The organism is Aeromonas sp. S19(2024), from assembly GCF_041402625.1.
Taxonomy (GTDB): Bacteria; Pseudomonadota; Gammaproteobacteria; order Enterobacterales; family Aeromonadaceae; genus Aeromonas; species Aeromonas caviae.
This window is the reverse complement of record NZ_JBGLQU010000017.1, coordinates 1-56600: the sequence shown is the minus strand read 5'-3', so window position 1 is coordinate 56600 and position 56600 is coordinate 1. Positions and strand designations below refer to the sequence as shown.

48 protein-coding genes (1 of these 48 running past the window's edge) are annotated in these 56600 nt (G+C 63.0%); 23 read left to right on the top strand and 25 right to left on the bottom strand.

The window, feature by feature from the left end:
- The 3 genes from ACB037_RS20390 to ACB037_RS20380 all read right to left on the bottom strand — a co-directional run.
- Positions 1-668 carry the 5' portion of an SDR family oxidoreductase gene (locus ACB037_RS20390; RefSeq protein ID WP_371175824.1) on the bottom strand. Its footprint begins 37 nt before the window's first position, so 668 of the gene's 705 nt are visible here — the first part of the coding sequence; the start codon lies at positions 666-668; its stop codon lies beyond the left edge, outside the window.
- Positions 669-1034: 366 nt separating this feature from the next.
- Positions 1035-2120 (bottom strand): AI-2E family transporter YdiK, encoded by a 1086-nt coding sequence (ydiK, locus tag ACB037_RS20385; RefSeq protein ID WP_371175823.1) that lies wholly within the window; start codon positions 2118-2120, stop codon positions 1035-1037.
- Positions 2121-2129: 9 nt separating this feature from the next.
- On the bottom strand, positions 2130-3506 hold the full coding sequence (locus ACB037_RS20380; RefSeq protein WP_151028568.1) for a phosphatase PAP2 family protein: 1377 nt from the start codon (positions 3504-3506) through the stop codon (positions 2130-2132).
- Between the two features lie 172 nt (positions 3507-3678).
- Between ACB037_RS20380 and ACB037_RS20375 the strand changes: the two genes are divergently transcribed.
- The gene (locus tag ACB037_RS20375) at positions 3679-4056 is read left to right on the top strand and encodes a hypothetical protein (protein WP_010675931.1); all 378 of its coding nucleotides are present in this window, start codon (positions 3679-3681) and stop codon (positions 4054-4056) included.
- Positions 4057-4136: 80 nt separating this feature from the next.
- Here ACB037_RS20375 and ACB037_RS20370 read toward each other — a convergent pair whose 3' ends face one another.
- The gene (locus tag ACB037_RS20370) at positions 4137-5492 is read right to left on the bottom strand and encodes a hypothetical protein (protein ID WP_371175822.1); all 1356 of its coding nucleotides are present in this window, start codon (positions 5490-5492) and stop codon (positions 4137-4139) included.
- Between the two features lie 219 nt (positions 5493-5711).
- Here ACB037_RS20370 and ACB037_RS20365 point away from each other — a divergent pair, with 219 nt between their 5' ends.
- Positions 5712-6029, top strand: coding sequence for a DUF1496 domain-containing protein (locus ACB037_RS20365; RefSeq protein WP_039040821.1), 318 nt, complete (start codon positions 5712-5714; stop codon positions 6027-6029).
- A gap of 1100 nt (positions 6030-7129) precedes the next feature.
- On the opposite strand, the gene ACB037_RS20360 is transcribed toward ACB037_RS20365, so the two are convergent.
- Entirely contained in the window at positions 7130-8578 is a 1449-nt protein-coding gene (locus tag ACB037_RS20360) for a catalase (RefSeq protein ID WP_371175821.1), read from the bottom strand.
- A gap of 152 nt (positions 8579-8730) precedes the next feature.
- Here ACB037_RS20360 and ACB037_RS20355 point away from each other — a divergent pair, with 152 nt between their 5' ends.
- Both ACB037_RS20355 and ACB037_RS20350 read left to right on the top strand, forming a co-directional pair.
- The gene (locus tag ACB037_RS20355; RefSeq protein ID WP_371175820.1) at positions 8731-9219 is read left to right on the top strand and encodes a GNAT family N-acetyltransferase; all 489 of its coding nucleotides are present in this window, start codon (positions 8731-8733) and stop codon (positions 9217-9219) included.
- Positions 9216-10073 carry a GyrI-like domain-containing protein gene (locus tag ACB037_RS20350; protein WP_371175819.1) on the top strand — a complete coding sequence of 286 codons (858 nt, stop codon included), beginning with the start codon at positions 9216-9218 and terminating at the stop codon, positions 10071-10073. Before ACB037_RS20355 ends, ACB037_RS20350 begins: the two co-directional genes overlap by 4 nt.
- 69 nt (positions 10074-10142) lie before the next feature.
- Here ACB037_RS20350 and ACB037_RS20345 read toward each other — a convergent pair whose 3' ends face one another.
- Both ACB037_RS20345 and ACB037_RS20340 read right to left on the bottom strand, forming a co-directional pair.
- Positions 10143-11042, bottom strand: coding sequence for a DMT family transporter (locus ACB037_RS20345; RefSeq protein WP_042864813.1), 900 nt, complete (start codon positions 11040-11042; stop codon positions 10143-10145).
- A gap of 109 nt (positions 11043-11151) precedes the next feature.
- Complete coding sequence (locus ACB037_RS20340) at positions 11152-11592, bottom strand: DUF2214 family protein (protein ID WP_039040139.1); 441 nt, start codon at positions 11590-11592, stop codon at positions 11152-11154.
- Positions 11593-11702: 110 nt separating this feature from the next.
- On the opposite strand from ACB037_RS20340, the gene ACB037_RS20335 reads away from it, so the two are divergent.
- Positions 11703-13307 (top strand): sensor domain-containing diguanylate cyclase, encoded by a 1605-nt coding sequence (locus tag ACB037_RS20335; protein ID WP_223953904.1) that lies wholly within the window; start codon positions 11703-11705, stop codon positions 13305-13307.
- A 23-nt stretch (positions 13308-13330) separates the two neighbouring features.
- Here the strand turns inward: ACB037_RS20335 and ACB037_RS20330 are convergent, their stop codons facing one another.
- The 6 genes from ACB037_RS20330 to ACB037_RS20305 all read right to left on the bottom strand — a co-directional run bounded on the left by ACB037_RS20330 (position 13331) and on the right by ACB037_RS20305 (position 18625).
- On the bottom strand, positions 13331-13990 hold the full coding sequence (locus tag ACB037_RS20330; RefSeq protein WP_371175818.1) for an HAD family hydrolase: 660 nt from the start codon (positions 13988-13990) through the stop codon (positions 13331-13333).
- Between the two features lie 65 nt (positions 13991-14055).
- Positions 14056-15063 carry an ABC transporter ATP-binding protein gene (locus ACB037_RS20325; protein WP_128313526.1) on the bottom strand — a complete coding sequence of 336 codons (1008 nt, stop codon included), beginning with the start codon at positions 15061-15063 and terminating at the stop codon, positions 14056-14058.
- Positions 15064-15069: 6 nt separating this feature from the next.
- Positions 15070-15846 carry an ABC transporter permease gene (locus tag ACB037_RS20320; protein WP_039040132.1) on the bottom strand — a complete coding sequence of 259 codons (777 nt, stop codon included), beginning with the start codon at positions 15844-15846 and terminating at the stop codon, positions 15070-15072.
- On the bottom strand, positions 15839-16735 hold the full coding sequence (locus tag ACB037_RS20315) for an ABC transporter permease (protein ID WP_371175817.1): 897 nt from the start codon (positions 16733-16735) through the stop codon (positions 15839-15841). Before ACB037_RS20315 ends, ACB037_RS20320 begins: the two co-directional genes overlap by 8 nt.
- Positions 16735-17568: an alkaline phosphatase family protein gene (locus ACB037_RS20310; RefSeq protein WP_371175816.1), complete on the bottom strand. Its 834-nt coding sequence runs from the start codon at positions 17566-17568 to the stop codon at positions 16735-16737. Before ACB037_RS20310 ends, ACB037_RS20315 begins: the two co-directional genes overlap by 1 nt.
- Before the next feature lie 10 nt (positions 17569-17578).
- Positions 17579-18625 (bottom strand): ABC transporter substrate-binding protein, encoded by a 1047-nt coding sequence (locus ACB037_RS20305; RefSeq protein WP_053288812.1) that lies wholly within the window; start codon positions 18623-18625, stop codon positions 17579-17581.
- Positions 18626-18808: 183 nt separating this feature from the next.
- Here ACB037_RS20305 and ACB037_RS20300 point away from each other — a divergent pair, with 183 nt between their 5' ends.
- Positions 18809-19621: a UTRA domain-containing protein gene (locus tag ACB037_RS20300; RefSeq protein WP_039040129.1), complete on the top strand. Its 813-nt coding sequence runs from the start codon at positions 18809-18811 to the stop codon at positions 19619-19621.
- A 48-nt stretch (positions 19622-19669) separates the two neighbouring features.
- Here the strand turns inward: ACB037_RS20300 and ACB037_RS20295 are convergent, their stop codons facing one another.
- Positions 19670-20434, bottom strand: coding sequence for a helix-turn-helix transcriptional regulator (locus ACB037_RS20295; RefSeq protein WP_010675913.1), 765 nt, complete (start codon positions 20432-20434; stop codon positions 19670-19672).
- A gap of 443 nt (positions 20435-20877) precedes the next feature.
- Positions 20878-21792, bottom strand: a complete 915-nt coding sequence (locus tag ACB037_RS20290; RefSeq protein ID WP_010675912.1) for a LysR family transcriptional regulator — start codon at positions 21790-21792, stop codon at positions 20878-20880.
- A gap of 257 nt (positions 21793-22049) precedes the next feature.
- Here ACB037_RS20290 and ACB037_RS20285 point away from each other — a divergent pair, with 257 nt between their 5' ends.
- The 7 genes from ACB037_RS20285 to ACB037_RS20255 all read left to right on the top strand — a co-directional run bounded on the left by ACB037_RS20285 (position 22050) and on the right by ACB037_RS20255 (position 34459).
- Positions 22050-22382: a hypothetical protein gene (locus ACB037_RS20285; RefSeq protein WP_043154978.1), complete on the top strand. Its 333-nt coding sequence runs from the start codon at positions 22050-22052 to the stop codon at positions 22380-22382.
- 30 nt (positions 22383-22412) lie between these two features.
- Positions 22413-23099, top strand: a complete 687-nt coding sequence (locus tag ACB037_RS20280) for a pirin family protein (RefSeq protein WP_010675910.1) — start codon at positions 22413-22415, stop codon at positions 23097-23099.
- Between the two features lie 83 nt (positions 23100-23182).
- Positions 23183-23575, top strand: a complete 393-nt coding sequence (locus tag ACB037_RS20275; RefSeq protein ID WP_010675909.1) for a DoxX family protein — start codon at positions 23183-23185, stop codon at positions 23573-23575.
- Between the two features lie 232 nt (positions 23576-23807).
- Positions 23808-27164, top strand: a complete 3357-nt coding sequence (gene recC, locus ACB037_RS20270) for an exodeoxyribonuclease V subunit gamma (protein WP_371175815.1) — start codon at positions 23808-23810, stop codon at positions 27162-27164.
- Entirely contained in the window at positions 27164-30790 is a 3627-nt protein-coding gene (gene recB, locus ACB037_RS20265; protein WP_371175814.1) for an exodeoxyribonuclease V subunit beta, read from the top strand. The genes recC and recB overlap by 1 nt, the downstream gene beginning before the upstream one ends.
- Positions 30791-30798: 8 nt before the next feature.
- Entirely contained in the window at positions 30799-32895 is a 2097-nt protein-coding gene (gene recD / locus ACB037_RS20260; RefSeq protein ID WP_371175813.1) for an exodeoxyribonuclease V subunit alpha, read from the top strand.
- A complete protein-coding gene (locus tag ACB037_RS20255) occupies positions 32888-34459 on the top strand; it encodes an ATP/GTP-binding protein (protein WP_371175812.1) in 1572 nt (523 codons plus the stop codon). Before recD ends, ACB037_RS20255 begins: the two co-directional genes overlap by 8 nt.
- Positions 34460-35049: 590 nt before the next feature.
- Here ACB037_RS20255 and ACB037_RS20250 read toward each other — a convergent pair.
- Positions 35050-36291 (bottom strand): ammonium transporter, encoded by a 1242-nt coding sequence (locus ACB037_RS20250; RefSeq protein ID WP_042864817.1) that lies wholly within the window; start codon positions 36289-36291, stop codon positions 35050-35052.
- 25 nt (positions 36292-36316) lie between these two features.
- The gene (gene glnK / locus ACB037_RS20245; protein WP_010675904.1) at positions 36317-36655 is read right to left on the bottom strand and encodes a P-II family nitrogen regulator; all 339 of its coding nucleotides are present in this window, start codon (positions 36653-36655) and stop codon (positions 36317-36319) included.
- 386 nt (positions 36656-37041) lie between these two features.
- On the opposite strand from glnK, the gene ACB037_RS20240 reads away from it, so the two are divergent.
- Positions 37042-38043 carry a sensor domain-containing diguanylate cyclase gene (locus ACB037_RS20240; RefSeq protein ID WP_039040121.1) on the top strand — a complete coding sequence of 334 codons (1002 nt, stop codon included), beginning with the start codon at positions 37042-37044 and terminating at the stop codon, positions 38041-38043.
- A gap of 130 nt (positions 38044-38173) precedes the next feature.
- Positions 38174-38587: a hypothetical protein gene (locus tag ACB037_RS20235; protein WP_010675902.1), complete on the top strand. Its 414-nt coding sequence runs from the start codon at positions 38174-38176 to the stop codon at positions 38585-38587.
- Between the two features lie 62 nt (positions 38588-38649).
- Here the strand turns inward: ACB037_RS20235 and ACB037_RS20230 are convergent, their stop codons facing one another.
- A complete protein-coding gene (locus ACB037_RS20230) occupies positions 38650-40644 on the bottom strand; it encodes a methyl-accepting chemotaxis protein (RefSeq protein WP_039040120.1) in 1995 nt (664 codons plus the stop codon).
- 329 nt (positions 40645-40973) lie between these two features.
- Positions 40974-41330 carry a hypothetical protein gene (locus tag ACB037_RS20225; protein WP_010675900.1) on the bottom strand — a complete coding sequence of 119 codons (357 nt, stop codon included), beginning with the start codon at positions 41328-41330 and terminating at the stop codon, positions 40974-40976.
- A gap of 199 nt (positions 41331-41529) precedes the next feature.
- On the opposite strand from ACB037_RS20225, the gene ACB037_RS20220 reads away from it, so the two are divergent.
- Both ACB037_RS20220 and ACB037_RS20215 read left to right on the top strand, forming a co-directional pair.
- On the top strand, positions 41530-42252 hold the full coding sequence (locus ACB037_RS20220) for a response regulator (RefSeq protein WP_069651538.1): 723 nt from the start codon (positions 41530-41532) through the stop codon (positions 42250-42252).
- Positions 42253-42259: 7 nt separating this feature from the next.
- Positions 42260-43645: an ATP-binding protein gene (locus ACB037_RS20215; protein ID WP_371175811.1), complete on the top strand. Its 1386-nt coding sequence runs from the start codon at positions 42260-42262 to the stop codon at positions 43643-43645.
- A 175-nt stretch (positions 43646-43820) separates the two neighbouring features.
- Here the strand turns inward: ACB037_RS20215 and cspA are convergent, their stop codons facing one another.
- Complete coding sequence (gene cspA, locus ACB037_RS20210) at positions 43821-44033, bottom strand: RNA chaperone/antiterminator CspA (RefSeq protein WP_042078672.1); 213 nt, start codon at positions 44031-44033, stop codon at positions 43821-43823.
- A 392-nt stretch (positions 44034-44425) separates the two neighbouring features.
- Entirely contained in the window at positions 44426-44710 is a 285-nt protein-coding gene (gene yjbD, locus ACB037_RS20205; protein ID WP_042879473.1) for a DUF3811 domain-containing protein, read from the bottom strand.
- A gap of 295 nt (positions 44711-45005) precedes the next feature.
- On the opposite strand from yjbD, the gene ACB037_RS20200 reads away from it, so the two are divergent.
- The gene (locus ACB037_RS20200) at positions 45006-45128 is read left to right on the top strand and encodes a hypothetical protein (protein WP_010675895.1); all 123 of its coding nucleotides are present in this window, start codon (positions 45006-45008) and stop codon (positions 45126-45128) included.
- A 46-nt stretch (positions 45129-45174) separates the two neighbouring features.
- Here the strand turns inward: ACB037_RS20200 and ACB037_RS20195 are convergent, their stop codons facing one another.
- Both ACB037_RS20195 and ACB037_RS20190 read right to left on the bottom strand, forming a co-directional pair.
- Positions 45175-45945 (bottom strand): transporter substrate-binding domain-containing protein, encoded by a 771-nt coding sequence (locus ACB037_RS20195; RefSeq protein WP_319850217.1) that lies wholly within the window; start codon positions 45943-45945, stop codon positions 45175-45177.
- Between the two features lie 161 nt (positions 45946-46106).
- A complete protein-coding gene (locus ACB037_RS20190; RefSeq protein WP_371175810.1) occupies positions 46107-46676 on the bottom strand; it encodes a single-stranded DNA-binding protein in 570 nt (189 codons plus the stop codon).
- Between the two features lie 518 nt (positions 46677-47194).
- On the opposite strand from ACB037_RS20190, the gene ACB037_RS20185 reads away from it, so the two are divergent.
- On the top strand, positions 47195-47833 hold the full coding sequence (locus tag ACB037_RS20185; RefSeq protein WP_010674213.1) for a LuxR C-terminal-related transcriptional regulator: 639 nt from the start codon (positions 47195-47197) through the stop codon (positions 47831-47833).
- A gap of 92 nt (positions 47834-47925) precedes the next feature.
- On the top strand, positions 47926-50754 hold the full coding sequence (gene uvrA, locus ACB037_RS20180) for an excinuclease ABC subunit UvrA (RefSeq protein ID WP_124244320.1): 2829 nt from the start codon (positions 47926-47928) through the stop codon (positions 50752-50754).
- Between the two features lie 116 nt (positions 50755-50870).
- Here uvrA and ACB037_RS20175 read toward each other — a convergent pair whose 3' ends face one another.
- The gene (locus ACB037_RS20175) at positions 50871-50996 is read right to left on the bottom strand and encodes a hypothetical protein (RefSeq protein ID WP_010674215.1); all 126 of its coding nucleotides are present in this window, start codon (positions 50994-50996) and stop codon (positions 50871-50873) included.
- A gap of 325 nt (positions 50997-51321) precedes the next feature.
- On the opposite strand from ACB037_RS20175, the gene ACB037_RS20170 reads away from it, so the two are divergent.
- From ACB037_RS20170 to ACB037_RS20160, 3 genes are all read left to right on the top strand, one after another.
- A complete protein-coding gene (locus ACB037_RS20170; protein WP_010674216.1) occupies positions 51322-51933 on the top strand; it encodes an OmpW family outer membrane protein in 612 nt (203 codons plus the stop codon).
- A 197-nt stretch (positions 51934-52130) separates the two neighbouring features.
- On the top strand, positions 52131-54110 hold the full coding sequence (locus ACB037_RS20165) for a methyl-accepting chemotaxis protein (RefSeq protein ID WP_039040116.1): 1980 nt from the start codon (positions 52131-52133) through the stop codon (positions 54108-54110).
- A gap of 8 nt (positions 54111-54118) precedes the next feature.
- Positions 54119-55582: an extracellular solute-binding protein gene (locus tag ACB037_RS20160; RefSeq protein ID WP_042864821.1), complete on the top strand. Its 1464-nt coding sequence runs from the start codon at positions 54119-54121 to the stop codon at positions 55580-55582.
- 60 nt (positions 55583-55642) lie between these two features.
- Here ACB037_RS20160 and ACB037_RS20155 read toward each other — a convergent pair whose 3' ends face one another.
- Positions 55643-56434: a GNAT family N-acetyltransferase gene (locus tag ACB037_RS20155; protein WP_371175809.1), complete on the bottom strand. Its 792-nt coding sequence runs from the start codon at positions 56432-56434 to the stop codon at positions 55643-55645.
- Between the last annotated feature and the right edge of the window lie 166 nt (positions 56435-56600).

Genomic DNA, 56600 nt, shown 5'->3' with positions numbered 1-56600 from the left:
TGAGGGGGTTGGCGCAGGGTGTAGAGCACGGCCTCGGCCAGATCCTCCACCTGCAGCCAGCCGGGCTTGCGATCAGCGGCGCAAGCCGGGGGCGGCACCTGCACCAGCCCGGGACAGAGGGTGTGGACCCGGATGCCTTGATGCTGCACCTCTTCCCGCAGTGCCCGGGCGAACCCCAGCACCGCAAACTTGGCGGCGCAGTAGACGCTGGCCCTGGCATAGCCGTGCCTGGCGGCCTGGGAGGCGATGTTGATGACGGTGCCGTGGCGGTTTGCCAGCATGTCCGGCAGGCAGGCCCGGGTCAGCAGGAAGGTGCCCTTGGCACAGGTATCCATCACCCTGTCCCACTCCGATTCCGGCAGATCCTGCACCAGGTGGTCGCTGCCGACCCCGCTGTTGTTGATGAGCAGATCGACGGGGCCGAGCCGCTCCCGGATCCGGGCATGGCCGTCCCGCACCTGATCGCTGTCGCACACATCCAGCGCCAGTGCCATGACTCGCACCCCGTATCGCACCTCCAGTCTGGCCGCTTCCTGCTCCAGCAGCCCCAGACGGCGGGAAGCCAGGATCAGCTCCACCCCCTGGCTGGCCAGGGCCTCGGCGATGGCCAGTCCGATGCCGCTGGCGCCGCCGCTGATGAGGGCCCGTGTTGCTCTCAGTTCGTTCATCTTGTCTTCTCCTCCAATGGTGCAGGCATTGTGGCGGGCGCCTTCGGCAGGGAACAGGGGAGGGGAAGGAGTGATTCGAACCCTGGTTCGTGTTTTGGCGTTCCGGTTCGAACTTTGGTTCTAAACGCCGCGACCAGCTTTAAGTTCGATTAGCCGTAAGGGGTAATCGGACGTTCGCGTAAATCAATTCTCCCGCTATAACAGCCATCCATATTTCCCTGCTGACAGATGCCGCTGATTCATGGACACACCGGACAGCGGCATCTCGATCGTCCGATTACGCTTCGCTAATCGAACCAACATGGGACGGTAATAAACAGAAGAGCCGCCCTGGGGCGGCTCTTTGCATCGGGGATGAATGAATCGTCACGGCGCCTTGGGCGGTTCCACCAGAGCGGTCGCGGGTTGGTCATCTTCCTTGATCCAGGCATCCAGCAGGGTGTAGCCCACCGCCAGCACCACGGGGCCGATGAAGAGGCCGATGATGCCGAGGGCCAGCAGGCCGCCGATGACGCCCACCAGGATGAGGATGAGGGGCAGATCGGCCCCGCGCTTGATGAGGAAGGGGCGCAGGAAGTTGTCCATGGTGCCCGCCAGCACGGACCAGACCAGCAGGAAGGTGCCCCAGGTGGTGTCCCCGCTCCAGTAGAGGTAGCCGATGCTGGTCAGCAGCACCGGGAAGGGGCCGATCTGGGCGACGATGAGCAGGAACATCAGCACCACCAGGATCATGGTGTAGGGAATGCCGGCAATCAGCAAGCCGAGTCCGGCCACCGAGGATTGCACCAGGGCAGTCACCACCACCCCCATGGCGACGGCGCGAATGGCCTGGGAGGCGAGCACCACGGCATTGTCGCCACGTTGGCCCGCCAGGCGATGGGCGAAGCGGCGAATGCCATCCGCAGCCTTTTCGCCCGAATGGTAGAGCAGGCCGCAGATGGCCACGGTCAGCAGGAAGTGGACGAACAGCAGGCCGAGGTTGCCCGCCTGGGCCGCCAGCCAGCGGGCGGTCTGGCCGAAGTAGGGGGCCAGCTTGGCGAACAGCACCTGGCCGCCGCTCGCCAGGATCTGTTGCCAGAACTCATACAGCTTGGTGCCGACCAGGGGGACCTGCTGCAACCAGAGCAGCTCGGGGGGCGGGGAGTGGCTCAGCTCGGTGCCGAATTCGATCAGCATGGGAGCCTTCTCTGCCACGTTGGCCAGCGTCATGAAGAGCGGGATGACGAACATCAGCAGCAGGATGCCGCTCATCAGCAGGGCCGCCAGGGCGCGCTTGCCCCACAGCAGGCGCTGGGCCATCTGCATCAGCGGCCAGGTGGCGATGGTGATCATGGTGGCCCACACCAGGGCGGGCAGGAAGGGGCGCAAGACCATGAAGCACGAGATGATGAGCAGGCTGAGGAACAGCAAGCCCAGGGTGATCTTGGCCAAATCCACTTTTTTCATATTCATGGCATTCCCTTAACGAGGGGTTGAGCGCCCGGTTCGGGCACCGTGACGGATAGCGGACAACGACCACCAGAGCCCGGCGCTGAGCCAGAACCCCAGGCAGCCAAAGAGCCACCCTTGTCCCGCGAGGATCAGCAGAGAGCTGCTGGTGAGCGCGGGCACCAGGAACAGGAGCCCTGCCACGACCAGCCCCCCTGCCAGGGTCAGCAGCGCGGCGGGCAGGGCGGGGGTGGGGCTCCGTTCGAGTGATAGCAGATTACCCGATACCAGCCCCAGGGTGAACATGGCAAGCCCGGCCAGGGCGGTGGACTGGGTGAGCCAGGCCGAGAGGGCGCTGGCGATGAGCAGCCCGGCCCAGGGGAGCGAGCGTGCCGCCAGCTTCGCCAGCGGGGCGCGCAGTGCCAGCAGCAGGGCCCCCAGGGCAAGGCCGGCCACCACATCCGAGAGGAAGTGGACCCCCAGCCAGACCCGGGCCAGCCCGGCCACACCGGCCAGCAACAGGGCCAGCAGGGCCCCCTGCCAGGCCCGCAGCGCCGGCAGCCAGCCAAGCAGCAGGCCCCAGTAGAGCAGGGTCGAGGCGGTGTGACCGCTCGGCATGCCGAAGCCCTGGGCACTCTGGCGGGCCAGCTCGGGTTGCAGGTGGAAGGGCCTGGGCCAGCCGATGCCCGCCTTGAGCAGGTTCACCACCAAGGTGAGCAGCACCATGGCAAACAGCAGGTGGCGCAGCCTGGACCAGCCGAGCAGGGGCAGCAGCAAGGGCAGCAGCGCCAGCTGGAAGGGGGCCGAGCCCAGCAGATTGCCCGCCCTTGGCCAGAGCACATCCGGCCCTAGCCACCGTTGCAGGCGCTGGATCAGCGGCAACTCGGCGCGGTGCAGCGCACTGGCCGCGTCGCTGAAATCCGTCACCCACAGCACCTGGCTTTCGGGCACCTCGGCCAGCCTCGGGGCTATCCAGTCGAGCTGCGCCGGGAAGCGACGCTGGGCAGGGGGCAGGTCGGCGGCCGCGATCAGCCTGGCGTTCAGGATCTCGCCACCGAGATCCGGGGCCTGGAGCAGGGAGACAAACCCCGTCCCCCGCTGGACCCGCAGGGGCTCCAGGGTCTGGCAGGCGAACACCCTGGCCCGTTGCCAGCGCCCCAGCTCGCCGGTGACGCGACCCTGGAGGCCGGTCTCCTCGAACAGCTCGCGCAGGGCCGCCTGCTCCGGGGTCTCCCCCCTGTCGATGTAACCGCCGCTCAGGCTGTAGCGCGAGGAGAGCCTGTCCTGCACCAGCAGGATCCCTTGCTGGTGGCGGATCACGCAGGCGGCCGCAGAGGGAGGGGATTCGGCGCGGGAGGCGGGCAGGGCACCGCCCAGCAACAGCAGCAGGCAGAAGACGACTCGAAACATGATGGCACCCAGGGGCAAGGAGTGGGGACAAGGGTCACAGAAATCAGACGGCCGGGCAATGGCTTGCAGGGGGCACCGACCCTGTCGGGGACGCAAGGATTGCCGTCTGCGCGGGCAGTCCCTAGTATTGGCGGCTATTGTTCTTCTCATTCACTACATTGTGGGGCTCTTCATGCGACAGTTCGGTTTCTTTCTGGGGATTGCCATCGGCGTCATCCTGATACTGTTTGGCAGCATCGTCATCTTCCAGGCCCTGCCTGCGGCGCTGGACGTGCTGGAGATGCCGAGCCGGATCCCCTTCGTGCGCGAGGTGTACACCTGGCTGATGAGCAGCGCCAACGGGCTCACCGCCCAGCTGGAGCAGAACTTCCTGGAGGCATTCCAGACGGTGCTCAAGCTGATCCTGCTCATCACCTTCATGTGGGTCTGCGTCAAGCTGGTCAACATGGGGGTGCTGATCATCCGGGCCGGCGTCGACCTTATCCGCACCGCCATCGAGCACAGCGAAGAGAAGGGTGCCAAGCCCACCGAGCAGGACCGCCATTTCTGATCTTCCCCTGCCACAGGTCAGATAAACAACAGGCCATCATGTGATGGCCTGTTTTCATGGTGGCATGACGCTTAAATAAGTCAGTTAAGCAGTTTTTCCAGCTCCGCTTCGGCATCCGCCCTGGCCTGATCGCTCAGGGTGCCGGAAGTCGCTTCCAGCTTCTCGCCCTGTTGCTGCACCGCCTTTTCGGCTTGCTGCTGTGCACTGGTCGCGGCACTGATGGTCGCTGCGCTGCTGGCGGCCTGCTTGGCGCTGTCGCTCACCGCCTTGGCGGCTTGCTGCTGCGCCGTGGTGGCGGCACTGATGGTCGCTGCGCTGCTGACGGCTTGCTTGGCGCTGTCGCTCGCCGCCTTGGTGGCTTGTTGCTGCGCTGTGGTTGCGGCACTGCTGGCAGCTTGCTTGGCGCTGTCGCTCACCGCCTTGGTCGCTTGCTGCTGCGCTGTGGTGGCGGCACTGATGGTCGCTGCGCTGCTGGCGGCCTGTTTGGCGCTGTCGCTCACCGCCTTGGTGGCTTGCTGCTGCGCCGTGGTCGCTGCGCTGCTGGCGGCCTGCTTGGCGCTGTCGCTCACCGCCTTGGTCGCTTGCTGCTGCGCCGTGGTTGCGGCACTGCTGGCAGCTTGCTTGGCGCTGTCGCTCACCGCCTTGGCGGCTTGCTGCTGCGCGGTGGTTGCGGCACTGATGGTCGCTGCGCTGCTGGCAGCTTGCTTGGCGCTGTCGCTCACCGCCTTGGCGGCTTGCTGCTGCGCCGTGGTGGCGGCGCTGATGGTGGTGGCGCTGCTGGCAGCCTGCTTGGCGCTGTCGCTCGCCGCCTTGGTGGCTTGTTGCTGCGCCGTGGTGGCGGCACTGCCGATCACCTGTCTGGTGGAGTCGGACAGGGCCTTGCTGGCGCTCTGTTGCAGGCCCCCCATCATGGTGCCCAGCAGAGAACTGCCAGCGCCCGTGAGCCCCTGACCGGCACCGGTCAGGGCCGTGGCGGCCGGGGTGGCCTGGGACTGCCAGCCCTGCATGGCGCTGGGCCAGGTCGGGGTGGCGGCCGTCAGGTTTTCCCCGAAGACTTGGGTCGCCCCGTCACCTTTTTGCACCATGACGGCGAGCTGGTTGGTGTCGGCGTTCCAGACCATGCCGGCCTGCTTGGCTACGTCCGGCACGGGGGCGTAGCGGGAGACCACGTAAAAGAGCGGCCCCTCCTGTTGCAGCTCGTCGGCGGTCTTGAGCAGTTGCATGGTGCTCTCGTAGTTGGGCCCCAGCATGGCGGTCATTCTGTCCTTGATCAGCGGCTGCTCGAACAGGTTGGCCTCGTTCGGATCGAAACCGACCAGCGGCTTGAGCAGGGCCCACATCAGCTGGCTGGTGGGGCTCATCATCAGCAGGGGGGCGACACAGGCGGACAACATCAGGCTCAGGCAGGCAGCCTTGAGCAACGGCATGATACGCATTGACAACATATCCAGTTAATTATCTGATTATTAAGGGTTATTCATTACCGCATCCCGGCGATGCCGGTGGGGGCCCACGGCAGAACCCTGACAGGCCTTTGCGGGCGCAGGCAGGCTATCATATTGCTTCCGGAATGCCAGATGAGCCGACATTTATTGGTCAAGTCTAGGGCTCTGCTGGTCGCTCTACACTTTCACACCCCCGTGACAGGAATTCCCATGATCCGTTGTGCAGGTTGTCTGCTGGCCCTTGGCTGGCTCTTCCCCGCGTTGGCCGCTCCGGCGTCCAACACCCTCAGCCACTCGGTGGGCACCGAGCTGGTGCTGCCCCTTGGTTCGCTGCCCGAGCGGGTGTGCTGGTATCAGGATCAGAAATACTCCCAGGGGGCCCGCATCCAGCAGGGGGAGCTCTGGCTGGAGTGCGCGCCGCAACAGGCGATGGAGACCAATGGTCCCCTGATCTGGCGAGAGGTGACGACGCCGTCACAGAGTGGTGAACCCGAGGGCAACCAGCGGACGATCCGGGTGGGCCAGTGAGCCTTTTCTTGATCCAGCTACAGACACGGGCGTGATCTCTATCGCATAATGCGGCTCTTTCTTCTCTTGACTGGGATCTAAGCAATGGCTCGTCGCTCTTCCAATGCACAACGTCGTCGCAGTAGCTGGTGGTACAAACGCTTGTTGGCAAGGGAGCGGGAAGAGCGCGAAGCGCGTTCCGTCCGGGATTGATACTGCATTGAAAAACGGAGCCTCGGGCTCCGTTTTTATTGGTGACTAAAAGTGCATTACCACAGACAGGTTTATTACCACAGGTGGACAATGGTGCCGCTCTGCCAGTGCACAACGTCGTTGCCGCCGTGAGCTGGCGGTACAAACCCTTGCTGGCAAGGGAGGGAAGCGCGCGAGGGCGCTGCGTCCGGAATGGATACGGCATTGAAGAACGGAGCCTCGGGCTCCGTTTTTATGGGTGACTAAAAGTGCATTACCACAGACAGGTTTATTACCACAGGTGGACAATGGTGCCGCTCTGCCAGTGCACAACGTCGTTGCCGTCGTGAGCTGGCGGTACAAACCCTTGTTGGCAAGGGAGGGAAGCGCGCGAGGGCGCTGCGTCCGGGATGGATACGGCATGGAAAAACGGAGCCTCGGGCTCCGTTTTTATTGGTGACTAAACGTGCATTACCACAGACAGGTTTATTACCACAGGTGGATAATGATGCCGCTCTGCCAGTGCACAACGTCGTTGCCGTCGTGAGCTGGCGGTACAAACCCTTGTTGGCAAAGGAGCGGGAAGAGCGCGAGGGCGCTGCGTCCGGGATGGATACGGCATGGAAAAGCGGAGCCTCGGGCTCCGTTTTTATGGGTGAATATAAGTGCATTACCGCAGGCAGGTTTATTACCACAGGTGGATAATGGTGCCGCTCTGCCAGTACACAACGTCGTTGCCGTCGTGAGCTGGCGGCACCAACCCTTGTTGGCAAGGGTACGGGAAGCGCGCGAGGGCGCGGCGTCCGGAATGGATACGGCATGGAAAAACGGAGCCTCGGGCTGCGTTTTTCATTCATCAAAGACCGTCATGCGAGAACGGGGGCCATCAGGCCCCCGTTTTGCTTTTGCAGAGGTTGGCTGCCTGCGACTCAGCGTTGCAGGGCGGCCAGGGCCAGCTCGACCCGTTTGGCGTACTCGGGGTCGGCCTGCTCGAAGTGCCTGAGCTGGGCCGCGACGATGGCGTCATCCTCCACATTGATGAGGGAGCGGGCCAGGTTGGCGGCGAGGCGGGCGCGCTGTCCCTCGTCCATCAGGCGGAAGAGATCCCCCGGCTGGCTGTAGTAGTCGCTGTCATGGTCACGAAAATCGTAGTGCAGGGCAGCCCCTTCCAGACTCAGGGCCGGTTCGTGCTGCTCGCTCGGCTGCTGGGTGCCGAAGCGGTTTGGCTGGTAGTTGGGGCTGGCGCCACCGTTGCTGTCGGCCCGCATGGCGCCGTCGCGGTGGGCGCCGTGGTGGAACGGGCAGCGCGGGGCGTTGACCGGCAGCAAGCCGTGGTTGACGCCGAGGCGGTAGCGCTGGGTGTCACCGTAGGAGAACAGGCGACCCTGCAACATGCGATCCGGCGAGAAGCCGATGCCGGGCACCACGTTGGCCGGGGTGAAGGCGGCCTGCTCCACGTGGGCGAAGTAGTTGTCCGGGTTCTGGTTGAGTTCCAGCAGGCCCACCGGGATGAGCGGGTAGTCCTTGTGGGGCCACACCTTGGTGAGGTCGAACGGGTGGATCGAGTAGGTCTGGGCCTCGGCCTCTGGCATCACCTGCACATAGACCTTCCAGCGCGGGAAGTCCCCCCGCTCGATGGCGTTGAACAGATCCGCCTGGCTGGTCTCTCTGTCCTGACCGACGGCGGTGGCCGCCTCTTCATCGGTGTAGAAGCGGTGGCCCTGCTCGGTCTTGAAGTGGAACTTGACCCAGAAGCGCTCGTTCGCGTCGTTGATGAAGCTGAAGGTGTGGCTGCCGTAGCCGTTCATCTCCCGCAGGCTCCTGGGGATGCCGCGATCGCTGAAGAGGATGGTGACCTGGTGCAGGGATTCCGGGTGGCGGGACCAGAAGTCCCAGGCGGCGGTGGCGCTGCGCAGGTTCGTGCGGGGATCCCGCTTCTGGGTGTGGATGAAGTCAGGGAATTTCAGGGGATCGCGAATGAAGAACACCGGGGTGTTGTTGCCCACCAGATCCCAGTTGCCCTGCTCGGTGTAGAACTTGAGGGCGAAGCCGCGCACGTCGCGTTCGGCATCGGCGGCGCCTTTCTCGCCGGCCACGGTGGAGAAGCGCAGGAACACCGGGGTCTGCTTGCCGACGGCGTTGAACAGGTCGGCCTTGCTGAAGGCGCTGATGTCGTGGGTCACGGTGAAGGTGCCGTAGGCGCCCGAGCCTTTGGCGTGCACCACCCGCTCGGGAATGCGCTCGCGGTCGAAGTGGGCGAGTTTCTCCATCAACCAGATGTCTTGCATCAGGACGGGGCCGCGGGGGCCGGCGGTGAGGCTGTTGTTGTTGTCGACGACGGGGGCGCCGTTGGCGCTGCGCAGGGTCTTGTCGGTCATGGCGGGTCTCCTTGTGATGAGTCGCCAGACTAGGGGAAGTGGGGGAGCGGCTCCAATGGAGTGTGCCTAACCCTTTGATTGGTTTCGCTGATGGGGGTGGAAACAGACGCCAGCCTTGCGGCAAGATGGGATTCAGCCAATCAGGAGGTCTCATGTCCATCACCATTCGCCGCGCCGGGCCGGAAGATGCCGCCGCCCTGCGGGATCTTCACGCCATGCCCCATGCCCAGGCGGGCACCCTGCAACTTCCCTTCCCCTCCCTGCAGCAGTGGGAGCAGAAGCTGACCCCGCGGGATGGCATCTACAGCCTGCTGGCGGAGTGCGAGGGGGAGGTGGCGGGCGCGCTGGTCCTGATGGTGGAGCCGTCCCCCCGTCGCCGCCACGTGGCGAGCATCGGCATGGCGGTACACGATGACTGGGCCGGGCGCGGGGTGGGCACCGCCCTGATGCAGGCTGCTCTGGATCTGGCGGACAACTGGCTCGGCTTGACGCGGGTGGAGCTGACGGTCTGGGCCGACAATCAGGCGGCCCTGGCCCTCTATCGCAAGGCGGGCTTTGTGGAGGAGGGCGTAGCCCGGGATTACGGCCTGCGTCATGGGGTGCTGGTGGATGCCCTCTACATGGCCAGGGTGCGCCGATGATCGACTATCGCGAGCGCCTGACGCCGGTGCTGCGGGCACTGGAGCAGGATCCGGATCTCTCCATCGAGGCGCTGGCGAGTCGCGCCTGCCTCTCCCTCTACCATTTCCACCGGGTGTTCACCGCCGTGGTGGGGGAGGCCCCCGGCGAGATGTGCCGCCGCCTGCGGATGCAGCGGGCGGCCTGGCAGCTCTGCTACACCGATGCCAGCGTCACCGCCATCGCTCTGGGGGCGGGGCTTGGCAGCTCCCAGGCCTTCGCCAAGGCGTTTCGCCGCCACTATGGCTGTACCCCGGGGGCGTTTCGCAGCGACAAGGGCAAGAACGGACACCTGGATCGCAAGGAAGGACACGCATGGCAAGAGGCACTCCCTTATGCTGAAGGCCACTCATCAGCAAGGAGCAACACCATGAACACCGTCGAGATGGACGCCCGCACCCTGGCCTATATCCGCGTGACCGGCCCCTATGGCGAAGGGTATGACGCCGTCTGCCATCGCCTTCACCAGTGGGCCGCGCCCCGTGGCCTGGAAGGAGGAGAGTGGATCTTCATCTACCACGACAACCCCGAGGTGACGCCGCCGGCCCAGTGCCGCACCGACATCGGCATCAGCGTGCCGGTGGGCACCCTGGGGGCGGGGGAGGTGGAAATTCAGCTCATCCCCGCCGGGCGCTACGCCCAGTCCCGCTATCTCATCACGGATCGCCGCCAGTACGGGGAGCGCTGGCAGGAGCACATCGGCGATATCGTCGCGGCCGGGCTCGCCTTTGGGGACGGCCCCTGCTTCGAGCTCTATCACAGCGTGAGCAATGACCCCCTGCGCGATGACGTGAGCTTCTGCTCCAGCGTGCGCTAGGCAGGCGGCAATAAAACGAGGCGCCCAAGGGCGCCTCGTTCAATTTGGGGTCCATGACCACCGCAGATATCAGGGCTGGCTGGGCACCTTGTTGCGGCGGGACTTCCACCACCAGCGCAGGCGGATCTGGGAGATGAGCATCCCCGCCAGCATCAGGGCACAGCCGACCACGGCCCGTTCGTCCAGATGTTCCCCCAGCAGCAGGACACCGCCGATGGCGGCGAACACCGTCTCCAGGCTGAGGATGATGGCGGCATGGGCCGGATGGGCACCGCGCTGCCCCACCACCTGCAGGGTATAGCCGATGCCGACCGAGACCAGACCGGCGTAGAGCAGCGCCTGCCAGCCCGCCACGGCACCACTCGCCGTCGGTGTCTCGATGACGAAGGCCGTGGCCAGGCTGAGCAGACCGCACACCACGAACTGCACCCCGGCAAGACGAATGGGGGCGACCCGGTTCGAGTAGTGATCCAGCACCAGCAGGTGCACGGCCCAGAACAGGGCCCCGATCACTTGCAGCAGATCGCCGTAGCCGATGGTGAACTCCTCGGTGACGCTGAGGTAGTAGAGCCCGGCCATGGCGATGAGGGCGCCTACCCAGGTGTTGGCCCCGGTCTTGTGGCGCAGGGCCAGGCCGATGACGGGGACCAGGATGATGTAGAGGCCGGTGATGAAGCCCGCCTTGGCGGCCGTGGTGTAGAGCAGCCCCACCTGTTGCAGGGAGGCGGCGGAGAAGAGCACGGTGCCGGCGATGAGGCCCCCGGTCAGCAGCAGGCGGTGATCACCGGCAGGCTGGGGCGGCTGGCGTGACTTGAGCCACCACAAGAGCGGCAGCAGGGAGAGGGCGCCTAGCAGGAAGCGCAGGCCGTTGAAGGTGAAGGGCCCCATGTGATCCATCCCCAGACGCTGGGCGACGAAGCCCAGCCCCCAGATGGCGGCGGCCATCAATAACATCATGTTTGAACGCATACGGAATCATCCCTGAGAAAGAGTCTCGGCGGCACTCGGGCCCCGCCATTACGATACCTGCGAGAAGGGGCGTTTGTCGTCAGCCATTTGTTGCCGGGTGAGGGCAGGATCAGCGGCTGGCCAGCTTGGCGAGCAGGGGCAGCAGGGCGAGCAGCAGCAGGTTGCCCCTCAGGATCCAGATCACCCAGAACTGCTGCTGGGTGGAGACAAGGGGAGCCCGTCCCTGGCGCAAGGATCGGCGCCAGTGGTGGAACAGCCGGCTGGGGTAGCCAAAGCTGATGGCCATGGCGAAGAACATCAGCAGCTTGGTGCGGTAACCCGGATTGGCAAGCAGGATGGCCGGTGGCTGGGGATGGGCGACCACCAGCAGCACGCCCGTGATGAAGATGAGCAGCAGGGCCAGGGCGGCCAGGCTGTCAGCCAGCAGCAGCTTGCGCACCTGCTCGATGGACATGCCGCGCCGGAACAGGAAATACTCCGAGGTGATGGCACCGGTCAGGGTGATCACGGCGCAGTAATGGAGGGCAGTCAGCAGTTCCGGTTTCAACATCCAGGCCAGTTCCTTCTCGTTGGCCACATGATGCGCTTCCCTTTGGACGCCATCAGGTGGGGCTGATATTCTGACACTACACGATGTCAGGGGATAGCATGGAGTCAGGGTTGGATAAGCGAGCAGTCTCCAAAAAGACCTGGTCCCTGGTGGCACGGATGCGCCTGGGCCTGCTTCTGCTCTTCATTCCCGTCCTGATGCTGGGCGCCATCTACTACCTGCACATGGAGCGCAGCCTGCAGCGAGAGCTGCAACAGCGCCTGCTCGCCACCAATCACCAGTTGCGCCACGTCTTCATCGAACCCTACCTGAACGAGATGGAGCGTCAGTTCTCCCTCATCTACGACCAGGTCAAGGTGGAGGACATCAGCGGCCCCCGTCTGCGCAACACCGACTCCTATCTCAGGGAGTGGCGCCTCTACAAGGGGGTGATGGCGGATCTCATCTACATCTATGTGGGCACCGCCGAGCGCCAGATGCTGATCTACCCCGAATGGCAGGCGGATGCGGACTTCGATCCCAGGGTGCGCCCCTGGTATCAGCTGGCCAGCCAGCATGTGGGCAAGATGGTCTGGACCGAACCCTACTACGACTACACCAACGGCACGCTGGTGATCGCCCTGGCGCGGGCCATCACCGACAAGGAGGGCAAGGTGCGGGGGGTCTTCGCGGTGGATGCCATCCTGGCCCCCTTCTCCGCACAGCTGAACCGGCAGTGGAACAGCGGCTACCAGATGATCGTCAACCAGTCGGGCAAGGTGCTGGCCCACCCCGATCCCTCACAACTGCTCAAGCCCATGACACACCCGACCTGGCTCTCCCGCTTCAGCGGGGAGGACGGCATCTTCCTGGATCAGGCGTCTCGCCAGTTCGTGGCCTACAGCCGCCTGCCTGACCACAACTGGGTGCTGATCAGCGTGTTGCCCGCCTCCAGCATCCAGGCGGTGGTGGCGAGCGCCTCCCTCAACGTGCTCGGGACCATCGTGCTGGCCAGCGTGCTCTACATGGTGTTGGCACTGATCTGGTCCCGTTATTTCAGGCGGATGCTGGACGAGATCTCCACCGTGATCCGGGCCAGCCGGACCCAGCCTGACGAGGTGCACCAGGGGGGGATGCGCGAGCTCAGGCACGTCTATGCCGAGCTGGCGGAGGTGAGCAAGGATTATCACGAGGTGCGCCAGCAGGCGAACCTCGACAAGCTGACCGGCCTTTACAACCGGCGCTTCTTCGACGAGCGGTTGAATCGGCTGCTGCTCGATCAGGACAGCTTCTGCCTGGCCATGATCGATCTGGACGGTTTCAAGCGGATCAATGACACCTATGGCCACCAGACCGGGGATGTGGTGCTCAAGCGGGTGGCCAGCTTTGGCGCCAAGCTGCTGGGGGATCATGGCTGGGTATGCCGCTATGGCGGGGAAGAGCTGGTGGTGCTGTTCGCCAATCCCGATATCCACTTCTGCCAGATGCTGCTGGAGCAGTACAGGATGGGGGTGGCCTCCCTGCACTGGCGTGAACCCGGTCTTGGGATCACCTTCAGCGGCGGCCTGGTGGCGAGTGCCCCCGGGCTTGGGGCCAGGAGCCTGCTGACCATGGTCGATGCCGAGGTCTATCGCGCCAAGGGTGACGGCAAGAATCGCATCTACATGGTGGATCCCCTGGCTCCCCGGGACGACTCGCCCTCAGGGGATGGCATGTTGAGCAAAGAAGAGGCCTGAGGGCCTCTTCTTCATTGCGCGGATCAAGGGTGCAACTGCCAGGTCCAGAGGGGCCAGCCCAGCTCCTCGGCGCACTGGCGCAGGGCGGGGGCCGGATTGACCGCATGGGGATGGCTCACCGCCCGCAGCATGGGCAGATCGTTGTGGGAATCGCTGTAGCCAAAGCTCCCCTGCCAGAGGTGTGCCTTTCCGGCAAAGAGCTGGTTGATGCGGGCCACCTTGCCTTCGCGAAAACTCAGGGTGCCGCGGGTCTGGCCGGTCAGCATGCCGGCTTCCTCGTCGAGCAGGATGGCCACGCAGTGATCCATTCCCAGCATCTGCGCCATGGGGGCCACCAGATGCTCGCCGGAGGCGGAGATGAGCACCAGCTCGTCGCCACGCTGGCGATGCCACTCGATGCGGGCCAGCCCCTCCGGATAGATACGCTCCCGCAGCACCTGTTCGGCAAAGCGGGTGCAGAGGGAGTCGAGCCACTGGCGCGTCCTGCCTGCCAGCGGTTGCAGGGTGAAGGCCATGTACTGGTGCATGTCCATCTTGCCCTGATGGTAGAGGGACATCATGGCCTGCTCCTCGGCCACCATGCCCGCCGGGGCCAGCTCCTGGGCCACCATGTACGCCAGCCAGAGGCTGGCGGAATCCCCCGCTATCAGGGTCTCGTCCAGATCAAACAGTGCCAGGGCCATGGCTGCTCCTCGGGTTGGCTGCCAGCATCGGGGTACTGGCTGAAAAATGAATGGGATTCATGGCGTTATGCTACCTCACAGAGTTGATCCCGGGCCACCACCAGGGTCACGGCGCTGCCTACCGGCAGCAGATCGCCGGCACGGCGGTTGAGGCAATCCACCGTCAACAGCCCTGCCTCGCACTCCACCTGATAGCGGATGACGTTGCCGAGCAGCTGCTGCTGGCGAACGATGCCGGGCAGGCTGGGCTCGTGGCTGACCGCCCCGGCGGGCAGCAGGGTGATGGACTCCGGCCGCAGCGCCAGCTTGCCGCGAAAGCGCGGGCCGAACAGGGATTTGGCCTGCTCGCCACCCAGCAGGTTGTAGTTGCCGATAAAGCCCGCCACGAACTCGCTGGCGGGGCGGGTGTAGATCTGCTCTGGCGTGCCGCTCTGCACGATGGACCCCTTGTTCATCAGGAAGATCCGATCCGACAGGGTCAGCGCCTCCTCCTGATCGTGGGTCACGAAGATGGTGGTGAGCTCGAGGCGCTGCTGGATCGCGCGGATCTGCTGGCGCAGGCTGCGGCGGATGCGGGCATCCAGCGCCGAGAGCGGCTCATCCAGCAGCAGGATCCGCGGTTGCACCACCAGCGCCCGGGCCAGGGCCACTCGCTGGCGCTGGCCGCCGGAGAGTTCGCCCGGATAGCGGCGCTCGAAGCCGGTCAGCTCCACCAGCTCTAGCGCCTCCTGTACGCTGGCGGCAAGATCCCGCCCCGGCTGGGGCTTCATCTTGAGGCCGAAGGCGACGTTGTCCCACACCGTCATGTTGGGAAACAGCGCATAGCTCTGGAACACCATGCCGATGCCCCGCTTCTGGGGGGCCTGCCAGGTAATGTCCTCACCGGCCACCCGCACCTGACCGCCATCCACCGGGGTGAGCCCGGCCAGCGCCCGCAGCAGGGTGGATTTGCCGCAGCCGGAGGGGCCGAGCAGGGTCACCAGCTCCCCCTTGCGGATGCCGAATTCAATTCCCTCGAACACCTTGGTGTCGCCGTAGGATTTGTGCAGTTGATTCACTTCTAGATGGAACATGTTGATTCACCGATGAAATCTGTTGGCCGCCCAGGTGAGCAGCAGGGTCAGCAGGAAGTAGCTCATCACCAGTGCGCTGGTGAAGTGGCCCGAGGTGGCGCGCATGTTGTAGAGGTAGACCTGCAGGGTCTCGTAACGGGTGCCCACCAGCATGTTGGCAAACACGAACTCCCCGAGCAGGAAGGAGAGGGAGAGAAACAGCGCCGCCAGCAGTCCCTTGCGCAAGCAGGGGATCACCACCAGCAGGAAGGCGCGGGCACTGCTCGCCCCCAGCAGGTGAGCGGCATCCATCAGATCTTTCAGCGGCACCCCTTGCAGGCTGTTGGCCAGCGCCCGGTACATGAAGGGGAGCACCACGGTGAACCAGGTGCCGATCAGGATCCAGGGGGTGCCGATGATGGGCAGGACGCCGTCGGCGTAGATCTGCAGCAAGCCCACCGAAGAGACCACCGGCGGCACCGCGAAGGGGAGCAGGATCAAGAGGTTCATCCAGGGATCCAGCCTGGGGAAGTAGTAGGCCACCACCAGCACGGTGGGCACCAGCACCAGGGTCCCCAGCAGCAGGGTGGCGAAGCAGACCAGCAGGCTGCGGCCAAAGGCAGCCAGAAAGCGCGGGTCGCCCCAGAGCTTGAGATACCAGTCGAGGGTGAAGCCATCCGGCAGCAGGGTCGCCCCCCAGCGGGTGGAGATGGAGTAGAGAAAGGTGGCCAGCAGCGGCAGCAGCAGGGTGGCGACCAGCGCCCCCAGCACCCAGCGCGGCCAGCGCGGCGTCAAATCATGCATGGGATTGCCCCTTGTTCACATAGCTCTTTTTCAGCAGCCACTGGTTGGCGGCTGTCACCACTCCCAGCAGCACCATCAGGATCACCGCCAGTGCCGCCGCGAGATTCGGCTCGAGGAAGATGTCGCCGGAGACCAGACTGGCCACCCGGATGGTCACCAGGTTGAAGTTGCCGGTGGTGAGGGCGTAGGCAGAGGCATAGGCCCCCACCGCGTTGGCAAACAGGATGATCAGGGTGCCGAGCAGGGCGGGGGTGAGCACCGGCAGCGCCACGTGCCACACATACTGGCGCTTGCTCGCACCCAGCAGGGCGGCGGCCTGGGGCCACTCCTCCTGCAGGGCGTCGAATGCCGGGTAGAGCAGCAGCAGGGCGAGGGGGATCTGGAAGTAGGTGTAAATCAGGATAAGGCCGCTGCCCGAGTAGAGGTTGAAGCCATCGATGAGGCCCCAGGATTTGAGCAGCAGGGTCACTGCACCATTGATGCCGAGCACGATGATGAAGGCGAACGCCAGCGGCACGCCGCTGAAGTTGCCCGTCATGGTGACGAAGGCCAGCAGCACCCGCTTGACCCGCTCGCCGCTGTGGCGCAGCGCCGCCGCCCCGAGGGTGCCGATGGCGAGCCCCGCCAGGCTGGCGATGCCGGCAATGCGCAACGAGTTGCCGAAGGATTGCAGGTAGAAGGGGGAGCTCAAAATCTCCCGGTAGTGGTCGAGACCCCACCCATCAGGGGTCTGGACGCTGCCCACCAGCACCCACACCATGGGGGCGAGCTGGAACAGGATCATCAAGAGGACAAAGGGCAGCAGCACCAGAACGGGCAGCCAGTGGCGGCGCACCCGGCGTGGCTTCACCTGTTGATCCGCGAGGATCTCGGTGGTGGCAGGCATCATCAGTGCACCTCGCGCATAAAGGCCGCCTTGAGCAGCGGGGGGGCTGCCGGCTTGTCGTGGGGAACCCCCAGCAGATCCGCCATCAGGGCGCAGAGCTGGGTCTGGGCGATCACTACCCCATCCGGCCAGCGCTCGACGAAGGCATCGCCAAAGAGCCAGAGCGGCACGGTGCGCTCCTCGGCCAGGGTGCCGCCATGGCTGAGATCGTTGTTCATGCCGTGATCCGAGGTGATCATCACCTGATACCCCTCTGCCAGCCACTGGGGCAGCAGCTCGGCCAGCAGGCTGTCCATGCGGCGAGCCTGATTGCGGTACTGGCGGGAATCGAGGCCAAACTGGTGGCCAGCGTCATCCACCCCCATGGGGTGGATCAGCAGAAAATCGGGGTCGTACTGGCTGCGCAGCCACTCGCCGTCCATCAGCAGATGGCTGTCGGGGTAGCCGTCATCCCAGTAGAAGCACCCGTGCTGGATGGGCAGTTGCTCATCGTGAGTAAAGCGATCGCGGGCCGCCAGCCAGGGGCTCTGGTTGTAGAGCTCGCTCACCCAGTGGTAGGCCGCCGCTGCGGTGCGTTTGCCCGCGGCCCGGGCCAGATGGAAGATGGCGTCGTGTTGGCTCAGGCGCGTCACCCCGTTGTGGGTGATGCCGCTCGCCACCGGCGGCAAGCCGGTCAGGATGCACTCGTAGAGAGGGCGGGAGAGGGAGGGCAGGGCGGCACTCAGGGTCGTATGCAGGCCGCGTTCTGCCTCCACCATGCCACAGAGGTAGCCCATGCAATGGGCTACCTCTGCTGCCAGGCCATCCACAAGTACCACTATCACCTTGTGTTGCACTGGCCACTCCTTACTGCATGTTGATCATGACGGTTTCCTGCCACTGGCGCGGCAGGGCCTTGGAGCTCTGCTCCCAGGCGGCATGATCCTGCACAGGCTTGGCATTGGCGTACTGCTCGGCCGGCAGCAGCTTGGCCTTGACGTCATCCGGCAGGGTCACGTTGCTGCGGATGGGGCGGGCGTAGCCACGGGCGAGGTTGATTTGACCAGCATCGGAGAGGATGTATTCCCGCGCCAGCTTGGCGGCGTTGGGGTTCTTGGCCCACTTGTTGATGATGGTGGTGTAGCCGGCGATGACGGAGCCGTCGCTCGGGATCACCACATCAAACTTCTTGGGGTCGATCTGGTCGCGGTAGTTGAGGGCGTTGAAGTCCCACAGCACCCCCACTTCCACTTCGCCCTTCTCGATGTTGGCGATGGTTGGGTCATTCAGCGACAGACGGCCCTGCTTGGCCAGCTTTCCGAACAACTCCAGGGCGGGTTTCAGATTCTTCTCGCTGCCGCCGGTGGCATAGGCCGCCGCCAGCACGCCATTGTTGGCCTGGGAGGCGACGCCCACGTCACCCAGGGTCACCTTGTAGTCGCCACCCAGCAGGGATTGCCAGCTGGTGGGGGCGGCCTTGACCAGATCCTTGTTGATCAGGAAGGCGATGGTGCCGGTATAGGCCAGCATCCAGTGGCCGTCCGCATCCTTGGCCCAGTTGGGAATGTCGGCCCAGGTGGAGGGTTTGTAGGGCTGGGTGACACCCTGCTTGACCGCCACCGGGCCGAAGGCGCCGCCCACGTCGCCGATGTCGGCGGTGGCGTTGGCCTTCTCGGCGGCAAACTTGGCGATCTCCTGGGCGGAGCTCATGTCGGTATCCTGATGCTTGATGCCGTAGATGCTGCCGAGCTGCTGCCAGGTATCCTTCCAGTTGGCCCAGCTGTCCGGCATGCCGACGCTCTGGAGCTGGCCTTCACCGCGGGCGGCTTTTTCGAGATCCGCGATGTTCTCGGCGGCAAACAGCGGTTGACTGATGGCCACCAGGGCCAGTGCACTTGCGATCACGCTTTTCATCATCCCATCCCTCTGGACTAGGTCAGTTAAGGTTCGAGAGGGATGCTAGAGGGGAAATATGACGGTGGCGGGGCGCTTTGATGGCAGTTTCGTGACAATCGCCCTGTCATGGCGCTGTCATCAGGGGCGGTTACAACTTGGGGTCGACAACCTCTGGTCTACTCCAGTGGTGTGCAAACCCGAATGACCGACAGGGATGTGACAGTGACAGAGCGATTGAGTGAACAGGGGATGGCCGATGGCCGCACACCCTCCAAGTGTGAACAGATTTGCCGGACCCTGCGCCGCTATATCGGCAGCGGACACCTGGCGGCGGGGCAGCAGCTGCCCGCCGAACGGGCGCTGAGCGAGCGATTCGCCACCACCCGCATCACCATCAAGGAGGCGCTCTCCAGCCTCGAGGCGGACGGCCTCATCTACCGGGCCGAGCGGCGCGGCTGGTTCGTGGCGCCGCCTCGCCTCACCTACGATCCCGCCATCCACACCCACTTTCACCAGTGGATTGGCGAGCAGCAGCGCACCGCCGAGACCCGGGTGCTGGCTCATGGCAACCAGCTTGCCAGCAGCGAGTTGTGCCGCTGGATGGGTCTGGAACCCTTTACGCCGCTCTACGAAATCCGCCGCCAGCGGCTGATCGACGGTCGCCCTGTGCTCCACGTCAGCCATCACCTGCTGGCGAGCCGCTTCCCCGGCATCGCCAGCGCTCCCCTGGCCAGCTCCCTCACCGAGCTTTACCGGCAGCGCTATGGCATAGGCCAGGGCTGGGCGAGCCTTGAGATCACCCCGTCGGCGGCACGGGGAGAGATAGCCCGCGCCCTCAACCTGGCCCAGGGGAGCGCCGTGCTGCGGTTGGTGCGGGTCAATCATGACGAGGAGGGGAAGCTGGTGGATTGCGACATCGAGCACTGGAGACCGGACGCCATCCGCATCTGCCTGGATACCCGGGCACTGCAACCGCTCGCCACCGGCGCACGGCAGGTGCAACTGGCAGAGTAGCGGCGTTCTGGCGCGCTGACATGGCGAATCCCGCAGGATCCACCGGGATCAGTTGTCGATGTTGGGGATCAGATCGTCGAAGCTCTGGTAGCCGCAGTCCGCCAGTTGCAGTGACATGGTGTAGGTCTTGCTGCCCTCCCGCTGGCCGATGGCGGGGCGGTTGAGCTTGAGCTCCTGATGCCAGTACTCCTTCATGCGATCGATCAGCGCCATGGCCTCGCTCTCCCCCAGATGGAGCTGGCACAGCGCCATGTAGTTGTTGGGCCTGTGCATGTTCTCCACCAGATAGTCCCCCAGCACCGACATGGCCTGGCGCGCCTGCTGGCGGGCGAAACGGCTGTGCTGCTCGAAGCTGATGCGCTCGCTGATGAGGAAGTGGTAGCTGTTGTCGATGCCAAGCTGCAGGATGCCGAGCTTCTCCAGCTTGCGCAGATAGAGGTAGCAGGAGGCATCGGTCAGGCCGTACTCCCGCTTGAGATCGATAAGGGTCTTGTCGCGCCAGAAGATGTTGGCGAGGAAAGCATAAAGCCCCGGCTCCTTGTGAAACGCCTCGTCCTGCTCCTGGGTAAAGACGGCCCGGCGGCTCTGGGCATCCTGGGTCCGGTCCAGCAGCTCTTCGAAGGAGAGTCCCACCAGATGGCAGATCTCCAGCAGGGTGTCGAACGGCAGGGAGGGCTTGTTCATCATGCGCTTCACGGTGGCGATGGAAACCCCCATGGCTTCTGCCAGGGTCTGATAGCGGATCCCCTTGTCAGTCAGGGTTTTCTTCAGAGTGTCGAGGATATGATTGGCCAGTGTCTGGCTGTAGGTCATGCAACTATTCCTTTATCTGCATTTTTAGTCGTGTCAGAAATTGAGTGGTTTGTCTGTATCGGGCTCAAATTTTGACACCTAGAAAAACCAGAGGAGGGTAACCCGGTGATAATGGCGGAAATGGCCTGACCAGTTGTGGTGCAAGGTGGCAGAAAATGACACTCGGTGGTGCATATCCTTCAACCTTTCAACATTTTGCTGGTGATGCATATTACATCGCACATAATTCAACACGAATCGGATTCAATACCTTCCTGGTTGAGAAAACGATTGTTTGCTTCCAATTTAAGGGTTTTTTTAACCGCAAGGTTTTATTCTTTCCTGGCATTGAGCGGAACTCGCAAGAGGTCCGCTTTTTTTCTTTTCTCCGAATCTGAGCCCGTCGTCAAGAATGGGGCGCAGTTTTGGTACTTCCTGCGCCACCGACCCCGGAAGGCAGTCCTTTATTCCCCCTGACCGGCAAACAGCTTGGGGATCTCCCGCACCAGCCAGCTCTTGGCCTTGCCCATGGTGTCTCGCCGCCAGGCCAGCACGACCTGGATCTGGTGGCGATACTCGGGACTGATCACCTTGAGTCTGCCCGCCTTGATGTCCTCTTCAATCCAGCGTTGCGGCATGGTGCCGATGCCGAGCCCCGCCAGCAGGGCGTCCCGCTTCTCCCCCATGGTGCTGACGGTAAGGCGCGGCTGCTTGTCGAGCAGGCGGTAGGTGAGCACCGGCTTGCGCAGTGCCGTGTCGGCTACCGCGATGGCGCGATAGCGGCGCAGGGTCTCGTCCGCCAGGGGCTCGGGTTCCTGATGCAGGGGGTGATCGGGGTGGGCGACGTAGAGCATCACCTCCTCCCTGAGCACCTGGTGCTTGATGCCGGTCATGGCGATATCGGCATTGAGAGAGGAGATGAGCAGGTCGGCGCGGCCATCTTCCAGGCACTCCCAACTGCCCGCCAGCACCTCGGCGCGAAACCTCAGCCGGGTATCGGTCTGTTCGGCCAGCCGATCCACCAGGGGGTAGAGAGCCTGTACCGGCATCAAGGCATCGACGGCGATGGTGATGTCGGTCTCCCAGCCACGGGAGAGGGCCCGGGTCTCCCCCACCAGGTGTTCGGCCGCCTCCAGCAGCACCCGGCCCCGCTCCAGCAGCATGCGGCCCGCCGGGGTGAACTTGGTCCTGTGGCCGCTGCGGTCGAACAGCATGGCGTCCAGCTCGTCTTCCAGCTTTTGTACCGTGTAGCTCAGTGCCGAGGGCACCTTGCCCAGCTCGTCGGCCGCCGCCGCGAAGCTGCCACGGCGGTCGATGGCGTCCAGCACCCGGATCGCCTCCAGGGTCAGCGCCCGCTCCTTGTTCGATTCCTTGGCCATATCCAACCTTCAATTTTTTTGAATGTGTTTACCAGATTATCTCGCTAACAACTTAGGGGAAGTCACTTTAATATTCAATCAACGCTTAGGCAGGAACGCCTGGCAGCCAAATAAAAGGTAGTTCCGGGCTGAGACATCCCCAAACACGATGTCTGATGTCAGCAAAAGAACAACATAGTATTTGAATGATCTCTTGCATGGATGCATTGATTCGGGCCCAAGGGGCCTTGGCAATGACATAGAACCCAAGAGAGTGAATGAACATGAAAAACGTAATCAAGATGCTGGCCGTTGCAGGCCTGATGACCGCAGGTGCCGCCCAGGCTTCCGTTCCCGCTGACTTCAATGCCGCCCCGGGCGTGCTGTTCGTCAACTGGAGCGCCACCGCCGCGATGGACGGCAAGGCCAACCCCATGCTGGAGGTGCGCGACGAGTCCGGTGATCTGCTGGCTTCCGTCCACGCCAACCTGATCGGCACCCAGCAGGTCGCCATCCCGAGCCGCACCCAGGGCAAGCTGACGGTGAGCCTGGGCAACGAAAGCAGCAGCTACCGCATCCCCTTCGGTCTGGGTGACGGTCGCCAGCGTTAATGAACCAACTTGGTCAGTGAGGAGCACACCATGATGAAATTGAGAGCCGCAGAAGCACGGGGCAAGGCCAACTTTGGCTGGCTGGATGCCCGTCACAGCTTCTCCTTCGGTCACTACTATGACCCGGAATGGATGGGACACTCTGCCCTGCGGGTCATCAATCAGGATCGGGTGGCGCCGGGTGGCGGCTTTGCCACCCACCCTCACGCCAACATGGAGATCCTCACCTGCGTGCTGCAAGGCACCATAGAGCACAAGGACAGCCTCGGCCACGCCGAGCAGATCCCGGCGGGGGATTTCCAGCTGATGAGCGCAGGGTCCGGCATCCGGCACAGCGAGTACAACCCCTCGCAGACCGAGCCGCTCTCCTTGCTGCAAATCTGGATCGAGCCGAATGAACACGGCACGACCCCGGGTTATCAGCAGAAGAAGATTGAAAACAAGCCCGGGATGACGCTGGTGGCGTCACCGGACGGTGAGGCGGGATCCTTCAGGATCCGCCAGCAGGCCCGCGTATGGCGGCTGCAGCTTGCCGAAGGGGAGACCCTCGAGTGGGCATTGCAAGGGCGTCATGGTTACCTGCACATGATTTCAGGGGAGCTGACCGGCAACGGTCTGGCTGCCCGACCCGGCGACGGGCTGCTCAGCCGCGACGAGTCGAGCTGGGTGCTCACCGCCTCCAGGGGGAGTGAAGCCCTGCTGTTTGACCTGCCTTGATAGAAAAATCTTGGCGAAATGAATGAGTTAACAATTAGCTTTTACACTGTAAATACCATGATGGTAAGCAAAGGAATATGACGATGGACAAGATGAAAGATGTGGCACTGCTGGTGGGTCGTGTACTGCTGGCGCTGATGTTCGTGATGGCTGGCTGGGGCAAGATAGGCGGTTACGCCGGTACCCAGGGTTACATGGAAGCCATGGGCGTGCCCGGGTTCATGCTGCCCCTAGTGATCCTGCTGGAGCTGGGTGGCGGTCTTGCCATCATGCTGGGCCTGTTTACCCGCAGCCTCTCCGTGCTGCTGGCCGGTTTCACCCTGATGGCCGCCTTCATCTTCCACTATCAGCCTGCCGAGCAGATGCAGATGCTGATGTTCATGAAGAACGTCTCCGTGGCCGGTGGTTTCCTGGCCCTGGCGGCGGCCGGTGCAGGGGCTTTCAGCCTGGATGCCCGCCTCGGCAAGCACTGGTAATACCCTGACGTTTCAAGTTTTCCAACGCCTTTTGGCCGGTGCCCTGCACCGGCTTTTTTGTGCCCGCTTCCCAGGGATGCCATCGGTGTGACGGCGCGCAGTCCGGACGCCACAAGTGCCTTTTGCATCTTATCCCCCGATCCCCGACAATCCCGATTCGCGTGCCGTGACGGGAATGCCAGAGAGTGTCCCCCCGCGCACCCCCTCTTCATGAAATTGGCGGGAGTCGTCCATGTTTACCCTCTACCACTCCAATCAGCTGGATCTGCTCAAAGAGCTGCTGGTGAGCCGCATCCGGCAGGCTCCGCTCTCCCACCCCTTCGATCGGGAGCAGATCCTGGTGCAGAGTCCCGGCATGGCCCAGTGGCTCAAGCTGGAGCTGGCCAAGGCGTTCGGCATCGCCGCCAACATCGACTTTCCCCTGCCCGCGAGTTTCATCTGGGAGATGTTCACCCGGGTGCTGGCGGACGTGCCCCGCCAGAGCCCCTACAACAAGGGGGCCATGAGCTGGCACCTGATGACCATTCTGCCCACTCTGCTCGGCAGACCCGCCTTTGCGCCCCTCGCGGCCTATCTGGGGGGCAGTGACGGGGCGGTGCCGGAGCAGGTGCGGCTCTGGCAGCTCTGCCAGAAGGTGGCGGATCTGTTCGACCAGTATCTGGTCTACCGGCCGGACTGGATCGCCCGCTGGGAAGAGGGGGAAGGATTGAGCCAGGAGCTGGCCGGGGTGAGCGGTCAGGATTGGCAGCCCGAGCTCTGGCGCGAGCTGGTGGCCCGCACCCTGGCCCTCAGCCCCAGCGGCTACCACCGCGCCAACCTCTACGAGGCCTTCATCCACGAGCTGGAGCGCACCCGGGATCTGCCGGGCAGGCTGCCGCAACGGGTCTTCGTGTTCGGCATCTCGGCCCTGCCGCCCCGCTACGTGGAGGCCCTGCTGGCCCTCGGCAGCCGCCCCGAGGTGGAGGTGCACCTGTTTGTGACCAACCCCTGCCGCTACTACTGGGGGGATTTGCTCGATCGCAAGACCCTGGCGCGCCTCGAAAACAAGCTCAAGCCCGGCACGGATCTCGAGACCCTGCAGGGCCCCGCCAATCCGTTGCTCGCCTCTATGGGCAAGCTGGGGCGCGACTACCTGCACCAGCTGATGGAGTTGGAGGTGCCGCAGATCGAGGCCTTCGTCGACATCGAGGATCGCGACGATGAGGGCAAGGTCACCTTGCTGCGGGCCATCCAGAAAGACGTGCTGGAGCTGGCGGAACGGGGGGCCGGCGAGTTCAGTCTCGACGCCAGCCACCACAAGAGCCCTGTCAGCCTGGATGACGGCACTTTGCAGATCCACGCCTGCCACGGCCCCATGCGGGAGCTCGAGGTGCTGCACGACCGGCTGCTGGCCCTGTTCGAGCAGGATCCCACCCTTACCCCCAAAGACGTGGTGGTGATGATGCCGGACGTCAACAGCTACGGCCCCTACATCCAGGCCGTCTTTGGCAAGGAGGGCGGCAAGGGGCGGGGCGGGGCCCGCGGCCAGATCCCCTTTGCGATCTCCGATCGGGCGGCGAGCCAGGAGAGCCCGCTGCTGCAAAGTTTCCTCGCCCTGCTCAGGCTGCCAAACGCCCGCTTCGGGGCGGGGGAGCTGCTCGCCATCCTGGAGGTGCCCGCCGTGCTGCGCCGCTTCGAGCTGGACGACGACGAGTTCAACGTGCTGCGGCGCTGGGTGCAGGAGACCGGCATCCGCTGGGGGCTGGATGACGACTATCCCGAGCGCTTCGCGCTGCCGCGTCTGTCCGGCAACAGTTGGCTGTTCGGCCTGCGGCGCATGCTGCTGGGCTTTGCCATGGGGGACGGGGAGCCGGTGGCGGGGATCCTGCCCTATGCGGACATCGAGGGTCAGCAGGGGCTGATCCTCGGCAAGCTCGCCTGGTTCGTCGACTCCCTGGCGGAGTTTCTGCCCAGGCTGCAACAGGCGCAGCCGCTGGCCGAATGGCACGCCTGCCTGCTGGCGCTGCTGGAGCGCTTCTATCTCGCCGACGAGGATGAAGAGCGCCAGCTCCAGCTCATTCGCAGCCAGCTCACCGACTGGCAGGCCCAGCTCGGCGAGGCCCGCTTCGAGCAGGCCATCAGTGCCGACCTGTTGCAGGACTACCTCGGCAGCGTGCTGGGGGAGTCCCGCTCCAGCCAGCGCTTCCTCGCCGGTCAGGTCAACTTCTGCACCCTGATGCCGATGCGCTCCATTCCCTTCCGCCAGGTCTGCCTGCTCGGCATGAACGACGGCGTTTACCCGCGCACCCTGCCTCCCATGGGCTTCGATCTGATGGCGGTGGCCTCGCGGCGCGGGGACCGATCCCGCCGGGATGACGACCGCTACCTCTTCCTCGAAGCGCTCCTCAGTGCCCAGCAGGGGCTCTACATCAGCTATCAGGGGTTCAGCGTCCAGGACAACAGCGAGAAGGTGCCCTCCGTGCTGCTGGCGGAGCTCATCGACTACGTACGCCAGGGCTTCGTGCTGGCGGGGGATGAAGATCTCGACGACGACACCGCGGGCCAGCGGCTGCTCGAACACCTGATCGTGGCGCACCCCCTCACCCCCTACAGCCCGGCCTACTTTTACCCCGAGCCCGGCTCCGGTCTCTTCACCTATGCCGCCGACTGGCTGCCGGCCCTGAGCCCCGAGCGGGGGGCCGCCAACTTCCAGAGCGGCGATCTGCCCCTGCCCGCGGAGTGGGGCAGGGAGCAGGGGCTGGAGCTGGCGGAGCTGCTGCGCTTCTATCGCCAGCCCGCCAGGTACTTCCTCAACCGCCGCCTCAAGGTGTGGTTCGAGCTGGAGGAGGCGACCATCGAAGACAGCGAGCCCTTCGAGCTGGACGGCCTGCAGCACTATCAGCTCAAGGCGCTGCTGCTGGATGCCCATCTGACCGAAGGGGAGAGCGAGGCCCGTCGCCACCGGCTGCAACTCTCCGGCCTGCTGCCGCAAGGGTGGTTCGGCAGCCTGCTGCTGGAGGAGATCGACGGCGAGATGGGCAAGCTGGCGGCGCGGCTGCGCCCCTGGACGGGGGACAAACAGGCGGTGGAGATCGACATCGCCCTGGCCCAGGGGCAGCTTCAGGGCTGGATAGACACCCAGAAGGGACGAGCGCTGGTGGTCAAACCCGGCAGCTTCAACGGCAAGGATCTGCTGCTGGCCTGGATCCAGCACCTTTGCCTCTCAGTGAGCAGCGCCCCCGGCGACACCCTGCTGTTCGATGCCAAACAGAGTCTGCGGCTGCCAAGGCTTGCGGCGGACGAGGCGCGGCCCAGGTTGGCGGCCCTGGTGGCCCTCTGGACCCAGGGGATGAAGCGGCCGCTGCCCTTCTTCCCGAGCACCGCCTGGGAGTGGCTCAAGGCGATCGAGAAGGATCCGGCAAAGCCGGAGGAGGCCGACAAGGCGGCACTTGCCCGCTTCAACGGCGGCTACATGGTGACGGGAGAGGGGCAGGACGTCTATGTCGCCCGCTGCTTCCCGGAACTCGATGACGAGGTGCTGGCCCAGTTGCAGGGGCTGGCCCGTGAACACCTGACCCCGCTCCATCAGGCGCTGGAGGAGTTGCAATAATGGCTAACCCGCTCAATCCCCTGCGTTTCCCCCTCTATGGCGAGCGGCTGATCGAGGCCTCCGCCGGGACCGGCAAGACCTATACCATCGCGGGCCTCTATCTGCGCCTCTTGCTGGGCCACGGCCCGGTTATCGAACAAACAGGCGAAGAGGGGGGAGGCGCCGGTCAGCCCTGTGCCCACGAGCGGCCCCTGTCGGTGACCGAGATCCTGGTGGTGACCTTTACCGAGGCGGCCACCGCCGAACTGAGGGGGCGGATCCGCGCCCGCATCCACGAGGCGCGCCTCGCCTTTATGCGCGGTAAGGTCGTCGATGAAGACAAAGACCCATTGTTAGCTGGGCTGCTCAAGGAGGTGGAGGATCACGACCTGGCGGCCCGTCGCCTGCTGGCCGCCGAGCGGCAGATGGACGAGGCGGCGGTCTTCACCATCCACGGCTTCTGCCAGCGGATGCTCAGGCAGAACGCCTTCGAGTCGGGCGCCCTCTTTGAAACCGAATTTTTGACCGACGACAGCCGGCTCCGGCTGCAGGCGGTGAGTGACTACTGGCGCGCCGAGTTCTATCCGGTGGATCAGCCCCTGGCCCGGGCGGTGCGAAGGCTCTGGCCGAGCCCCGCCGCCCTGCTGCGGGAGATGGGGAGCTGGCTCGACAATGACGAGCTGGAGATCCGCCCGGTGGCGGGGGACGAGACCCTGGCGGCGCGGCACAGCGTCGCCATGGCCCGCATCGGGGCGGTGAAAGCCGGGTGGCTGGCGCAGACGGACGAGATCCGCCGCCAGACCGAGGGGCAGATCAGCCGCTACACCGGCAAGAACTACGAGGGCTGGCTTGCCAAGATTGGCGACTGGGCGCAGGACGAGACCAGCGGCTACGTCCTCCCCAAAGAGCTGGAGCGCTTCGGCCAGCAGGTGCTGGAGGAGAACCTCAAGAAGGGGGGAGCGGTGCCCACCCTGCCGCTCTTTGGCGAGATAGACGCCCTGCTGGCGAGCCGACCCGGCATCCGGGATCTCGTCTTGCTGCGGGCGGCCAGGGTGGTGCGCAGCCGGATGCAGGAGAGCAAGCGCCAGGCCCATCAGCTCTCCTTCGACGATCTGCTGCGGGATCTCGACGGGGCGCTCGGCTCGGGCCTGGGGGAGCGGCTGTGCGAGCGCATCCGCGCCACCTACCGGGTCGCCATGATCGATGAATTCCAGGATACCGACCCCCAGCAGTACCGCATCTTCCATCGCCTTTACGGCGGTCACCAGGACACGGCGCTCCTTATGATCGGCGACCCCAAGCAGGCCATCTACGGCTTTCGTGGCGCCGACATCTTCACCTACATCCAGGCGCGGCGAAATGTGAGCGCCCACTACACCCTGGGGCGCAACTGGCGCTCAAGCCGCGCCCTGGTGGCGGCGGTCAACGGCCTGTTCGAGCGGGCGAAGGATCCCTTCATCTACGAGGCGGACATCCCCTTCCTGCCGGTGGAGGCGCAGGGCAAGAGTCGGGCACTGCTGATCGAGGGGCAGAGCGCCCCCGTACTGCACTGCTGGCAGCTCACCGGTCAGCCCACCTTCAACAAGGGGGAGTACCAGAGCAGGATGGCCCGCGCTACGGCGGCGGAGATCCATCGCCTGCTCACGCTGGCCCGGGAGGGCAAGGCGATGCTCGGCAGCGAGCCGGTCAGGGCCGGGGATATCGCCGTGCTGGTGCGCACCGGCGCCGAGGGCAAGCTGGTGCAGCAGGAGCTGGCGCGCCTTGCCATCGCCTCCGTCTATCTGTCGAACCGCGAGAGCGTGCTGGCCCAGGTGGAGGCGCGGGAGATCCTGCTGATCCTGCACGCCTGCCAGAACCCGAGCGATGAGCGAAGCCTGCGGGCGGCGCTCGCCACCGGCCTGTTCGATCTCGATGCCAGGGCCCTGGACGCGCTGGCCTCTGACGAGCGGGCCTGGGAGAGCGCGGTGCAGGAGTTCATGGGATACCGCGCGGTCTGGCATCGCCACGGGGTGCTGGCCATGCTGCGGGCCCTGCTGCACGGGCGCAACCTCGCCGCCTCCTTGCTGGCGAGCCCCTACGGAGAGCGGCGGCTGACCAACTTCCTCCATCTCGGCGAGCTGCTGCAACAGGCGAGCGGCGAGCTGGACGGGGAGTACGCCCTGCTGCGCTGGCTCGGGGAGGCGGTGAGCCAGCCCAACGGCCAGGACGGGGAGCAGATACTTCGCCTGGAGTCCGAGCGGAAATTGGTGCAGATCGTCACCATCCACAAATCCAAGGGGCTGGAGTACCCGCTGGTCTTCCTGCCGTTCATTTGCAGCCACCGCGCCGCCGACACCCCCCTGTTCCACGAAACGGGGGAGGCGGGCAATCGCACCGTGCTCGATCTCACCGGCGCCGAGGAGTCCCTGGCCGAGGCCGACAAGGAGCGCCTCGCCGAAGACTTGCGCCTGCTCTACGTGGCCCTGACCCGGGGGGTCTATGCCACCTGGCTGGGGCTGGCGCCGGTGCGCTCCGGGGCGGGCAAGTCTGAGAAGACCGACCTGCACCGCACCGCCATCGGCTACCTGCTGCAAAAGGGGGAGGAGGGGGACGCCGGGACACTGGCGACCGCCCTCACCGACCTGGCCCAGGCCCTGCCGGGGGTGGCCGTCGGTGAGCCCTCGCTCACCCGCCCGGCCCCGCTGCCCGCCGAAGCGGAGAAGCCGGGGGAGCCCACCGTGCGCGCGTTCCAGGGGCAGCTTGAGCGGGACTGGTGGATCAGCTCCTACTCCGGGCTCGCGGCCCAGGGCAACGGCCACGGCAAGGGGGTGCTGGCCAACCCCGGCTTCGACGACGAGGTGGCCACCGAGGCTGCCGTCACCGTGCAGGAAGAGGAGGCGCCCGCCCCTTCCATCTTCACCTTCCCCAAGGGGGCGCGTCCCGGCACCCTGCTCCACAGCCTGTTCGAGACCATCGACTTCGAGCACGCGAAGGGCGAGTCGCTGGCACAGCACATCGCCGCCCTGCTGACCCAGGAGGGGTTCGACGAAGGCTGGGCCCCCGTGCTGCAACAGCAGGTGGAGGCGGTGCTGGATACCCCCCTTGAGACCGGCCTTGGGGATCCGGTGCGGCTGCGGGATCTGGCCCCCGAGCGCAAACAGGTGGAGCTGGAGTTCTTCCTGCCCATGGGGCGGGTGACGGCACCGGCGCTGACCGCACTCTGCCAGCAGCACGACCCCCTGTCGCGGGACGGCAAGCCGCTCGGTTTTGCCACCGTGCAGGGGATGCTCAAGGGCTTCATCGACCTGGTGTTCGAGTGGCAGGGGCGCTGGTATCTGCTCGACTACAAATCGAACCACCTTGGCATGAGCCCCGCCGATTACGGCCGCCCGGCCCTGGAGCGGGCCATGGTCGAGCATCGCTACGATCTGCAATACCAGCTCTATTCGCTGGCCCTGCACCGGCTGCTCGCCTTGCGGCTGCCGGGCTACGATTTCGACCGGCATTTTGGCGGGGTCTTCTATCTCTTCCTGCGCGGCATGCCCCAGGGGGGCATTTTCCATGCCAGGCCCAGCCGGGAACTGGTGCTGGGGCTGGACGAGTTGTTTAGTAAAGGTGTGACATCTGACGATCATCGTTTAGAGAAATCGAACAAGGCAGAGGCATGAGGGGCGAGATGAAGGGCGAAACCATGATAGAGCGGCTGAAAGCCTTGGCGCTGGCGGGGCGCATCCGCCAGCTTGACCTGCAATTTGCCAGGCTGGTGGCCGACCTTGGCGGCAGCCCCGAGCTGGTGCTGGGGGCCGCGCTCGCCTGCCATGAGCTGGGGCGCGGCCATGTCTGCCTGCCGCTGGCGATGCTCGCTCAGGGCGGTGACGGGCAGGGATCCTCGCGTCCCTTCGGGCTGGATCCGGATCAGAGCCGGGATCTGCTGGCGGATCTCGCGGATCCTGCGAGCTGGCCCGCCCTCTTTGCGGCCAGCCCCCTGGTGGGGAGCGAACAGGAGGAGGGGGAGACCCCCCGCTGGCCCCTGCGACTCTGGGGGGATCGCCTCTACCTCACCCGCTACCACGACTTTGAGCTGGGGGTGGCCCGCCACCTTGGCGCCTTGAGTGAACGGGCCGAATGGCCGGAGATTGCCCCGGCCCTGTCACGCCTCTTTGCCCGCGACTACGGCCTGGTGTTCGGGGCCCTGCTCAAGGCCCGCCTCGCACCGGACTTCTCCGTCCGCCACTTTGTGGAGAAGTACCTGGATCTGGTCTTCCCCCACGAGGTGGAGTGGCCCGCCGTGGAGACCCTGCTAAAGAGCGCCCAGGCGGCCAGCGAGCTGGAGCGGCTGGATACCCTGGTGCCCGAGGCGCTCTGCTGCAACGGCCAGAAGCTGGCGGCGGCCACGGCGGCGGCGCGCCCCTTCGCGGTCATCTCCGGCGGCCCCGGCACCGGCAAGACCACCACGGTGGCCAAGCTCCTCGCCATCCTGGTGGAGACCGGCCTGCAAGGGGGCAAGGCACCGGCGATCCGGCTGGTGGCCCCCACCGGCAAGGCGGCGGCGCGTCTGACCGAGAGTATCGGCGCTGCCCTGCAGGCCCTGGATCTGCCCCCCGAGTGGGTACAGGCCATCCCCACCGAGGCGGGCACCCTGCACCGGCTGCTCGGGGTGATCCCCGGGCGCAGCCAGTTCCGCCACCACAGAGGCAACCCGCTGCACCTCGACCTGCTGGTGGTGGACGAGGCCTCCATGGTGGACCTGCCCATGATGGCGCGCCTGCTGGACGCGCTGCCCCGCCACGCCCGCCTCATCCTGCTCGGCGACAAGGATCAGCTCGCCTCGGTGGAGGCGGGGGCCGTGCTCGGGGATATCTGCAGCTTTATCGAGCAGGGCATCAGCCCGGCGCAGGCGGATTGGCTCTCCCGCCAGACCGGCTATCGCCTGCAAGGCACGCCAGCGGGGGCCAGCGTGCGCGACAGCCTCTGTTTGCTCTCCAAGAGCTGGCGCTTTGACCAGCATTCGGGCATCGGCCAGTTGGCGCGCGCCTGCAACAGCGGCGACGGGGCGGCGGTGGAGGCGGTCTGGGGCGCAGGATTTGGCGACATCCGCCTGCACCCCTGGGCGGGGGAGGCTTACAACGCCCTGATTGCCGAGGGGGTGGCCGGTTATGGCAGCTACCTCAAGGCGGCCCGGGCCGGAGAGGATCCGGCGGCGGTGTTCAAGGCGTTCAACGGCTTCCAGATCCTCTGCGCCCTGCGGGACGGCCCCTTCGGGGTGACGGGGCTCAACGAGCGGCTCGAATTGGCCCTCGCCAAGGCAGGGCTGATCCAGCGTGACGGCGACTGGTATGCGGGCCGCCCGGTGATGGTGGTGCGCAACGACCACGGGGTCGGCCTCTATAACGGCGACATGGGGCTCTGCCTGCCCGATGACACCGGCCGCCTCAAGGTGTGGTTCGAGCAGCCGGACGGCACCCTGCGGGCCCTGCTACCCAGCCGGTTGCCCCCCCATGAGACGGTCTACGCCATGACCATCCACAAATCCCAGGGCTCGGAGTTTGCCCACACCGTGCTGGTGCTGCCCGACAGCCCCAGCCCGCTCTTGACCCGCGAACTGGTCTACACCGGCATCACCCGCGCCAAGGCCCGCCTCGATCTCTACGGCGATCGCGCCCTGCTGGCCCAAGCCGTGCGGAAAAAGACCGAGCGTTATTCCGGATTGGCGGAGAGGTTGGGAGAGAATCACATTAAATATTATTCTAAGGGAATAAACAAAGATGCTTAAAAAGAATGGGAAGGTGAAATTACAAAGATTTAATTTTAGACTGTGTAAATTAATTATTGGGAATTTAAAAGGAATCAAAAACTTCACTTTGACGTTTGATCCTGAAAAACGGGTTACTGCAATTGTTGGAGTGAATGGTTCAGGGAAGTCTACAATTATTCATGCTCTTGCTTGTGCATTTAAACCTAAAGGTAACGAAACATCTAAAGATTTTAATAGGCTATCTCATTTTTTCACCCCAAATAAAGATGCAACATGGGATGGTAGCAAGTTTCTTGTAGATTTCTCATATTCTGAGTTCAATCCTATGCACCGTGAACTTGGAGCAATAGAAGTACATCGTTCAGAACTTTTTATAAAAAAGCCTGGTGCCAAGCAAGGTCGTTGGTTACCAATATATGGTCGCCGATATGAAAGAGAATCAGCCTATATTGGCTTGCAAGATTTATCAACTCTTAGTGAGGATAAGAATGCCAGTCGATATAGAGAATATGAGACTGAAGCATTAGCTCATGAATCGGCAGATAAAATAAAGCAGGATATGGTATATATTCTTGGCAGGAACTACCAAAGTCTAAATAGTTGTTTTATTAAAAAGGTTGGTAAAATTCATACAATGTTTGGCCTCACATATAACGATATTAGTTATAGCGAGCACTCTATGGGAGCCGGTGAAAAACGAGTGCTGACCATACTATCTGCATTACATAGTCAGAAACTTTCTAAAGGTGGTCTGCTTCTTATTGATGAGATTGATGTTCTCTTGCATGGTGCTGCATTTAAGAGATTAATTGAGAGAGTGGTTTTAAGGGCAGAAGAAAATTCTATTGAGGTGGTTTTTTCTACCCATAGGGAAACTATATCTGACTTTAATGAGGTGGTTAACATTTTCGGTGTCCTCAATACAGGAGAAAATGTTTTAGCAATGCCTCATACAAATCCACAAGTTATGAGCCAGCTAACTGGTGAAATTGTGCAGCCATTTCAAATTTATGTTGAGGATGAACTGGCTGAAGAAATAGTTTTGAATCTTATATACAAAAGAAACATTCATTCTTATGTAAAGGTTATGAAATTTGGTGCATGGTCTAATGCTTTTGCGGTCTTGTCTGGTAAACATATAATGGGGCACAATATCGATAACACTATTTGTGTTTTGGATGGTGATGTTTGCCGCACAGTAGAAGATAGGGTCTCCGAATGTCAGAGACATTTAAATGGTGATGATAGAGTGCAGGACAGAATTGATCTTGTTAGAAAGATCAAAGAGTTTAAGATTAATCACTTTCCTCCGGAAGGTCAGAAAGGAAAACCAGAATATAACCTGAAGATGATGTTTGAAAATTTGGAAACCCAAGAACAGAAAATTAGAGATCTTCAAGTGATATCTAAGAGCATACAAGGTTATGATGATTGGCACATATATTTTGATGAGATGATTAATCGGACAGGGAATAGAAATGTTAAGGCAATTGTATTAATGGAGCTTGAAAACTCAAACGAATGGGCCTTTTTTACTAAAGAAATTTGTGATTGGTTAGATGAGAAAGGGTTGGGGATTTAATTTATCACGACACATATCCTCTGTCTTGTATGTTGGGCTTCGCAGGCTTCGCAGGCTTCGCAGGCTTCGCAGGCTTCGCAGGCTTCGCAGGCTTCGCAGGCTTCGCAGGCTTCGCAGGCTTCGCAGGCTTCGCAGGCTTCGCAGGCTTAGCACCAACCTACCGATTGTGTTGGTTGTGGCGGAGCGTAGCGAAGCCCAACGTTTACCGCGAACTCTCTTTTTCCTGCCCCTCATCCCCAGCCCTTCTCTTCCTTTTTAATAAACGGGAGAAGGGAGCAATGCTGTTACCGCTGTCCGATTACGCTTCGCTAATCGAACCTACGTGGCTGCCACATCGATGTTTTGAATGGCCGCTTGTTTGCTCCTCCCCCTGCCAAGGGGGAGGCGGGGAGGGGGTCATGGCCCCATCCGTCAATCGGCACGGCATACCCCGGCCCTCCCCTTGAAAAGGGGAGGGGGCAAAGCATAGGGTTCACCGGCTGCGTGGCAGAGTGGCATCACTCGAACCGTCCTCCTGCCTTCAGGGGCGCCGAGCCGCCAAAAAAACGGGGCCCGAGGTGTCCCCCGGGCCCCGCAAGCAGATGGCGTGCTTAGATGCTGGATTTGACGCTGACGAACTCGGGGTAGGCATCGATGCCGCACTCATGGACATCCACACCCATCATCTCTTCCTCTTCGCTGACCCGCAGGCCCATGGTGGCCTTGAGCAGGCTCCAGACCACGAGGGAGACGACAAAGACCCAGCCGAAGATGGTGGCAGCACCCAGCAACTGGGCACCGAAGGTGGCGCTCGTGTTGGAGAAGGGCACCACCATCAGGCCGAACAGGCCGCAGACGCCGTGTACCGAGATGGCACCGACCGGATCATCGATCTTCAGGCGATCGAAGGCGACGATGGCGTAGACCACCAGGGCACCGGCCAGGGCGCCGATCAGGCTGGCGAACAGCGGGCTGGGGGAGGCCGGGTCGGCGGTGATGGCGACCAGACCGCCGAGGGCGCCGTTGAGGATCATGGTGAGATCCGCCTTGCCCCAGGTGAGCTTGCTGACCAGCAGGGCGCCGACCACACCGGCGGCCGCGGCGGCGTTGGTGTTGACGAACACGGTGCCGATGGCGGTGGCATCAGCGGCGCTGGAGAGCGCCAGTTGGGAGCCACCGTTGAAGCCGAACCAGCCCATCCAGAGGATCAGGGTGCCCAGGGTCGCGAGCGGCAGGTTGGAGCCGGGGATGGGGTAGATCTCCCCTTGCTTGCCATATTTGCCGCGACGGGGGCCGAGCAGCAGCACGGCGGCCAGGGCAGCGGCAGCGCCCGCCATGTGGACGATGCCGGAGCCTGCGAAGTCGGAGAAGCCCGCCTCTTTCAGGAAGCCGCCGCCCCAGCTCCAGTAGCCTTCCACGGGGTAGATGAAGCCGGTCATCACCACGCAGAACAGCAGGAAGGACCAGAGCTTCATCCGCTCTGCCACCGCACCTGAGATGATGGAGGTGGCGGTGGCGACGAACACCACCTGGAAGAAGAAGTCGGAGTGCAGGGAGTGGCCCGCGTCGTCCGCCTGGCTGCCCATCAGGCTGCCAAAGCTCGGCAGCCAGCCGCCGGCGCTGTTGTCCACGTACATGATGTTGTAGCCGACCAGCAGGAACATGATGCAGGCGATGGCATAGAGCAGGATGTTCTTGGTCAGGATCTCGGTGGTGTTCTTCGCGCGGACCAGGCCGGCTTCGAGCATGGCGAACCCGGCGGCCATCCACATGACCAGCACGCCGGAGATCAGCAGGTAGAAGGTGTCGAGTGCATAGCGCAGCTCGCTGACGGATGTGATCAACTCTTCCATGTCGTATTCCTCAGTTCCAGTCGTATCAAAGGGCGTCTGCGTCGGTCTCGCCGGTGCGGATGCGCACGGCGGCCTGCAGGTCATAAACGAAGATCTTGCCGTCACCTATCTTGCCGGTGTGGGCGGCCTTGCTGATGGCTTCGATGATCTGCTCGACGTTGTCGGCCAGGGTGGCGATCTCCAGCTTTACCTTGGGCAGGAAATCCACCTGGTATTCGGCACCCCGGTACAGCTCGGTGTGCCCCTTCTGGCGGCCAAACCCCTTGACCTCGGAAACCGTCAGCCCCTCGACGCCGAGGTTGGCGATTGCTTCGCGCACGTCGTCGAGTTTGAACGGCTTGATGATGGCGGTGATTAATTTCATGCAATATCCCCAATCCTTGTGGTTCACCCAGATAAAGGCAAATATTGCGCCAGAAAAGTATTTTTCTTTTTATTCATACACTTACTTATTAATCGCAGCCCTGGTCAGCGAGGCTTGCCCAATATGGGCAGGGCTGCGCCAAAGGTGTGCACCGCCGTGGTGCAATCTGGCCGGCAGAAGAACGGAAGGGAGCGTGACGGCGCGCAAGACTCGAAAGTGTGTGGGCTGCTACTGTTGTTCAACAAGAGGGCAACCTGGCCGATAACCAGTCATGACGGGGTGTCGAGGCCAGTCGCCCCCTTGAAGGCTCGACCGGCAGGCCCGGTTTTCCCGCCAGGTCAACAAGCGGATCCGTGGCGCCGAGTGGCAGAACAAGGAAGGTTTTCATGCTGCATGACAATGAGATGACAAGGCTACCGGCCCTCGACGAGGCCGTGATGAGCGGCATGCTGGAGGTCGTGAGCGACGGTCTCTGGGACTGGAATGCCAACACCGGCTATGTCCATCGCTATCCCGGCTGGTATCAGATGCTGGGGTATGAGCCCCACTCCCTCGACAACACCGTCTTCACCTGGGAGAACCTGATCCACCCGGACGATCTGGCGCAGGTCATGGAGAGCTTTGATGCCTGCCTGAGCGGGCGGGCGGCGGACTACCGGGCCGAATACCGCTGCCGTTGCCGTAACGGTGACTACCTCTGGGTGGCGGATTGCGGCCGCATCGTCGCACGCAACCCGGACGGCAGTGTCGCCAGGATGGTGGGGGCACACCGCAACATCCACGCCCAGCGGGAACTCTACGCCAGGCTGGAGCTGCAAAACCGCACCCTGGAGCAGCAGGTGGCGCAGCGTACCGCCGAACTGGAGCGGCTCAACCAGGCATTGCAGTTCCAGGTGGAGGAGAACCGCCGCCTGGCGGAGACGGACTCCCTGACCGGCGCGGCCAGCCGCTATCGGCTGGAGCAGGCGGTGCGGCTGGAGCATGAGCGCGCCAAGCGCTTCAAGGAGCCCTTTGCCGTGATCGCCATGGACGTGGACGACTTCAAGCAGATCAACGATCGCCATGGCCACGGGGTGGGGGACCAGACCCTGATCGATATCGTGCAGCTGACCCGGGGCTGCATCCGCGAGATCGATCTGCTGGCCCGCTGGGGGGGGGACGAGTTCATGCTGGTGCTTCCCAATACCCGGTTGCCCGACGCCCGGGTGGTGGCCGAAAAGCTGAGGCAGCGCCTGAGCCATGCCAGGGTCAAGGGGATCGAGCCCGTGACCTTGAGTTTCGGGTTGGTGGAGTCCGACCCCGACGAGCAGGTGTCCCACCTGATGGCGCGGGTCGACAGGGCGCTCTACCGGGCCAAGCTGGCGGGCAAGGACCAGCTCAGCGGCTGACAAGGGCACTGGTCGGAGCCGCTACGGGGCTTTTCCCCCCCGAATACGGCTTGACCAAGGGATTTTCTTGACTCCAATTCATCCCGCTGGTTTCATGCGCGCTCTTTTCATTCTTGCGAGATGTATCTTCATGAAAAAGTCCTTGCTGATTGCCCTGACCGCCCTGCCTCTGGTTGCCCACGCCGGCCTGATGGATTCCCTGACCGACACCGTGACCAGCAGCGTCACCAGCACCGCCAAAGAGATGGCTGGCAACGCCATGGACACCGCTTCCAACGAAGCGATCAAGAAGGCCCTGGACATCAAGGAAGGCGGCTCCAACAAGCAGGCCATCAAGGACAAGCTGGGCGCCCCGGCCAGCACCAAGACCGACGCCGGTCTGGAAGTGTGGACCTATGACCTGGACGCACTGAACAAGGCCTCCCCGCTGCTGGCCGAGACCACCAAGTCCCTGCTGAAAGACTCCGAAGTGGCCCAGAAGAACGTGGTCATCAAGTTCGAAGGCGAGACCGTGAAGACCCTGAACCTGGCCAACAAGGCCTGAGTCCTGGCAAAGTGAATGAAAAAGGGGCCCGCGGGCCCCTTTTTGCTGCCTGGCGTTCAGGCTCACACCTTGAAGCGGTGCACCAGTGCCAGCAACTGGCGATTGGACCCCAGCAGGGTGGCGGCGCTCTGCTCCGTGTTGCCGCCGTTCTCCACCAGGAGGTTCAGCATGTCGCGAATGCTCACCATGTTGCGGTTGATCTCCTCGGTCACCCGGCTCTGCTCCTCGGCAGCGGTGGCGATCTGGCTGCTGAGATCGTGGATCTGCACCACGGCGTCGGCCATGGTGTCGAGCCCGCCGGTGACCTGCCCCGTGGTGTCGGCCGCCGCCTGGCAACTGCGCTTGGTCTGCTCCATGGCGACCACGGCCTCGGCGACCCCCTGGGTGAGCCGTGACAACATGCTGCCCACTTCGGCGGTGCTGTTCTGGGTGCGTGCCGCGAGGGCGCGCACCTCGTCGGCCACCACGGCGAAGCCCCGGCCCTGTTCACCGGCCCGGGCCGCCTCGATGGCGGCGTTGAGCGCCAGCAGGTTGGTCTGGGCGGCGATGCCGCCGATCACCCCGAGCACGCTGCCGATCTGCTGGGCATCTTCCTGCATCTCCAGCACCTTGGCGGCGGCGAGATCCACCTCGTCGATGAGGGCCACCACGCTGGCGGAGGCTGACCCCACCACCTTGCGGGAGCTGGCCGCCTGACCGTTGGCGGCCTCGGTGAAGCTGGCGGAGTCGTTGGCGTGGCGGGCAACGCTGTCGGCGGTGGAGCTGAGTTCGTTGAGGGCGGTGACGACCTGATCGGTTTCGCTGGCGTGTTCTCCCAGGATCCGCCTGGCCTGCCCGGTCTGCTGATCGAGCTGGGCCAGCTCGCGGGTGATGAGGTCGGTGGCGGCGGTCACCTGCACCATCATCTGTTGCAGGAAGGCGATGAAGCGGTTGACCGACAGGGCGATGTTGTCCAGCTCGTCATGCCCTTTGACCTGGATGCGGGCGGTCAGATCGGCGTCGCCGGCGCTGAGGGCGTCGATGTTGAGCTTGAGGGTCTGCAGGCGGCTGCCAAGCTGGCTGATGGCCAGCACCATGAGCACGAACAGCAGCCCCGCCAGGGGGAGCTGGATGCTCGCCAGGGTGGCGAGCACATCCCGGCTGTCCTGGGTCAGGGTGCGGGTCGGCAGGGCGGCGGCCAGCAGCCAGGGGGTCCCTTCGATGGCCTCCATCAGCAGGGTCTGTTCCTCACCCTGATCCTGGAAGGTGGTGCGAAGCTGCCCCTTGCTCGCATCCTGGCCCAGCAGGCCGCTGATGGCGAGGGCGAAGGGATAGTCGGCGTGGGCGGAGAGGTTGCCGAGCACCACATCCCCGGTCAGACGGGCGTTGCGGCTCAGGATCTTGCCGTCAGCCTCGATGATCATCACCTGACCGCCGATCTCCTGCTCTTTCTTGGCCACCAGGTCGTTGAAGAAGCCCAGGGTGACGTCTATGGTCGACACCCCGTAGAGGGCGCCATCCTGGTAGATCCCCATGGCGCAGTTGGTTCTCGGCTGCTGGCTCGCGCCATCCTTGTAGGCGGCGGCCCAGGCACAGACGCCACGGGGCGCCTGCTGACCGGCCTTGTGCCAGGGCTGATCGAAATAGTTGGGCGCCTCTGCCGAGTTCCAGTAGGTGTTGGGAATGAGGGCGTTGGACGCATCCCTGTGGAAGAAGGTGCTGAACTTGGCGCGTCCCGCTTCCCGCTTGTCCGGCAGGGGCCAGATGCCGCCACCGAAGACCATGCCGTTGCCGTACTGGTCGATGAGGGCCGGGAGCTGGGCATCTATCTGCTCGCTCGGCAGTTGTGCCACCAGCTGGGTGATGCTGCGCGACTGGGTCTGCACCCCGTTGAGCTGGTCACGGATGTCGGTCGCTATCTCGCCGACTCGCAGCGCCACGTTCTCCTCCCCCGCTTTTTGCAGGGCGGGGGTGATCCAGATCTGGATGCCGATCACCGTCAGGGCGCACACCAGCGCCATGAAGCCCAGAAAAACGGCGGTATAGCGCCCCTTGATTGTGCCCAGATTCCATCCCATAACGACTCCTGTCCACTGTGTCCGGGATCGTGCCCGCGTCTGTTGTGTGAGGGACCATTATGATTTATTTCGAAAGTGAAACGTTTGTTATCGCTCACATAACATGATGCGGCCAGGCAGGAAAAGGTGAAAAAACTGGGGGGTGGAGACAAAAAAGGGTGGCTTGCGCCACCCTGTCGTTTTCGCCGGTGTCGGGGCAGGGCCCCGCCGGATCACGGGTCTGCTTCGGCAAACCGCTTCATTACGTCGACTTACTGGTTTGCTTCTGCGAACTGCTTGATCATCTCGACTTACTGGTCTGCTTCGGCAAACGGCTTCATCACTTCGACTTACTGATTTGCTTCTGCGAACTGCTTCATCACCTCGGCATGCTTGATCATACCGTCGGCACGCAGACCAAGGTTCTTCACGAACTCCGCCTTCTTGGCCGGATCTTCAATCTTGTCGTAGCGCTGTTGCAGATGGGCCTGGATCTGTTCCGGGGTCATGTTCTTCATGCGGGCCATCTTGTCGTGGCGGCCGCCATGATGCTTGCCGCCCATCATGCCGGTACCGTCCATGGGGCAACCGGTCGCCGTGGCCTGGGTCGGTTGCGCGGTAGAGACCGCCTCGCTGGCGGCATAGGCGCCCAGCGGCAGGCCGAGGATCAGGGTGGCGGTCAGCAGGGTCTTGGTCAGCTTTTTCATGGGTAACTCCTGTCGGATGTGTACGGGTAGAGGCTCTTTCGCCTTGGTATCCAGTAAACACCGTGGAAGTGTCTGAAATTTGCCAGTAGAAGCCTATTTTGTAGCAGAGTGTGGCACAGGGGCGTGCTGGCACACTTTGACACAACCCGCCCGGTTGATTTTCGTATAATCGCCCCAGCCCGATAACGGAGAAATGATGATGAACCAAGGCAGCCCTCATATTCTGGTGGTCGATGACCACAGCGAGATCCGCGATCTGCTCAAGCGCTTTCTGGAGCAGCATGGCATGCGCGTCAGTTGCGCCCGCGATGGCAAGGAGATGAAGCGGCTGCTGGATGAGCGGGAGTTCGACCTGCTGGTGCTGGATCTGATGATGCCGGGGGAGGATGGCCTCACCCTGTGCCGCGAGCTCAGGGTCAAATCCCGCCTGCCGATCATCATGCTTACCGCCATGGGGGAGGAGACGGACCGCATCATCGGCCTGGAGATGGGGGCGGACGACTACCTCTCCAAGCCGTTCAACCCGCGGGAGCTGCTGGCCCGCATCAAGGCGGTGATGCGCCGTACCCAGGTGGAGAGCCTGCCCGTGCCGGAGACCCTGACCCGGGATCTGCGCTTCGATCGCTGGCTGCTCGACGTCAATCGCCGTGAGCTGGTGGACGAGGAGGGGGTGGGGATGAGCCTCTCCACCGCCGAGTTCGATCTGCTCAAGGTGTTTCTGGAGCGGCCCCAGCGGGTGCTGAGCCGGGATCAGTTGCTGGATCTGGCCCGTGGCCGGGAGGCGGTGGCCTTCGATCGCGCCATCGATACCCTGGTAAGCCGACTGCGGCGCAAGCTGGAGCGGGATCCCAAGAATCCCGAGCTCATCAAGACCATCTGGGGTGGCGGTTACCTGTTCGCCGCCGACGTGACCCAGGAGTGAGGCCGACATGATCAAGCGCGTCTTCGCCAGGCTGCTGCCCAAGGGGTTGACCGGCCAGATAGTGCTGGTGGCCCTGGCGGGGCTGGTACTGATCCAGCTGCTCAGTATCCAGATCTACCGCTCGGACAGGGAGGAGGCCCTCGGTTACGTCAACAGCCGCAACGCCATGCAGCGCATCATCTCCGTGGTGCGCCTGCTCTCCCTCTCTCCTCCTTCCCTCTATCACGAGATCCTCAAGGCGAGCCGCAGCGAGACCCTGCTGCTGCGTCTGGCCGACGAGCCGTTGCAGCCGGACAACCGCAGCCCCCGCTTCGAGAAGCTGGTGCGGGCCAAGCTCGGCTATCCATCCTCCCTGGCGGTGGAGATCAGCGCCGAGCTGAAGCAGGACATCCAGCGCAGCCGGGCCTGGCAGCACCACAACCGCATGATGAAGGATCGCAACGGCATGCCGCCGCCCCAGGACATGCGGCTCTACGGCTCCATCGAACTGCCCAACGGCGGCTGGCTCCAGTTCAGCTCCCTGGTGGACAAGGAGACGGCGAGCTGGTCCTGGCAGACCACCCTCAACCTGCTGCTGGTGGCGAGCCTGGTGATCGGCCTGATGATCTGGCTGTTCCGCCGGGCGACCCGTCCCCTCAAGCAACTGGCGGCCAACGCCGACAGGCTGGGGCGTGGTGAGGACATCGAGCCCCTGCACGAGGAGGGGCCCACCGAGATCCGCGAGTCCATCCAGGCCTTCAACCGGATGCACACCCGGCTCGATCGCTTCGTGCAGGACAGAACCCGGATGCTGGCCGCCATCTCCCACGACCTGCGCACCCCCATCACCAGCCTGCGGCTGCGCAGCGAGTTTCTGGCGGACGGGGAGGACAAGGAGCGCTTCCAGCAGACTCTGCAACAGATGGAGCAGATGCTGGCGGCGACCCTGAGCTTCGCCCGGGAGGAGGGGCAGCAGGAGGCGACCCGGGAGCTGGATCTGGTCAGCCTGCTGGAGAGCCTGTGTGACGACTATGCCGACATGGGCCAGCCCGTCACCTGCCTGGCCGAGGGCAAGCAGGTTTACGCCTGCCGGGCCAACACCCTGCGCCGGGTACTGCAAAACCTCATCGGCAACGCCATCAAGTACGCAGGGGGGGCCGAGGTTTCGCTGGTACGTGGTGACGGCGAGTTGCTGATCCTGGTTCGCGATCAGGGACCGGGGATTGCGGAGAGCCAGCTGGAGGAGGTGTTCAAGCCCTTCGTGCGCCTGGATGAAGCCCGCAACACCGAGTCTGGCAGCGTGGGACTGGGACTCGCAATCGCCCGCACCCTGGTGCACCAGCACGGCGGCGAGCTCAGCCTTCACAATCGCGAGGAAGGGGGGCTGGAGGCGCGGATCAGCCTGCCCCTGTAAGGAACCTGACCAGGAAATGGGCACCACCAGGGTGCCCTTTTTGCTGCCCGTGGCGAGAGGGAAGCAGGGCAACAGGTCGGCCACCCGGAAACGGGCAACAAAAAACCCGCCGAAGCGGGTTTTTTCAATTCTTGCTGAGGCGCTGCCGATAAACGGAAGGCGGCTCGGGCGTGAATTACAGGCCAGTAACGTTGGCAGCAGCCGGGCCTTTCTGGCCTTGCTCGATGGTGAACTCAACGCGCTGACCTTCTTCCAGGGTTTTGAAACCGTTGGACTGGATAGCGGAGAAGTGAACGAACACGTCTTTGCTGCCGTCAGCCGGGGAGATGAAACCGAAGCCTTTCTCGGCGTTGAAGAACTTTACGGTACCAGTCATTTTGTTGGACATGATAATTTCCTTGAATAGTGATTAGTGAAACGCCATTAGGGTGGCAATCCATGATTTTTCGTCAGAAATACGTATGGGGAGCACTAAAGAAGGAGAATTATCTGGCAAGAATTATCGGGGATAACTGCCTGCACAAATCACTGCTTTAAGATGACTGCCTAACATAATCAGGTCTGAACTACCGAACCATCGAAAACGATTAGAACACGCACATCCCGTCATGGCAATCTTTATCTTGGTATTCATTTCTGCCGGTGATGGCTGGATCGGCGTTTTATCCGGGTGTGCGTCTGCTGCCAGGCGCCTCCTGCTGCCCTTTTCAGGGTAATGACATCACGCTCTGCCAGCCGCTTTTTTTTCAGCAGAGTCTTCTGCGTGCATTCATGCTGCCGTTACCGTCTGCCACGGTATTTGTTGCTGACGGAATCGGACCAGTTGAAGGTGTCGGGCAGTACTTGGGCACTGGCTCGCTCCTTGGCTTTCTCCCGCGCCAGTGCGGAAGCCGCCTTGGCAGCCTGGGCGCGATCGGCGGCGATCTTCTGGCGTCCTGCTTCGCGGATCTTGTTGCGCTCCCCGTTGGTCAGGGTGTGATCGGCATTGGCCTGGGCCTTTTGCACCAGCAGGGCAATCTCGGCTTTCTCGGCCTCGGTCAGATCCTTCATTTCCAGCTTCTTCATGACACGCTCCTGCGATCGTTGAATGCCCACCCTAACACACATCCACCGGAGACAGGCTGACCATCCGTCCCCGGATGCCAAAAGTGTCGCCCGGTCGTCATTTCCGGGGGAGCACGCCGCGGGAAAGCCTGGCTGACAGGCGCTGCCGGGAGGCTGGATCCCGGCGGAAGATTGGGAGTATGCTGAGGCCAGTGCGATCCCCGATCGTCACTGTTGGCGTACTGAAATCCACGATTCGGCTGACATGCTGGAACACCCGTTCCAACTGTCCAGGTAACCTTTTTGGAGTCTGATGATGAGCAACAAAGAACAGCATCACGGCAAAGATGCCAAGAAAAAACCGCAGATGTCACTGAAAGAGAAACGCGAAGCCAAACGTCAGAAAGCAGAGCTGAAAAACGGCAGCGCGATGAAGTAACGCTCCATCCACTGCGGCTCCCTGGAGCCGGTATCAAGCCAGTCCATCATGGGCTGGCTTTTTTGTCTCCGGCAGTAGAGGTGGTGCCATAGGCGGCAAAGATCCGCTCATAGCGCCCGTCCGCCTTCATCTTGGCGAGCTGTCTGTCGAACCATTGCCGGTGGCCCGCCTCGCGAAAGGCGAAGTGGTAGTGAGTCGGGGGGAAGAGGTCGTGCTGTCTGACCTTGTCCTTGGGATAGCGGTCGCCCTCCTGGTCATCCCCGAGCAACTGCGCCAGATAGTAGTAGAACACCCGCTGTTCCAGGATCACGGCATCGGTGCGCCCGAGCAGGAGCCGCTGTACCTGCCCCTCCTGCCTCGCCACCTCTTCATAACGGGGATTCTGGTCGACGATGTCGGAGAAGGTCGTTCCCAGGATCTGCCGTGCACGCTGGAAGGCACTGACTCGCAGGGTCTGCAAATCCTTGATGGTGTGGACTGCCGTCGGCGCAAGGGTAAAGACCCGGTTGTGGAAGGTGATCACCGGCTGTGAGAGGTAGGCACTTTCCAGCATGCCGGGTTTGACGTTGATGATGGCGTCCAGCTTGCCTTCCTCCAGCATCCTGAAGGTGCGCTCCAGGGGAAGATAGACGACCTGCAGCTCATGGGGGCTGCCTGCGAAGGCCTCTCGCATGAGATCGAGTTCAATGCCCCTGTCTTCGTGGCTGATGACATAGGGAGGAATGGCAAAGCTGACTCCCACCCGCAGCGGCTCCGCAGCAAGGTGGCCGCCGAACATCAGCAGGGCGAGGCACAGCAGACGGCTCAAGTAGTTCATGCAGGTTCCCGAAGGGAGAAATCGTCTCGATGATAGCCACAAGCCTGGACGAAGGGGACGTAAAGCGGGGGAAAGTGGCAGCAACATGGTCGTCGGGGGAGGTGAATGCGTCAGAAACAGGTAAAAAAAGGCCCTGATGAATCAGGGCCTGCCGCAGGGGATCAGAACGGAATATCGTCGTCGAAATCCATCGGCGGTTCGTTGTAGACCGGCGGGGCGGATTGCGGCTGCTGGGCCGGACGACCGTAACCGCCTTGCGGTTGCATGTTCTGCTGCGGGGCAGCAGAACGTTGCATGTTCTGTTGCGGTGCAGCCTGTTGCGGCTGGCCCCAGTTGCCCTGGGATGACTGGCCGCCCATGCCCTGGCTACCACCCTGCGGACGGCCACCCAGCATCTGCATCACACCGGTAAAGCTGTCGACCAGCACCTCGGTGGTGTAGCGCTCCTGGCCGCTCTGATCCTGCCATTTACGGGTCTGGAGCTTGCCTTCCACATAGACCTGGGAGCCCTTCTTCAGGTACTCGCCGGCCACTTCGGCCAGCTTGCCCATGAAGACGACACGGTGCCATTCGGTGCGCTCTTTCTGCTCACCGGTCTGCTTGTCGCGCCAGGTATCGGAGGTGGCCAGGGTGATGTTAGTCACGGCACCGCCGCTCGGCATGTAGCGCACTTCCGGGTCTTGCCCCAGGTTACCGATCAGAATGACTTTGTTGATGCCTCGACTGGCCATAATCTCTCTTCCACCCTTATGTATACCGGCCAGGCCAGATGCCTGGGCCCATTCAATAATGCGTTTGTTTGCAACGAGATGCGCGCCCTGGCTGGGTGTCATCTCTCTATCAGTGTCCTGGCTGTGCCGGAGCTTGCCGGCAGAGGCGTCATGGATCGGCCGCAGCGTTTGGCCGCCATAGTACCAGTTGACGGGCATGAGCGCACATCTTCCCTGCCACAGTGGCGTCAATGGATCGCCACAGCCTGAGTAACTTACCCGAGGTAAGGTGTCACCAGCAAGGGGAGGCGGCTGGGGCAGGCTGCGTGAAGAGGGCGGAGCTGTTATGGTGCGCACCGGCACTACCTGACCCCCCAAATGGGGGGGGCGTGCTAGCCAATTGTATTGGCTGGAAAATTGCTGGGCTTCAAAGGAGCCACCGATGCGTCTAATACTTTTTTAATGCTGCAGCCAGGAGGGGGATTGGTACTCTTCCTTGCCAAAAAGCCCCGACTCGAATGTGCAAGGAAGTTCTCTTGATGACGCCCGACTCCCTCCTGGTGCTGATCACCGAAAATAACGCACAAGCCTCCCGTTTCCAGCGTCACCTCAGTGAAGAGCTTGGTCTGCCCATCTTGCTGGTGGGGGAGCTGAATGACCTGCCAGACGTTGCAGAGGGCGCCCCCAAAACCTTGCTGCTGATCGATCTGGACTACCTCAAGTCGACCCAGCAGGAGCTTTGGAGCAATGCCATCTGCCAGCGCTTTGGCGAGGCCAGTGCCGTGTTGCTCAATGCCCCGACCAGCACCAACAAAGAGCTGCTGCTGATGTGGCCCCATACCAGTGGGCTCTTCTTTCGTCAGGACACGCTGGACAGGCTGGTCTTCGGCATCCGCAAGGTGTTGCAGGGGGAGTACTGGATCCCGCGCCACCTGCTGTGCGACCTGGTGGACTACTACCGCAAGGGGAGCGGGCAACCTCAGCGTCAGCAGACGCTGCTGACCGCCCGCGAGCAGGAGATCGTGCGTCACCTGATGACGGGGGCCTCCAACACCGAGATCGCCGACAGCCTGTTCGTAAGCGAACACACCGTCAAATCCCATCTCTACAACGTCTTCAAGAAGCTGAACGTCAAGAACCGGTTGCAGGCGGTGAGCTGGGCCAAGGAGTATCTCTGAGGAAGGGGTACGGAAGGAAAGACTGTCTATTCATCCAGTAGTCTCTATGCCATACTGGCCCGCTCTGGTTCCCGTATCGAGCGCGCAACAAGATGGAAAAAATCGTGATCCGGGGTGCCCGCACCCACAACCTCAAGAACATCAATCTGACCCTGCCCCGCGACAAGCTGATCGTGGTCACCGGCCTCTCCGGTTCGGGCAAATCCTCTCTGGCGTTCGATACCCTCTATGCCGAGGGGCAGCGCCGCTATGTGGAATCGCTCTCCGCCTATGCCCGCCAGTTCCTCTCCCTGATGGAGAAGCCGGACGTGGACCATATCGAGGGGCTGTCGCCTGCCATCTCCATCGAGCAGAAGTCCACCTCCCACAACCCGCGCTCGACCGTCGGCACCATCACCGAGATTTACGACTACCTGCGGCTGCTGTTCGCCCGGGTCGGCGAGCCACGCTGCCCGACCCACGCCATTCCGCTCGCGGCCCAGACCATCAGCCAGATGGTGGATCAGGTGCTGGCCCAGCCCGAAGGCGCCAAGCTGATGCTGCTGGCCCCCGTGGTGCGCAACCGCAAGGGGGAGCACACCAAGCTGCTGGAGAACCTGGCGGCCCAGGGTTACATCCGCGCCCGCATCGACGGCGAAGTGTGCGATCTGTCGGATCCTCCCGCCCTGGAGCTGCACAAGAAGCACACCATCGAGGTGGTGGTGGACAGATTCAAGGTGCGCGATGACCTGGCCCTGCGCCTGGCCGAATCGTTCGAAACGGCGCTGACTCTCTCCGGCGGCATCGTGCTGGTGGTGCCGATGGACGGGGAGGATGGGGTTGCCCCCATGACCTTCTCCGCCAACTTCGCCTGCCCCGAGTGCGGTTACTCCATGTCGGAGCTGGAGCCCCGGATCTTTTCCTTCAACAACCCGGCGGGGGCCTGCCCCACCTGTGACGGTCTCGGGGTGCAGCAGTATTTCGATCCCGCCAAGCTCATCCATGATCCGGGCCAGAGCCTGGCCGGCGGCGCCATCCGTGGTTGGGACAAACGCAGCTTCTACTACTTCCAGATGCTCAAATCCCTGGCCGATCACTACAAGTTCGACCTGGAGACCCCCTGGGAGGATCTACCGCTCAAGACCCAGGAGGTGATCCTGCGTGGTTCCGGGCGCACCGAGATCGAGTTCCGCTACATGAATGACCGCGGCGACGTGGTGGTGCGCAAGCACCCGTTCGAGGGGATCCTGCACAACATGGAGCGCCGCTACCGGGAGACCGAATCCAACGCGGTGCGGGAAGAGCTGGCCAAATACATCGCCAACAAGTCCTGTACCAGTTGCGGTGGCAGCCGACTGCGGGAAGAAGCCCGCCACGTTTTCGTGGACAATCGCAACCTGCCCGCCATCGCCGAGCAGTCCATCGGCGATGCCCTGGCCTTCTTCGAAGGGTTGAACCTGTCCGGTCAGCGTGCCCAGATAGCGGACAAGATCCTCAAGGAGATCGTCGAGCGGCTCGGCTTCCTGGTGAACGTCGGCCTCAACTATCTGAGCCTGTCGCGCAGCGCCGAGACCCTCTCCGGTGGCGAGGCGCAGCGGATCCGGCTGGCCAGCCAGATCGGGGCTGGCCTGGTGGGGGTCATGTACGTGCTGGACGAGCCCTCCATCGGTCTGCATCAGCGTGACAACGAGCGGCTGCTCAAGACCCTGACTCACCTGCGTGATCTCGGCAACACCGTGATCGTGGTGGAGCACGATGAGGATGCCATTCGCCTCGCCGACCATGTGCTCGACATCGGTCCGGGGGCTGGCGTGCACGGCGGTGCCATCGTCGCCCAGGGGACGCCGGAGGAGATCATCGCGAACCCCGAGTCCCTGACCGGTGACTACCTCTCCGGGCGCAAGCAGATCGCCATCCCGGCCGAGCGCACCCCGCTCACTGGCAAGTGGCTGAAATTGAAAGGGGCGAGCGGCAACAACCTGCGCAACGTCAACCTGGATCTGCCCATCGGCGTGATGACCTGCGTCACCGGCGTCTCCGGTTCCGGCAAGTCGACCCTGATCAACGACACCCTGTTCCGCATCGCCCACCGTGAGCTGAACAAGGCCACCGAGTCCACGCCTGCGCCCTATCGCAGCGTCGAGGGGCTGGAGCATCTGGACAAGGTGGTGGATATCGACCAGAGCCCCATCGGCCGCACCCCGCGCTCCAACCCGGCCACCTACACCGGCCTGTTCACCCCGATCCGCGAGCTGCTCTCCGGCACCCAGGAGGCGCGTTCCCGTGGCTACCAGCCGGGCCGCTTCTCCTTCAACGTGAAGGGGGGACGCTGCGAGGCGTGCCAGGGGGACGGGGTCATCAAGGTGGAGATGCACTTCCTGCCGGACGTCTACGTGCCGTGCGACGTCTGCAAGGGCAAGCGCTACAACCGCGAGACCCTGGAGGTGAAGTACAAGGGCAAGAACATCCACGAGATCCTCGAGATGACGGTGGAAGATGCCCGTGCCTTCTTCGATCCGGTGCCCGCGGTGGCGCGCAAGCTGCAGACCCTGATGGACGTGGGCCTCTCCTACATCCGCCTCGGTCAGTCCGCTACCACGCTCTCTGGCGGCGAGGCGCAGCGGGTCAAGCTGGCGCGGGAGCTCTCCAAGCGGGACACCGGCCAGACCCTCTACATCCTGGACGAACCGACCACGGGGCTGCACTTCCACGATATCCAGCAGTTGCTCAAGGTGTTGCACCAGCTGCGGGATCGGGGCAACACCATCGTCATCATCGAGCACAACCTGGACGTCATCAAAACCGCGGACTGGATCGTTGATCTGGGCCCGGAAGGGGGCGCTGGTGGTGGCCGTATTCTGGTGACGGGTACGCCTGAGGAGATGAGCCGTTGCAAGGAGTCCCACACGGCGCGCTTCCTCGCTCCTCTACTGGAGAAATAAGCGTCACTCGAGAAAAAGGGGCCAAGGCCCCTTTTTTGTTGGCCGGTGGGCGAGGTGCGCCGGTCTGGCGCCCGGCCAGGGATGAGAGGGAGAAAAGAGGGACTCGTCCGGCAGACTCAGTGTGTCAGCATCAGGAAGGCGAGAGCGAACAGGAAACCCAGCAGAATGAAGAGGAAGGAACCTATCCCCCAGATGGCGGCAAGAATGCCGAGAATTTTGTCTTTGCGTGTCTGTGGTTTCATAAAATTCAAATTACAGCGTGGTTACATCGCATTAATAAAATACGCCCCGGGGCATAATTAAACAACAATTGAAAGGTGATATGAAGGTGTTTAAGGTGTATTTAATTGGTATTTTACATTTCATGCTGATGCGGTAATTTAAGGCATCATCATGTATTTGAATGACTTTTTATTTTCATCTGCGGTTTGATTGTCCAATCAAAGCTGCCGTGTACATCTATCTATTTCTTGATAACTATTGAGCTAAATCAATAACCGGCCATTCACATCCTTTTATAGTTTTCGGGCTTGCAACATAGAAAGAAAACAAAAAAGGAATAATGTGATGAAAAAGATCCTTCCTCTGTTAATCGCAGCCGCTTTTGCTTCCCCCGTCGCCATGGCACATCAGGCCGGTGACATCCTGGTCCGTGGTGGCCTGGCGTTCGTCTCTCCCCAGACCAGCAGTGACAACGTGCTGGGGACGGGCGAGCTGGAGATCGACAGCAACATGCAGCTTGGCCTGACCCTCTCCTACATGTTGACGGACAACTGGGGTGTCGAGCTGCTGGCCGCGACCCCCTTCTCCCACTCGGTGTCGACTGCCGGCCTGGGTGAGGTCGCCAAGGTCAAACACCTGCCGCCGACCCTGATGGCGCAGTACTACTTCGGTGATGCCAACAGCAAGGTGCGCCCCTATGTGGGGGCCGGTATCAACTACACCACCTTCTTCGACGAGGAAGGGCGCGGTGCCCTGGCCGGGACGGATGTGAGCGTGGACTCCTCCTGGGGGATGGCGGGTCAGGTGGGCCTGGACATGGCGATCAATGACCGCTGGTTCGTCAACGCCTCCGCCTGGCTCATCGACATCGATACCGATGTGCATACCGCCGTGGGCACCATCAACACCTCCATCGATCCGGTGGCCTTCATGTTCGGCGTCGGCTACCGCTTCTGATGACAAACGTGGCCGATGCACGGCCATGACAACCAAGCATGTCTCTTTGGCCCGGCTCTGTTCGGGCCCTTTTCTGCCTGCCATGTCACGCCAACTGTGATCTGGCCCGCCATCGCGTCATGAACCGCTATTCCATTGCACCCCGCTGCCGATAACCTCGGCATTCACCCCTTTCCCCAACGAGTGAGGATGCCTCCATGGGTTTATCTATTGTGCAGCGGATCATCGCCGGCTTCGTGCTGATGCTGTTGTTGCTGGTTCTGCTCGGCTTCATCAGTATTCTGAAGATCCGGGGGATCAACGAGGGGCTCTCCCAGGTTTCTGATCGTGCCACCCCCCTGGTGATCGCGGTCGCCGGGCTCAAGGGTGCACTGCAGGACAGCAACCGCTGGGTGCTCACCTACAGAACCAGCGAGGAGGCGGCCCAGTTGCCGCAACTGGCCAGCCAGTTCAAGGCGCAGCAGGAGCGTTTCCTGGCCCAGAGCAAGGAGATGGCCCGGTTTGACGGGGTGGCCGAGGCGAGCGAGCGGTTCCGCCAGGTCGACGGGGCGACCCGCGAGTTCTACGGGTTGGCGGATCAGGTGCTGACCCAGCACGGCCAGTGGGTGGCCGCACTCGATCGGCGCCATGAACTGGAGCTGGCGTTCATCCGGCTGGAAGATACCTACCAGTGGGCCGCCGACCTGTTGTTGCAGCAGACCGCGAGCAAACGCTCCATGCGCAACAAGGCCGAACTCATCACCTCCGGCATTGCCCGGGATCTGAAAAACATCCGCCGGGCCGATGCCAAGACCGATCTCAATGAATTGGAGAAGGTGCTCGGCAAGGATATCGAGATGGCACGCAAACGGCTCGAACGGGTGCAGGTGCCCGATGACGTGAGGCAGCGTTTCATCGTCAACCTCGATCGGATGCAGGAGCTGGCCCTCGGCCCGAAAGGGTTGCTGGCGACCATGCGCAATGGCCAGCAACTGGCGGCCTCGCTGCAGTCCCTGAACCAGCAGCTCGACACCAGTCTGGTCAACAGCCTGGCGCTGCTGGACGAGATGGCCAAATCGGCGGGCAGCATTGCCAGCGCGAGCCGGGTCGGGGCGGATGACGCCGTCAGCAGCGCCAGCGCCTGGATCCTGATCGTGTCTGCCATCTCCGCGGCCGCCGCGCTCCTCATCGGTTACACCACGGCCCGCAGTATCCAGCGTCCGCTGCAACTCATCGATCGGGAGCTGGATCGCATGGCTACGGGTGACATGACCCGGCGCATCGACTACCAGAGCCGCTGCGAGTTTGGCAGCCTGACCCGCTCCATCAATACCCTGGCAGACAAGACTGGCGAGCTGCTCGCCCAGATCAATGCCGGCTCGCGCCATCTGGTGGACGAGGCGAGCCGCGCCGCCGAGATAAGCGAGCGGGCCATGTCACGGGTGCAGGATCAGAAGAGCCAGACCGATCAGGTGGCTGCCGCCATCACCGAGCTGGAGGTGAGTGCCACCGAGGTGGCGCGTTCCACCGATGGCACCAAGCGCGAGGTGGACCTGGCGGACGAAGAGGCCCGCGCCGGACGCAAACAGGTGGCGACTACGCGCCAGATCACCGAACAACTGGCGGGTGCCATGGAAGAGGCGGTCGGCATCACCCACAAGCTGGGGGAATTCAGCGACAACATCGGCAGTATCCTCGACGTGATCCGCAGCATCGCCGAGCAGACCAACCTGCTGGCGCTGAACGCGGCCATCGAGGCGGCCCGCGCGGGGGACGCCGGTCGCGGCTTCGCGGTGGTGGCGGACGAGGTGCGGGCACTGGCGAACCGGACCCAGACCTCGACCGAGGAGATCCAGGCCATGATCGAGAACCTGCAAAGTTCCAGCAAGCACGTGGTGGCCGTGATGGCACGCAGCCAGGAGCAGACCCAGGATTGCGTGGCCCAGACCCGGGTGATGGACGAGGCGTTGCAATCCATTGCCGAGCGGATGAGTGCCATCAAGGCGATGGCGGATCAGGTGGCTCATGCCGCCCAGGAACAGATCTCCGTGAGTCAGGGGGTTGCCCGTCATGTCGCCGGCATTGCGGATGTGGCTTACGAGACCGAGCGGGAGGCGCGGGAATCGGCCAGCAGCAGTGAGGTGCTGGCGGATCTGGTCGCCAAGCAGCAGCAATTGATCGCCCATTTCAAGGTGTAGGAGGACTTATGGCTAACAAGTGGATCGGGGCCCTGAGTCTCCTGTTGTGTGGCCAGCTGATGGCCAGCGAGCTGGTGATAGAGAGCTGGCGCATAGATGACAAGGCCTTGTGGGAACAGAAGATCATTCCTGCTTTCGAGGCCGCCCACCCGGGTATTCAGGTGAAATTCAACGGGGTGCAGAACGTCGAGTACATGCCGACCCTCTGGGCCAGCCTCAAGGCGGGCAAGGCGGGGGATCTCATCACCTGCCGCCCGTTTGACGACTCCCTGGCCCTGTTCAAGGCGGGCCATCTGGTGGAGCTGAGCGAGATGGCGGGGATGGAGAACTTCCCGAGCTTTGCCCAATCCCCCTGGCAGACCGACAGTGGCGCCCAGACTTTCTGCGTACCCATGGCATCGGTGATTCACGGCTTCTTCTACAACAAGAAGATTTTCAGTGAGCTGGGGCTGACGGTTCCCCAGACCCGCGAGGCATTCTTCGCGGCCCTGGACAAGGTGAAGGCGGATGGTCGCTATGTTCCCCTCGCCGTGAGCGGCTCGGAGAGCTGGGTTGCCTCCGAGCTCGGTTTCCAGAACATAGGCCCCAACTACTGGAAGGGGGAGGATGGTCGATTGGCGCTGATCGGGGGCCAGGAGCGCTTCAACAACCCGCAATACGTCAAGGTGTTCGAGGAGCTGGCCCGCTGGCGTGACTACCTGGGGGAGGGGGGCGAGAGCCGCGACTACGCCACCACCAACGAGCTGTTCACCTCGGGCAAGGCTGCCTTCTATGCAGCGGGATCCTGGGAGATTGCCCCCTTCACCGGCAAGGTGGACTTCGGTGTCATGCGCCCGCCCGTGGCAAAGCAGGGGGATGGCTGTTTCTTCACCGATCACACCGATATCGGTATGGGGATGAATCCGGCCAGCAAGAACAAGGAGGCCGCCATGACCTTCCTGCAGTGGCTGACCACTCCCCAGTTTGCCGAGCTCTATACCAACTCGCTGCCCGGCTTCTTCTCGCTCTCCAACCACTTCTTTGAAGCCACCAATCCGGCGGCCAGAGAGATGATGGAGTGGCGGGATCAGTGCGATTCCACCATCCGGGTTGCCACCCAGATCCTCTCCCGCGGCACTCCCAAGCTCGGGGATGAACTGGCCGAGGTGAGCCAGCAGGTATTGCTGGGAACCGTGGCTCCCAAGGCGGCGGCCGATCGCCTGGAACAGGGGTTGAAAGGGTGGTATGCCCCCCATCAGGGCAACCAGGGCAAGGGACAGGAGTGTCAGTGTGAGGCGAGCGTGCCTGCCGTCCCTGTGTCGGGTGCCATCGGGACCGAGCCTGCTGCGCCTGTGGTGCCGGATGGACAAGCGCCTTCCGGAGCAAGCGCGACCCAGCCTCCGTCAGTACCGGTGTCCGGAGCCGTCGCTCCAGCGCCTCCTGCCGAAGTGGAGGAGGCGCTCGCCAGCGAACTGGAGGGGGCACAGCCCTGATGGTTCACCATGCAAAACGGGAGGCCAAGGCCTCCCGTTTTGCATCTGCGTGATGACCTGTCATTCCCGTGGCAAGCGGCACAGGCTGCCGATACGGGCCACCTGCACGAAACCCAGAGTGCGATAGACCCGCTGGGCGTGATAGTGCTCGTCTGCCACTATGATGAGCGAACTGGCCCGTGCCAGTCCCTGGCGTGCGACCTGGCTCAGCAACAGACGACAGAGCCCCCGGTTTCGCCACTCTGCGTGCGTGCGCACCAGTTGAAAGCGTCCCAGGGTGCCGGTGAAGAAGAGTCCGCAGCTGGCAACCAGTTGATCCTGATGCCATAAACCCCACCACTGTCCGAGCTCGTCATCGATCATGGCCTGATAGAGCTGGCGGCGTGACAAGAGATAGGGAAGATAGCGCTCCTCCGAATGGGCGGGATCCCGCTCTGCCAGCTCGAAGGCGAGCCACTGATCCCAGTCCGCCGCGGTGAACGGGCGAGCCGGGGCCAGGTCGCTGCCGGTGGGGGCTTGCCACTCCATTGTACTCAGCGCCAGTACCACGCACTCCATGTATTGGTACCCCGCCGCCACGAACCCGGCGACCCGGCTGTTCTGGCCTGCGGCGAGGGGCCACTGGAAGGTACGGTGGCGGATACGGGGATCCCAGCCAATCAGCCTGTCGAAACTGGCCTCGAGCCAGCCCTTGTCACGATCGCTTGGGGGAGTGGGCAGCAACAGGTAGTTGCCGAAGTAGTAGTCTGGAGAGCCTGGGGTGCGCACGGTCCAGAACGCATCATGATCCGTCACCTCGCCCTGATAGCGATCGAACAGCAGATCGGTGGCAAAACCGGGGTGATCTTCCATGATGGGGCTCCTGCAAACGCTTGAATTGCTTATCGGCAGGCGGGGAAAGAAGTTAAAAAAAGGCGCTGTCCCAATTACATGTTGAAAGGCTAACCTTGAAGTAGGTCATCACCCTGAGGGCCTCCATAATGGATACCCAAGCCTTTCAACATCTACTGTCTCTCTT

What these genes read in the sequence shown, in the direction of transcription:
- ACB037_RS20240 (WP_039040121.1), top strand. Translation starts at nt 37,042, where the DNA reads ATGCTGCATGACAATGAGATGACAAGGCTACCGGCCCTCGACGAGGCC.
- recC (WP_371175815.1), top strand. Translation starts at nt 23,808, where the DNA reads ATGTTTACCCTCTACCACTCCAATCAGCTGGATCTGCTCAAAGAGCTG.
- ACB037_RS20155 (WP_371175809.1), bottom strand. Translation starts at nt 56,434, where the DNA reads ATGGAAGATCACCCCGGTTTTGCCACCGATCTGCTGTTCGATCGCTAT.
- ACB037_RS20305 (WP_053288812.1), bottom strand. Translation starts at nt 18,625, where the DNA reads ATGAAAAGCGTGATCGCAAGTGCACTGGCCCTGGTGGCCATCAGTCAA.
- ACB037_RS20235 (WP_010675902.1), top strand. Translation starts at nt 38,174, where the DNA reads ATGAAAAAGTCCTTGCTGATTGCCCTGACCGCCCTGCCTCTGGTTGCC.
- ACB037_RS20345 (WP_042864813.1), bottom strand. Translation starts at nt 11,042, where the DNA reads ATGCGTTCAAACATGATGTTATTGATGGCCGCCGCCATCTGGGGGCTG.
- ACB037_RS20225 (WP_010675900.1), bottom strand. Translation starts at nt 41,330, where the DNA reads ATGAAAAAGCTGACCAAGACCCTGCTGACCGCCACCCTGATCCTCGGC.
- ACB037_RS20220 (WP_069651538.1), top strand. Translation starts at nt 41,530, where the DNA reads ATGAACCAAGGCAGCCCTCATATTCTGGTGGTCGATGACCACAGCGAG.
- ACB037_RS20250 (WP_042864817.1), bottom strand. Translation starts at nt 36,291, where the DNA reads ATGGAAGAGTTGATCACATCCGTCAGCGAGCTGCGCTATGCACTCGAC.
- ACB037_RS20375 (WP_010675931.1), top strand. Translation starts at nt 3,679, where the DNA reads ATGCGACAGTTCGGTTTCTTTCTGGGGATTGCCATCGGCGTCATCCTG.
- ACB037_RS20300 (WP_039040129.1), top strand. Translation starts at nt 18,809, where the DNA reads ATGACCGACAGGGATGTGACAGTGACAGAGCGATTGAGTGAACAGGGG.
- ACB037_RS20360 (WP_371175821.1), bottom strand. Translation starts at nt 8,578, where the DNA reads ATGACCGACAAGACCCTGCGCAGCGCCAACGGCGCCCCCGTCGTCGAC.
- recD (WP_371175813.1), top strand. Translation starts at nt 30,799, where the DNA reads ATGAAGGGCGAAACCATGATAGAGCGGCTGAAAGCCTTGGCGCTGGCG.
- ACB037_RS20325 (WP_128313526.1), bottom strand. Translation starts at nt 15,063, where the DNA reads ATGTTCCATCTAGAAGTGAATCAACTGCACAAATCCTACGGCGACACC.
- ACB037_RS20370 (WP_371175822.1), bottom strand. Translation starts at nt 5,492, where the DNA reads ATGCGTATCATGCCGTTGCTCAAGGCTGCCTGCCTGAGCCTGATGTTG.
- ACB037_RS20215 (WP_371175811.1), top strand. Translation starts at nt 42,260, where the DNA reads ATGATCAAGCGCGTCTTCGCCAGGCTGCTGCCCAAGGGGTTGACCGGC.
- yjbD (WP_042879473.1), bottom strand. Translation starts at nt 44,710, where the DNA reads ATGAAGAAGCTGGAAATGAAGGATCTGACCGAGGCCGAGAAAGCCGAG.
- glnK (WP_010675904.1), bottom strand. Translation starts at nt 36,655, where the DNA reads ATGAAATTAATCACCGCCATCATCAAGCCGTTCAAACTCGACGACGTG.
- ACB037_RS20190 (WP_371175810.1), bottom strand. Translation starts at nt 46,676, where the DNA reads ATGGCCAGTCGAGGCATCAACAAAGTCATTCTGATCGGTAACCTGGGG.
- ACB037_RS20380 (WP_151028568.1), bottom strand. Translation starts at nt 3,506, where the DNA reads ATGTTTCGAGTCGTCTTCTGCCTGCTGCTGTTGCTGGGCGGTGCCCTG.
- uvrA (WP_124244320.1), top strand. Translation starts at nt 47,926, where the DNA reads ATGGAAAAAATCGTGATCCGGGGTGCCCGCACCCACAACCTCAAGAAC.
- ACB037_RS20295 (WP_010675913.1), bottom strand. Translation starts at nt 20,434, where the DNA reads ATGACCTACAGCCAGACACTGGCCAATCATATCCTCGACACTCTGAAG.
- ACB037_RS20350 (WP_371175819.1), top strand. Translation starts at nt 9,216, where the DNA reads ATGATCGACTATCGCGAGCGCCTGACGCCGGTGCTGCGGGCACTGGAG.
- ACB037_RS20255 (WP_371175812.1), top strand. Translation starts at nt 32,888, where the DNA reads ATGCTTAAAAAGAATGGGAAGGTGAAATTACAAAGATTTAATTTTAGA.
- ACB037_RS20170 (WP_010674216.1), top strand. Translation starts at nt 51,322, where the DNA reads ATGAAAAAGATCCTTCCTCTGTTAATCGCAGCCGCTTTTGCTTCCCCC.
- ACB037_RS20340 (WP_039040139.1), bottom strand. Translation starts at nt 11,592, where the DNA reads ATGTTGAAACCGGAACTGCTGACTGCCCTCCATTACTGCGCCGTGATC.
- ACB037_RS20365 (WP_039040821.1), top strand. Translation starts at nt 5,712, where the DNA reads ATGATCCGTTGTGCAGGTTGTCTGCTGGCCCTTGGCTGGCTCTTCCCC.
- ACB037_RS20200 (WP_010675895.1), top strand. Translation starts at nt 45,006, where the DNA reads ATGAGCAACAAAGAACAGCATCACGGCAAAGATGCCAAGAAAAAACCG.
- ydiK (WP_371175823.1), bottom strand. Translation starts at nt 2,120, where the DNA reads ATGAATATGAAAAAAGTGGATTTGGCCAAGATCACCCTGGGCTTGCTG.
- ACB037_RS20285 (WP_043154978.1), top strand. Translation starts at nt 22,050, where the DNA reads ATGAACATGAAAAACGTAATCAAGATGCTGGCCGTTGCAGGCCTGATG.
- ACB037_RS20195 (WP_319850217.1), bottom strand. Translation starts at nt 45,945, where the DNA reads ATGAACTACTTGAGCCGTCTGCTGTGCCTCGCCCTGCTGATGTTCGGC.
- ACB037_RS20230 (WP_039040120.1), bottom strand. Translation starts at nt 40,644, where the DNA reads ATGGGATGGAATCTGGGCACAATCAAGGGGCGCTATACCGCCGTTTTT.
- ACB037_RS20160 (WP_042864821.1), top strand. Translation starts at nt 54,119, where the DNA reads ATGGCTAACAAGTGGATCGGGGCCCTGAGTCTCCTGTTGTGTGGCCAG.
- ACB037_RS20175 (WP_010674215.1), bottom strand. Translation starts at nt 50,996, where the DNA reads ATGAAACCACAGACACGCAAAGACAAAATTCTCGGCATTCTTGCCGCC.
- ACB037_RS20275 (WP_010675909.1), top strand. Translation starts at nt 23,183, where the DNA reads ATGGACAAGATGAAAGATGTGGCACTGCTGGTGGGTCGTGTACTGCTG.
- ACB037_RS20280 (WP_010675910.1), top strand. Translation starts at nt 22,413, where the DNA reads ATGATGAAATTGAGAGCCGCAGAAGCACGGGGCAAGGCCAACTTTGGC.
- cspA (WP_042078672.1), bottom strand. Translation starts at nt 44,033, where the DNA reads ATGTCCAACAAAATGACTGGTACCGTAAAGTTCTTCAACGCCGAGAAA.
- ACB037_RS20290 (WP_010675912.1), bottom strand. Translation starts at nt 21,792, where the DNA reads ATGGCCAAGGAATCGAACAAGGAGCGGGCGCTGACCCTGGAGGCGATC.
- ACB037_RS20185 (WP_010674213.1), top strand. Translation starts at nt 47,195, where the DNA reads ATGACGCCCGACTCCCTCCTGGTGCTGATCACCGAAAATAACGCACAA.
- ACB037_RS20165 (WP_039040116.1), top strand. Translation starts at nt 52,131, where the DNA reads ATGGGTTTATCTATTGTGCAGCGGATCATCGCCGGCTTCGTGCTGATG.
- ACB037_RS20315 (WP_371175817.1), bottom strand. Translation starts at nt 16,735, where the DNA reads ATGATGCCTGCCACCACCGAGATCCTCGCGGATCAACAGGTGAAGCCA.
- ACB037_RS20320 (WP_039040132.1), bottom strand. Translation starts at nt 15,846, where the DNA reads ATGCATGATTTGACGCCGCGCTGGCCGCGCTGGGTGCTGGGGGCGCTG.
- recB (WP_371175814.1), top strand. Translation starts at nt 27,164, where the DNA reads ATGGCTAACCCGCTCAATCCCCTGCGTTTCCCCCTCTATGGCGAGCGG.
- ACB037_RS20330 (WP_371175818.1), bottom strand. Translation starts at nt 13,990, where the DNA reads ATGGCCCTGGCACTGTTTGATCTGGACGAGACCCTGATAGCGGGGGAT.
- ACB037_RS20355 (WP_371175820.1), top strand. Translation starts at nt 8,731, where the DNA reads ATGTCCATCACCATTCGCCGCGCCGGGCCGGAAGATGCCGCCGCCCTG.